General features: G+C 28.1%; 25 protein-coding genes (1 of these 25 running past the window's edge). 2 read left to right on the top strand and 23 right to left on the bottom strand.

Annotation, left to right across the window (positions count from 1 at the left end; translation table 11 throughout):
* Nucleotides 1-930: the 5' portion of a ribosomal protection-like ABC-F family protein gene (abc-f, locus tag AYC61_RS02025; protein WP_066496126.1), read on the bottom strand. The gene continues 786 nt to the left of window position 1, outside the view; the window shows 930 of its 1,716 coding nt (coding positions 1-930); its start codon is at nucleotides 928-930; the stop codon falls past the left edge of the window.
* A 589-nt stretch (nucleotides 931-1,519) separates the two neighbouring features.
* Here abc-f and AYC61_RS02020 point away from each other — a divergent pair.
* Nucleotides 1,520-2,014 (top strand): hypothetical protein, encoded by a 495-nt coding sequence (locus AYC61_RS02020; protein WP_066496119.1) that lies wholly within the window; start codon nucleotides 1,520-1,522, stop codon nucleotides 2,012-2,014.
* Nucleotides 2,015-2,127: 113 nt separating this feature from the next.
* On the opposite strand, the gene AYC61_RS02015 is transcribed toward AYC61_RS02020, so the two are convergent.
* From AYC61_RS02015 to AYC61_RS22175, 10 genes are all read right to left on the bottom strand, one after another.
* Nucleotides 2,128-3,417, bottom strand: a complete 1,290-nt coding sequence (locus AYC61_RS02015) for a sensor histidine kinase (RefSeq protein ID WP_066496113.1) — start codon at nucleotides 3,415-3,417, stop codon at nucleotides 2,128-2,130.
* Nucleotide 3,418: 1 nt separating this feature from the next.
* The gene (locus AYC61_RS02010; RefSeq protein ID WP_066496107.1) at nucleotides 3,419-4,087 is read right to left on the bottom strand and encodes a response regulator transcription factor; all 669 of its coding nucleotides are present in this window, start codon (nucleotides 4,085-4,087) and stop codon (nucleotides 3,419-3,421) included.
* Between the two features lie 16 nt (nucleotides 4,088-4,103).
* Complete coding sequence (locus tag AYC61_RS02005; RefSeq protein WP_066496102.1) at nucleotides 4,104-5,276, bottom strand: ABC transporter permease; 1,173 nt, start codon at nucleotides 5,274-5,276, stop codon at nucleotides 4,104-4,106.
* Nucleotides 5,277-5,951, bottom strand: a complete 675-nt coding sequence (locus tag AYC61_RS02000) for an ABC transporter ATP-binding protein (RefSeq protein WP_066496094.1) — start codon at nucleotides 5,949-5,951, stop codon at nucleotides 5,277-5,279.
* Nucleotides 5,935-7,536 (bottom strand): efflux RND transporter periplasmic adaptor subunit, encoded by a 1,602-nt coding sequence (locus AYC61_RS01995; RefSeq protein WP_066496087.1) that lies wholly within the window; start codon nucleotides 7,534-7,536, stop codon nucleotides 5,935-5,937. Before AYC61_RS01995 ends, AYC61_RS02000 begins: the two co-directional genes overlap by 17 nt.
* A gap of 176 nt (nucleotides 7,537-7,712) precedes the next feature.
* Nucleotides 7,713-9,266: a BCCT family transporter gene (locus AYC61_RS01990; protein ID WP_066496082.1), complete on the bottom strand. Its 1,554-nt coding sequence runs from the start codon at nucleotides 9,264-9,266 to the stop codon at nucleotides 7,713-7,715.
* A 192-nt stretch (nucleotides 9,267-9,458) separates the two neighbouring features.
* Nucleotides 9,459-10,628: a MalY/PatB family protein gene (locus AYC61_RS01985; RefSeq protein WP_066496076.1), complete on the bottom strand. Its 1,170-nt coding sequence runs from the start codon at nucleotides 10,626-10,628 to the stop codon at nucleotides 9,459-9,461.
* Nucleotides 10,629-10,693: 65 nt separating this feature from the next.
* Nucleotides 10,694-11,947, bottom strand: coding sequence for an MFS transporter (locus AYC61_RS01980; protein WP_066496070.1), 1,254 nt, complete (start codon nucleotides 11,945-11,947; stop codon nucleotides 10,694-10,696).
* Between the two features lie 412 nt (nucleotides 11,948-12,359).
* Nucleotides 12,360-12,944 (bottom strand): PAS domain-containing protein, encoded by a 585-nt coding sequence (locus AYC61_RS22180; RefSeq protein ID WP_066496063.1) that lies wholly within the window; start codon nucleotides 12,942-12,944, stop codon nucleotides 12,360-12,362.
* The gene (locus tag AYC61_RS22175) at nucleotides 12,907-13,035 is read right to left on the bottom strand and encodes a hypothetical protein (RefSeq protein WP_338026011.1); all 129 of its coding nucleotides are present in this window, start codon (nucleotides 13,033-13,035) and stop codon (nucleotides 12,907-12,909) included. Before AYC61_RS22175 ends, AYC61_RS22180 begins: the two co-directional genes overlap by 38 nt.
* A gap of 215 nt (nucleotides 13,036-13,250) precedes the next feature.
* Between AYC61_RS22175 and AYC61_RS01970 the strand changes: the two genes are divergently transcribed.
* Nucleotides 13,251-14,915: a sigma-54 interaction domain-containing protein gene (locus AYC61_RS01970; protein WP_066496059.1), complete on the top strand. Its 1,665-nt coding sequence runs from the start codon at nucleotides 13,251-13,253 to the stop codon at nucleotides 14,913-14,915.
* Nucleotides 14,916-15,105: 190 nt separating this feature from the next.
* Here the strand turns inward: AYC61_RS01970 and AYC61_RS01965 are convergent, their stop codons facing one another.
* The 12 genes from AYC61_RS01965 to AYC61_RS01910 form a co-directional block, all read right to left on the bottom strand.
* Nucleotides 15,106-16,368, bottom strand: a complete 1,263-nt coding sequence (locus AYC61_RS01965; protein WP_066496053.1) for an MFS transporter — start codon at nucleotides 16,366-16,368, stop codon at nucleotides 15,106-15,108.
* Between the two features lie 199 nt (nucleotides 16,369-16,567).
* The gene (locus tag AYC61_RS01960) at nucleotides 16,568-18,253 is read right to left on the bottom strand and encodes a PhpK family radical SAM P-methyltransferase (RefSeq protein ID WP_066496044.1); all 1,686 of its coding nucleotides are present in this window, start codon (nucleotides 18,251-18,253) and stop codon (nucleotides 16,568-16,570) included.
* Between the two features lie 106 nt (nucleotides 18,254-18,359).
* A complete protein-coding gene (locus AYC61_RS01955) occupies nucleotides 18,360-20,057 on the bottom strand; it encodes an ABC transporter ATP-binding protein (protein WP_066496042.1) in 1,698 nt (565 codons plus the stop codon).
* On the bottom strand, nucleotides 20,057-21,829 hold the full coding sequence (locus tag AYC61_RS01950) for an ABC transporter ATP-binding protein (protein ID WP_066496040.1): 1,773 nt from the start codon (nucleotides 21,827-21,829) through the stop codon (nucleotides 20,057-20,059). Before AYC61_RS01950 ends, AYC61_RS01955 begins: the two co-directional genes overlap by 1 nt.
* Before the next feature lie 109 nt (nucleotides 21,830-21,938).
* On the bottom strand, nucleotides 21,939-37,892 hold the full coding sequence (locus AYC61_RS01945; RefSeq protein ID WP_066496038.1) for a non-ribosomal peptide synthetase: 15,954 nt from the start codon (nucleotides 37,890-37,892) through the stop codon (nucleotides 21,939-21,941).
* A gap of 290 nt (nucleotides 37,893-38,182) precedes the next feature.
* Nucleotides 38,183-42,100, bottom strand: coding sequence for a non-ribosomal peptide synthetase (locus AYC61_RS01940; protein ID WP_066496034.1), 3,918 nt, complete (start codon nucleotides 42,098-42,100; stop codon nucleotides 38,183-38,185).
* Between the two features lie 61 nt (nucleotides 42,101-42,161).
* A complete protein-coding gene (locus AYC61_RS01935) occupies nucleotides 42,162-46,082 on the bottom strand; it encodes a non-ribosomal peptide synthetase (protein ID WP_066496032.1) in 3,921 nt (1,306 codons plus the stop codon).
* Between the two features lie 37 nt (nucleotides 46,083-46,119).
* Nucleotides 46,120-47,823 carry a B12-binding domain-containing radical SAM protein gene (locus AYC61_RS01930; RefSeq protein ID WP_066496029.1) on the bottom strand — a complete coding sequence of 568 codons (1,704 nt, stop codon included), beginning with the start codon at nucleotides 47,821-47,823 and terminating at the stop codon, nucleotides 46,120-46,122.
* A gap of 26 nt (nucleotides 47,824-47,849) precedes the next feature.
* Nucleotides 47,850-51,050: a non-ribosomal peptide synthetase gene (locus AYC61_RS01925; protein WP_066496025.1), complete on the bottom strand. Its 3,201-nt coding sequence runs from the start codon at nucleotides 51,048-51,050 to the stop codon at nucleotides 47,850-47,852.
* Between the two features lie 14 nt (nucleotides 51,051-51,064).
* A complete protein-coding gene (asnB, locus tag AYC61_RS01920) occupies nucleotides 51,065-52,936 on the bottom strand; it encodes an asparagine synthase (glutamine-hydrolyzing) (protein ID WP_066496022.1) in 1,872 nt (623 codons plus the stop codon).
* A gap of 31 nt (nucleotides 52,937-52,967) precedes the next feature.
* The gene (locus AYC61_RS01915; protein ID WP_066496021.1) at nucleotides 52,968-56,315 is read right to left on the bottom strand and encodes a condensation domain-containing protein; all 3,348 of its coding nucleotides are present in this window, start codon (nucleotides 56,313-56,315) and stop codon (nucleotides 52,968-52,970) included.
* A gap of 758 nt (nucleotides 56,316-57,073) precedes the next feature.
* Nucleotides 57,074-57,671 (bottom strand): condensation domain-containing protein (locus AYC61_RS01910; protein ID WP_156456302.1); only part of this gene is annotated, 598 nt, incomplete at its 5' end.

Raw genomic sequence — 57,671 nt, 5'->3', positions numbered from 1 at the left:
TGCTTCAAGTATTTTTTGGCTACTGCTTTCATTCCCAATAATATCAAACTTTATTTTTTGCTCTTCTTTAGGTTTTTTGATACCCTCAACGTTTATTTTTTCAAGCCTTTTTCTTCTTGACTTAACCTGTTTGTCTTTCTTTTTAGCTCTTGCTCTATATTTTTCCTTCAAGCCCTCTTTTTTGGTTGATTCTCTATGTCCTTTCAATGCCCAATCATTTAATTGCCTTATATCACTTTTGATTTTGTTTTTATATTTTTCTTGAGCTTGATACTGATGTAACTGACTCTCATACCTTTTTTTCTTTTCATTATAATAACTAGTGTAATTTCCTTTATAACAATGTGCTATTCCATCTTCAATTTCTATTACTTTTTCACTGATTTTATCCATAAAATAACGATCATGTGATATTACTATAATTGTCCCTTTATAATTTCGCAATTCATTGATAAGCCACTCTATACCTTGATAATCCATATGGTTAGTAGGTTCATCTAAAATAAGTAACTCTGGCATTGTTGACCAAATTTTTGCTATTGAAAACTTAGTTTTTTCACCACCGCTAAGATTGCAAAGTCTTGAAGTATTCCAATCTTCATTATAATCTATTCCTAGTTTCTTTACTGTATCAAAGAAATCTTTTATTTCTATTGTATCTTGCTTCAACACTTCCATATATTCATCTTGTGAATAATATGATGATTGACGCAAATATCCTATTTTGACATTCTTTTTATGCCATATTATAAAGCCATTTTCTTGCTCTATCGAACCAACAATTATATTTATAAGTGTCGTCTTTCCAGCTCCATTATTACCTACTACAGCTACTCTATCTCCATTTTGTACTTTGAAGTTAATATCTTTTAATATTACTCTATCTCCAAAGCTCTTCTTTATATTAACACTCTCAAACAACAGCGACATAAAATCTCCTCCTATCTCTTTCTTCTAGGCATGGTTAAATATATCTTTGTATGCAATAATATATCGCCAAAAACAAAAAACTGTAAGTCGAAATCATTCAACCTACAGCTTGGTATTCACTGGTAGTAGTTTCTTTTATATTAATATAACCTAAAAACCTTTTTATTTTTAAGATATAATAATATTTAACTCTGATTATTCATATAACTTTGAATAGTACGTTGTATAATTTTGAATTTTCTATGAATAATCTGGGTTTAAACTATTAAAGAATAAGTTGAACCATGTTCTTAGCTATATCATGTACAAAGACATAATTGTCAATCGTATAGACAAAAACCATACAAAGAAATATATCTTTTATACACTTATTAAAAAACTTATCTAGCTAAAACAATATAATCATCTTATTCTCCTTTTTACAAATATTTTCATTACTAATATTATCAATTAATATACTTATTGTCAAGTTTTTGATATCTTTTAGTAATATTATATATAATCCAAATATATAAATTTCTTGAAAATAATTCATTATAGATGTAAAATATGCTTATGTGGTTTATATTTACAAAACGGAGGACTCGCTATGAAAACTAAAATATTATTTTTAATAATTATTGTTCAATTATTTTTGTTAATCGGCTGCAACTGTTCAAGTATTATTGCTCATGAAGTATTATTTAGAGGTTTTATACAAGTAGATAAATACTGTGATTTCCCACAAGCAATAGTATTTGAAAATGAAACCCAATGGAATCATTTCACATCCAAATACTGTCCTAATTTACCTTCTGAAATAGGAAGACTTGATAAATATGTAGATTTTTCTAAAAGTAATATTATTTGCGACCTAAGCTTTAATAGTGCAAAACCTAATATTTATTCTTCATCTCGTAACTTTGACAAAATTATTATAAAAGACAATATTTTAAAATTCAACTGGATTTCGGATGATAAATGTAATGTATGTATGATACTTCCAAATGTAAATAATAAAGAAATGTTAATCCCATTTATAACTGTTTGTACTGTAAATAAAAAAGATACTCCTTCAAATATTAGCAATATATATAATCATTAATTTAATACAAATAAATCTAGATATAATATTTAAGCAACCTAAAAAAGGTCGCTTAAATATTATAATTATTCTCTTTTTTATTTTTCAATAATTAATGCTACTTATAAAGCATGTTATTTTCTATAAATTTTAAGCTCTACATGAAATTTGCTCCCTTTGCCAATTTCACTTTCTACTCTTATTGCTCCATCATAAAGACTAGTAATCCAACTGGCTATGCTCAGACCTAAACCTGTTCCACCTTCTTCTCTAAAGCGAGCTTTATCAGCCCTATAGAACCTATCAAATATTCTTTCTTTATCCTCATGAGCAATACCTATACCATTATCTTCCACTAATATTATTACTTTATTATCTTTTTTTTCTAATGTTAAGGAAACTTTTCCTTCCTCTTGAGTATATTTCAATGCATTTTCTAGCAAAACAATTATTAACTGTTTTATTCTAGTTTCATCACCATTAAAATTAATACTGTCAACTATGCTTGTAGTAAAAACTATGCTTTTTTTCTTGAAAAGAGGATACATCTGTGCTGATACTTCTACAGCTATCTTTGATATGTTAAACTCTTTTTGCTCTAAAGCAACCTGTTTAGCATCTATCTTTGCAAGTAATAATAAATCATCTATAAGCTTACTCATAACTCTTGTCTCTGCGTAAGCATTATCAAGCCATTGTTTATTATCTGCAATTGTTTCATTCTCGCAGCTTTCTAACACTTCAAGATTTGTTTGTATTACTGTTAATGGTGTTCTTAATTCATGAGATGCATCTGCAACAAAATCTTTTTGCTGCTGCCATGATTTTTTTATTGGTTCTAGTGCTTTCTTTGCTAAATACCAACTAATAATTACTAATACAATTATGCTTAATAAACCAATAGTAATAAATGTAGTCATAAGCCTTGTCATGAAGAAAATTTCTGCATCTCTGTTATAAAAAACTTGTGCAATACCTTCTATTCCATTTTTATTTATATAAGCTGTTATCATTCTAACGCTTTCTTCATTTATTTCAGTGGTTATTGTTAATGATCCCTTAGTCTTTAATACTTTAAGTGCATATTTTTTTAAACTATCATCATCAAATACTTCATCTAAAGTTGTTGCAGTAATAGTTAAATCAGTATTTCTAAGCACATAATGTAAGTCTTTATTAAATTTTAAATTAAAAATATTTACAGTTTTATGATTATTTTTTGGAAACCGCTTAGGTTTTGGAGGATAATCTGGTATTTCATTTAAATCTGATACATGACTAACTGCTTCTCTAAGTATTAATTGTGCTGGATTTTTATTGCCTCTATATATAAAACCATATACAATAAAAGAATATATTGCCACTAATACTACTAATACTATTGTAATGTTCAAAGTAAGTTTTAAATGCAATTTTTTAAACATATCATTTCTCCCTCAATGAATAACCAACAGAACGTATTGTAACAATTCCGACATCTGCTTTTTTCGATAGTTTTTTTCGTAAATGATGTATGTAAAATTCTATTGTATTTTCTTGAACATCACTATTAATCCCCCATACTCTATCTAGTATTTGTTCTCTAGTAAAAATCTGATTAGGTCTCTTTATCAGCATTTCAAGTAACTGACCTTCTTTTGATGTCAACTCAATGGTTTCATCATTTATGGTAATTGTATGAGATTTTGGTTCATACTTGATATTTCCAAAGGACAGCTCTTCTTGATATAATGAATTAACACGCCTTGATAAGGATCTTATTCTAGCAATAAGTTCTGATGTAGCAAAGGGCTTGACTAAATAATCGTCTGCTCCCAAATCAAGCCCTAATACCCTATCTTCAATAGCATCTCTAGCTGTTAATAACAAAACTGGAGTATTAACTCCTTTACTTCTAATTATCTTTAGTATGTCTAGACCACTTCTACCCGGCAGCATAATATCAAGCACTATGACATCATAAACATCTTTTTCTGCTAATATCAGCCCAGAGTCACCATCATTGGCAATATCAACATCAATATTCTGTTTTTCTAAAAGTTTATTTAAGGCATCGGTTAATCTTACTTCATCTTCAACCAGAAGTATCCGCATATTTTTCACCTCTTATTTATTCATATCTCAATGCATCTACAGGTTTCAATTTTGAAGCTTTATTGGCAGGGAATATTCCAAAAGATACTCCTACTACTAATGCAAATGAAAAAGAAATTGCAAGAACCATTAATGAAACAGAAACATTTGAACTTGTGAATTTTTCAAACATGTAATTACCAAATAATCCAAACATTATTCCTAATATTCCTCCTACCCCACTTATTACTATAGCTTCTATTAAAAATTGAGTCAATATGTCTCTTCTTTTTGCACCGATAGCTTTTCTGATACCTATTTCTCTAGTTCTTTCAGTCACAGAAACCAACATTATATTCATTATACCTATTCCTCCTACTAATAATGAAATCGCTGCTATTCCACCTAACATTATAGTCATGCTGGCTGTAACTTCATTCACTGTTGAAAGCATTTCTTCTTGATTAAACACTTTATATGCATCTTCATCGTTATTAAACTGTTTATTTAAATAACTTTCCATTTGATTTGATACTACACTAACTGTATCCTTTGACTCAGCTTGTATATATATGGTTTTAACACCTTTTGTTTTTAGGAATCTTTCTGCTGTAGTTATAGGCATTAACACCTTTTCATCATTACTTCCACCAAAAGAACTTCCTTTTTCTTCTAAGACTCCTACTACTTTAAATTTATTTCCATCTAGTAATATTTCTTCTCCTATAGGATTTAAGATTCCAAAAACTTCTTTAACCACCTCTGATCCTAAAACTACAACTTTTTGATTGTAATCAATATCTAATGGTAATATGAATCTACCTGAGCTTAATTCATAGTTTCTAACTGTCAGATAAGTATCGTTAACCCCTTCTAAGTTAACATCCATAGATTTAAGACCATTCTTTGCTGTTGCTTTTCCATTTATAACAGGTGCTACTTCTTTAACACCTTCCTTTTCATTTAATTCTAGTGTTTCGTCATAGGTTATAGATGTTTTTGTACCTCTTCCAGTTATATTTACTGTCAATAGATTTGAACCCATACTTTCAATATTTTCTGTTACACTCTTAGTTGTTCCTTGAGCTATTGATACTAAAATAATAACAGCTGCTACTCCTATTATTATACCAAGCATTGTAAGAAAAGTCCTCATTTTATTGGACAGTATACTTTTTATAGATAGTTTAACCGCCATAACAAAATCCATTTACAACACCCTCTCATCAACAATTAATCCGTCTTGGATTGAAATTATACGTTTTGCACTATTTGCTACATCCATATCATGAGTAATTAATACTATTGTTTTACCATCATCATTTAATTGTTTTAATGTACTTAAAACTTCTTTTCCTGATTTTGTATCCAGATTACCTGTAGGTTCATCTGCTAAAACCAATGATGGGTTTCCCACTAATGCACGTGCTATTGCCACTCTTTGTTGCTGACCTCCAGATAGTTCTGAGGGCTTGTGATCTATCCTATCAGACAATCCTACATCATCCAATGCTTTTAAAACTCTTTTTTTACGTTCACTAGTTTTTACACCACTATATATTAGAGGTAATTCTACATTTTCAAATGCATTTAATTTAGGTAACAGATTGAATTTTTGAAATATGAACCCTAATTTTTTGTTTCTTATAGCAGCTAATTGATTTTCATTAAAATTACTTACATTAATATCTTCAAAGTAATATTCACCTGCTGAAGGAACGTCAAGACACCCAACAATATTCATTAATGTAGATTTACCAGAACCACTTGGGCCAATAATAGCAACAAATTCTCCTTTTGCTACCTCTAAAGAAATATTCTTGAGGGCATCAAGTTTGACACTACCCATTTGGTATGTTTTTGTGACCTTATCTATTCTTAACATTTTTCTGGCCCCCTGGTCTTTTTTGTCCTGGCATTCCCATTCCAAAGCCCATTGGCATATCTTGTTTTGTTGTTTGTGTATTTCTTAAGCTCATAACACTATCACCTTCTTTAAGTCCTTCAACTATTTCTGCATAATCCTCTGAAACTAATCCCAATTTAACATCACATAATTTAGGCTCTTCTTCATTTTCATCTTTTAGCATAACAAAATATTTATTACCACTTTTTTGAATAGCTTCTATTGGAAGAAGTAAAGCATCTTTTTTTGTTGCAATAATTATCTCTGCATTTACTGACATACCCGGTTTTAAACCATCATGTTCTTTTAACGTCAACGTTACATCAAAAGTAGAAACTCCATTAGTACTCTTGCCCTCTATATCAATATCTGTAACTTCTGATTCAAAAACAGTATTTTGTACTGCTTCTGCTGTAATAATTGCTTTCTGGCCTAATTCAACCTTATTTATATCTAATTCATCTACTGGTATTGTAACTTTCATTGTGCTTAAATCTGCAATTTCCACTATATTCGCTTTAGAGTTTATTTTTTCACCCTCATCAACATTTACATTTAACACAGTACCCGATAAAGTAGAGGTTATAGCAGTATCATCAAGTTTATTTAATTTATCTGTTAAACTAAGCTCTGTTTGTTCAATTTTTATTAATTGAGAATTTATCTGATCATCTAAGCTTGAATTCACTAGCTCTGCTATTAATTGTCCCTCTATAACTACATCACCGGAATTAACTAATATCTTATCAATAGTTCCTCCATATTTTAAATTAACGTCTATAGGTGTTATTTTTTGTACTTTAGCTTCTTGAGCAATGAGTCTACCATTATCAGTTTGAACATATACAACTGCATTTGTATCTACATCTAATCCTCCAAGGTTTTCTATTTCAATAGTTACTTCATGAAAAACTGCACCTGTATTATTTGTAGTTATACTATCATCTATATTAGTAACTGTACCTGAAATTGAATTGAAATATTCAGGTAATTCTATAGTTGCTTTCTTTCCTATTTTTATATTATCAACCTGTAGTTTATTATATAAAGCCTTAACTTCTAATTTAGTGTCATCAGATATTGTGGTAAACAGGTAACCTTTTGATACTTCCTTACCAACTATTGCTTTAATATCTCCAATTGTCCCTGAGTATGGTGCATATACTTTAAGATTATTCTTATCATTTTGTAAGCTTGCTAATTGTTGATTTTGCAGCGACAAATTTAATTTTGCATTTTGAATATCTATGCTCTCACTATCGTCTTCAAAAGTAACTAAAATATCATCTTTTTTAACTTCGTCACCTTTGCTCACTAGAATATTCTGTATTGTTCCTTCTGTATTAGATACTATTTGTTTCCTTTCTGAAGGAGTAACACTACCTGAACCGGTTGCTTTTACGGCTATAGGTCCTTTTTTTACTTCAACTGCTGTATATGTATTAGAATTCTCTGAATTAGCTAAAGTATTTTTTGAAGAAGCACCTAAGTATTTACTTGCTATCATAAAAATACTAGTAAGTACAACTGCAACTATTATTAATCTAATACTTTTCTTTCTCATATTTGATCACCTCTACCAAGTTTTTCTTTATTATATATGAGAAAACTTAGAGAAAGCTTAAATGGACAAGTTATAATTAATATTTTTATTAAAGGATTTATAAATTTCTATATTTTAAAAAATGAGTCGTTGCGAAGACGACCCTTATGTATATATTATTTTTCGTACTATCGATTTCATGCACATGATCTATTATTTTCTGAGCTAGTAATTTTAATTTTACCCTCAATTTCATCTTTCCTTAGTACTTTAACAAAAGATACCATCATAATAACAATAATCGGGGTGATTGGTAACCCACCAATAATAGATGCTGTTTGTAGTGTAGATAATGGTCCATCAATAATCAACAAGGATGCTGGTAATAATGATAATGAGAATGCCCAGAATAATCGATTCCATCTTGCAGGGTCTTGATCGCCTGATATTTTCTCAGTAGTGACTGCTGCCAGTGTATACGATGCTGAATCAAATGTTGTTGCTAAAAATATGATTGCTACAATGGTAAATAATATAACAACAACATTCCCTAATGGTAAGGTACTTATGATACTTATGATTGTTTCTGGCGCTCCATTTTCACTCAGCATTTCTATTACTGGTAAAGCATTTGTTAACTGAAGACTCATTCCAAGATTTCCTAGAATTACAAAGACTAACGCACATCCCATTGTTCCAAATAGGACCGATCCCCCTATTACATTTCGAATTGTTCGCCCTCTTGAAATTTTAGCAATAAATAAACCCATAAATGGTGCGTATATCGTCCACCAAGCCCAATAAAATACAGTCCAATTTTCTGAAAAACCAGTATTTAGCACTGGATCCATCCATGTATCCATTCTAACAAAGTTTTGAATAAGGATTCCGATGCTAGTAGTCCCCATTTTAATAATAAACAATGTTGGTCCTGTAATAAATATAATTGCTAATATTATTAACATAAGCACTATATTAATATCGCTGAGAACCTTAATACCTTTCTTTAAGCCAGAATATGCACTAAATGAAAAGATAACTGTGACAATTATTAATATTAACAAATTCAAACCAACAGATTGTGAAATTCCTGTCACCTTGTGAATTCCAGCTGCAATCATTGGTGTCCCTAACCCGAGAGTAGTGCCAGCACCTCCTAACAAACCAAACATAAAAAGTACATCTATTATCTTTCCTAATACTCCGTCAACTCTATCCCCTAAGACTCCACGACATACCTCACTAATCTTAAGAACGGGTTTCTTTTTTACAAAATAAGAATATCCAATAGGTAATGCAGGAAGGGAATATAATATCCAACCAGTAGGCCCCCAATGGAATATTCCATATGTAGCTGCCCATTCAGCAGCTAGCCAAGTACCTTTCTCCAAACCAAATGGAGGAGCTGTAAAATAGTATGCCCATTCAATAGTACCCCAATATAAAATACTAGCACCTATCCCTGCACAGAATAGCATTCCTGCCCAACTAAATGTTTTGAACTCTGGTTTTTCATTTGGATCACCCAATACAATCTTTCCATATTTACTAAATGAAATCCAAATAGCAAAAACTAATGCCGCTAACCCCTCCCAAATATACATGAATCCAAGATTATGTGTTATAAATTTAAATGCCTTATTAATGATTGCTTCTCCTTGCTCAGGAAATAGTATCAAGGGAATGCAAACCATCAAAAGTATAGCTAAAGCAGAGAAAAATGTATACTTATCAATTTTTAATTTTTTCATAATATTCTTCCTTTGTCAATTTATCGTAAGCGCTATGCCTTACTCTTTTTTTAAAACAAATATTTATAAAATTAGAAAGCAGTCATTATACAAACTTACTAACGACTGCTTTCTCACTTTATTGTACATCATTGTTACAAAATAATAGTTTTACTAATCTTTATTGAACCGCTAATTAACTTTCATTATTCTCTATTTTGTTTTTATTACAATATCATATTGTTTCTTAATTAACTGAAGTGCTTCTTCTAGTGTACTTCTCGTACATGCAATATTCATTCTCATGAATCCATCACTGTATCCACTAAATTTACTACCTTTATTTAGTCCAACTCCTGCATTGAAAAAGAACTTTTCAAGTTCATCATTACTTAAACCCCATTTTCCAAAATCAATCCACACTAAATAAGTTGCTTCAGGTTCAATCAATGCTACTTCAGGCATATTTTCCATTAAAAATTTCTTCAAATAAGTAATATTACCCTTTAGATAATCTAACATCTGGTCAACATAGTAATCACATTTATCATATGCTGTACTTAAAGCTTCAACACCAAAAAAATTGAAATCTAAATGATGATTAGCAAATGATAAGTCAAATTGATCATGTAAGGTTTTGTCTGGAATAATTACATATGAAGTATAAAAACCATGTATATTAAATGTTTTGCTACCAGAACATATAGTGATAGAATTGTGAGCCGCTTCTTCTGATAAAGAAAAGAATGGTATATGTTTATTTGCTCCGTAAACAATATCACTATGACATTCATCAGATACAACTAACACATTATTTCTAATACAGATATCAGATATTCTATTTAACTCTTCCCTTGTCCATGCTCTACCAATAGGGTTATGTGGATGGCATAATACTAATAGCCTTGTTCTTGGGTCAGCAGCCTTCTTCTCTAAATCTTCGAAATCAATATAATATTTATTTTCTTTAAATAACAAATTATTTTCTACATTAACCCTACCTATTCTAGAGATTGTGTGATTGAAATTATGGAAAACTGGAGGTTGCGTAATAACATTATCTCCAGGTCTAGTAAATGCATCCAAAATAAGTTTTAACCCTACCATTACTCCAGGAGAAAAACTTAACCAGTCTTTATCAACATTAACTTCATGTCTTGTTTTATACCACTTTACTATTGAATTATAATATGAATCTGGTTGATATCCATATGCATATATTCCCAATTCTGCTTTTTTAGCAATAGCATCAATAACTGGCTGAGGACATTTAAAATCAGTATCTGCACATCCCATCGGAATTTTTACTTTTGCTCCTTCTGCATCCCATTTCCAACAATCTGTATTTCTTCTATCTACATATTCATCAAAATTATGTTTCATAACGCAAAACCTCCCTATAATAATTAAATCAACAATTTATAATAATATTTCATTGATTATCATTTCTATTCTGCTATTTCTTTAGTATTTTTATTTTTTTTACTTAATCTAAGAATTGCTAAACTTGCAATTAGTGCAACTATTGCACAAACAATCATAAAAATGAAAATATATCTATATCCAGCTACTCCACTGTTATTATCTAACCATTTTCCTGCCATTGTATACAAGAACATATCTGGTGAATAACCTATTATTGAAATAAGCCCAGATGCTATACCAGTTAAAGCTATTGGTATTCCTGCATCAGCCATAGTTGCAAAATATGTTCCTCTTGCAGAATAAACAATAAAACTTAATACTATCATTAATATCATTGGTATCATTACTAAGCTTTGTTTTACTGGAAAAACTATGAAACCAACTGTAAGAATAATAGCTGCTATCGAACCCCATATCAATACTCTAGTTGGAGAACCTATCTTATCTCCAATAACTCCTGCTAAAGGACCTGCAAAAATACCCATTCCATAACTCCTCATTATACTAAGTGATCCAACTACTGAAAGTGGTAATCCATAAATTTCAGTTAAATAAGGAGTTGTATATGATTGAGCTGAATAAATACAATACCATGCAAATATTAGTAAAGAAACTAACCATAAACCTGGTAGTTTTATAGCTTCTTTTATTTCCTTAACGCTAAAAATAGATTTCTTTTCATCCTTTTCCTTTTTATCCGCTGGTATAAAGAAGATACATAATATTCCTACAACAATATATACGCTTCCATAAAAAAGTAATGTAACCTGTAAACCTGCTAATTGAGTAGCCGCATTAGCTATAATTCCCAAAACAATAAAACTACCAATTGTACCACCAACACTTCTAATACCTTCACTTAGACCAAACATTTTTCCTTGTTCTGATTCTCCTCCAAGTAATCTAATTGTTTTGACGAAAGCTGACCAAAAAGTTAATATAGTTGTAACACCCATTAGTCCATAGATTAGTTTTACAACAGGATATGGTGGCATCATAGCAAACCACAAAGTAAGTAAACCAGTACTAATGAACGAGAATACCATAAGTGCCCTAGTAGAAATTTTATCAGCTAGTATACCTCCGGGAATATAACTGAATAAAGCTACGGTTCCATAGATAGAACTCAAAGCTCCCACTTGTTCATGCGTAGCATTTAATGCTTCCTTCAATGGAGTATAAAAAGCTTCTCTCAAATACGGAACCTTGTAGAGTAAACCAGCACCTAAACATATTACGAATAGGGTGAAATATTTTTGAAACTTACTATTTTTCATGATAACTCCTCCTCATATGTCTTTACTTTTTTGTTGGCTTTGTTACTGAATAATGATAATAGTAAAATAGCTCTTTTTATTTTTTTGTATTAACTTTGATAGTATGTAACTAATAATCTACTATCAAAGTTATTTTCTTATATACAAAGTAAAATAAATACTAACAAAGCCCTCTTAATTAAGTAGAAAATATCTATTAATATTTTAGCGTTTAACCACCTCCTTTAACTATTATTTAGCTATAGCTTCTATTTCAATAAATCATATTTGGAATTTTTGTACACATTAGATATTTCTCTATTCTCAGGGTCTATAAGTAATTGCCTTGAGGTAAAAAAAATCTCCTGCTGTGACCACTTGATAATATGTTTATATTGCTAATGGTGCTTTGTTTGTTGAAATAATATTCTTCCTATCTTTTTTCCTCCCTTTTAATTATATTTAAATATCTATACACAGTTGCTTCAGATACTTGCAACTGGTTAGTAACTTCATTTACTGCACCTTTTAATAAAAATACACCTCTAGAATATAATTGTTTAACAATCTCTATTTTTTCTTCCTGAGAAAGTCTATTAGTTTCAATATTTTCATTAATATTAATCTGTTTTAAAGAATCTCTAACTAATTGTTCAATAGAGTCATTGAAATTCTCAGAAATTCTATTATCTTCGATAGATAAAATATCTTTATTATAAACGTTTTCAGGAAGAAGTTTATCTATAGACTCTTTTATTGAATAATAGTCTGAATAATCTATATTTAAACATAGCAAACCTATTATTTTATTATTATTATCCCTTATGATATAAGTAGCTGACTTTAAATTTTTCCCATGTTTTGATTTTCCTTTATAATTACATAAATAATCTAAGTCTTTATATTCTGCATCCTTCATAATTTTCAATGCTAAATCAGTAACTGGTCCTCCAATATTTCTTTGACTAATATGATTATTCTTAATCGCAATAATAGAATTGTCGTACTGATAAATCATGAAGAACTATTTCAACATTATCTCCTAAAGCTTCTCCAAAAAAGTTAACAATAGATATATACTTCTTTAAATATGGATTAATGTCAGTCATATTCCATCACCTTTCTATTGCATTAATTTTGTAATTTATTAAAGCAACTATTATGCCAATTATATAAACCTCTAATTTTAAATAAAAATTTATTATAATAATAATTTTTTATTATGAAAGTGCAAAAAAATTCGGCGAAACCGCAGAATTTTTTTGCACTTATTTTATTTTTGTTGTATAATTAATTTGCAAAAAACAAAAAGGAGTAGAATAATATGTTTAAGTTTATAGTTGATAATTTAACCTTTCCCATTATTATAATAAATAATAATAATACCCTGCATTATATGAACATAGCAGCAAAACGACTATATAACATACATGATAATATTGAAGAATATAGTATAGCTACAATTATGAATCATATAAATATGAATAAAGCAATAATTGATAATACGGTTTATAATATAAAATTACTAAAATATTATAAACATAATGTATACATATTTATTAAAAATACATTAGACGATGATTTACACAAAAAAATAAATTTATATGAGGATATTATGAATAAAATAAACCTAGGAATATCTGTATGTGATACCAATGACAATATAATATATTTTAATGAAACGGCCCTTAAAATGGATTGGGCCAATAAAATTAATATAAAAAATTCAAAAAGAACTGAGATTTTTTATTGTGATAATACTTTTTGTCCACGCTTCAAAGTATTAAATACGCAAAAAGAATTTAAAGGGAATATATGTGAATATTGTTTATTAGATGGAAAACCTAAAGAAATCGTTTCAAATATTTATCCTTATCATTATTATGGCAATTTAGAGTATATATATAATATTTATCAAGACCTAAATACAATAAAACAAAACATTAAATACGATTCTAATTTTTATAATACTTTAATAAAAAAGAACTCACATGACACATTGATTACTTTGAATGATATTATAGGAGAAAACAAAAGTTTTAAAATAACTAAAAAACTAGCCTATAAAGTAGCCCAGAATTCTTCAAATATAATGCTATATGGGGAAACAGGTACTGGAAAAGAATTATTTGCTCAAAGTATCCATAATGAAAGCTTATTCGCATCAGGACCTTTTGTTTCTATAAATTGTGCAGCTGTACCTGATACCTTAATGGAAAGTATATTTTTGGGTAGTGTAAAAGGAGCATTTACAGGTGCATCAGATATACCAGGTTTATTTGAACAAGCTAATAATGGAACTTTATTTTTAGATGAAATTAATAGTATGAATATAACCCTTCAAGCAAAATTATTAAGAGTCTTACAAGAAAAAAAGGTAACAAGACTAGGAAGTAATAAACAAATCAATGTAAACTGTAGAATAATATGTTCACTAAATAAAGACCCGATGGATTGTATAAACGACAAAGTTCTTAGAGATGATTTATATTACCGTCTATCAACTTTTATTTTAGAAATTCCACCTTTAAGAGAAAGAAAAAATGACATACCTCTTTTGATAAATCATTTTATAAAAATTTATGACAAAAAATTTGATTGCAATATTGTTAACATTTCAGAAAAACTATATGAACTATTATACTGTTATGATTATCCAGGTAATGTCAGAGAATTACAGCATTTTATTGAATCTGCTTACAATTTACTTGATCCAAACGAAAAAACTATTACAAAAAAACATTTACCTAGATATGTATTGGCTAAATTAGAAGATAGTAATGTAATAATAAATGATGATATGGATTTTGGACACAATGGCAGTTTAAATGATATCAGTAATAATCTAGAAAAGAACGTCATTCTTATGACTTTAAAAGAAAACAGTTATAATATAACTAGATCTGCCAAAAAATTAGGTTTAACCAGGCAATCTCTTCAATATAGAATAAAGAAATATAATTTGAATGAAATGATTCCAAATAGATAGAGTTATCACAGAAAATTTAAGGGATTTTCTCAATATGCTTTACCCTATTGAGGTGTTTCAAAATGAGTGAAGTTCAAGGCATTAAAATTTTCACGGATATAAGCGTACTTTAGTACGTGATTAGTCGTGAAATATTTTAACAACGCAGAAATTCACCATTTTGAGACATCCCTTTTTTATTCTTTAGTAACTATACCTCTTCTAACCTATCCTTAGAAATATATAAAAATCTATTCGCAATAATAATAAATACACCTATAATCAAAAATAGAACTTCTAAAGAATAATTATCGGCGATAAATCCAAATACTGGTGCAAATATTATTGTAAATAAAGCTCTTAATTGACTATCCACAGAAAGAACTGTAGCTCTTTCTGTTTTATTCATATAATCTCCACAAACATCTACAAAAAGAGGTCTTCTTGCATCCTTTAGAATATATAATAAGAAGAATATAGCAATTACTATTATTGTAACGTTATTTTTTATAGCAATAAATAATGCAATTGAAAGAATCGCCATAATGTCAAAGAATATACTCATCCATTTACCAGAATCAAAAACCCTATTCAATCTGTAAACATTTTTAGAAGCTACCGAACTAAATATGTAAAAAATACCATAAATTACTCCCAAGTATATTTTCACTTTTGAATCTGCATTTATCCCCTGAAGACTTGAGACAGTGACTGCAATTATAGTAGCTTTTAATATAGGCTGTATATAGTCCTTTATTGTTTTGAAAATTCCATCATATAATGAAGAGCTTATTAATATTTTTTCAAGCAATTTATTTGAAGCTATACTTTTTATATGTCTAATACTAGCTTCAAAAAAATTCTTAAAGCTTAGCTCGCTTTCTCTTCTTTCATCTAAAGTAGCAGGATATGACGATATTAGTAAAAAGTCTAGAATATATGGAACAATACATATTAAAAATATCCACCTAGTAGAAGGTACATTTAATATAAATATTATTGATATAAAAGCAGATATAGATGAGCCTATTAATGAAAAAGATCTAGTTCTTCCATAGACAAAGGTTTTGTACTCAAACCAATTCTTCTGTTCCAAATAGGAATATATCATTGCTTTATGTGTTCCAGATCTGAATGCTTCTCCTAAACCAAAGAATATCATTGCCAAAATTAGAATATATATATCTGTTCCTATAAAGAAAAATATAAAAGAAATTATGTAAAATGCAAAGCAAGTCATTAATTCTTTTTTCTTACCGTAATTATCTGCAAATATACCTGATGGAATCTCAAATATATAGGTCACTATTTCCCTTATTGCATATAAAATACCTATTTTAAAAAAACTCATCCCCATACCCAATAGGTAAATTAATAAATAAGGTTCAAAAAACTTAAGATTCTTTAACAATCCATAAAAGCAAAATTTCCATATTTGCTTATCTCTTTTTATTGTTTGATATACATTTTCCAAGTTATTTCACCTCGTATCTTATAATTCAATCCTATTCCCTAATTGAATTTTATCATGATTCTTTTGATTAGTAAAAGTGTATTAAATAATTTAAAATTCAGTATCAATTTGCATAGTATTAATACTTACCTAAAACAAAATACAAGGGAATAAACCCTTGCATTTTGATTATTATAACTTAGGAAGGAGATTGATATATCTAGAATTCAAAATCTGCATAAATCTTCTTCGTATTATCTGATTTGTTCTCTAAAGCTTCTAATTCACTTGCATAGGAATTATCAAAAACTCTCTTGAATTTGTTGATAACATCATAGCTTATTTCTCCATGTCCTTTATTTAACAGTTTTTCTTTCATACCTAAATTAAACGCTTCTAAGAATCCTTTTACCTGATCTAAACTCATTCCTCTATGAATTAAGTTGAAAATACCCTCAAATTCAAAATTTGTTTGTGGAATCCACATAGAATTTTTAACATTAAAGAATATTTCATCAATTATATTACATGCTGTATGAGAATCCATAGTTGCATGAGACCACTCAAACTGTGATCCTTGAATGTTATATTTTTCTCTTTGTTTCCATATAGGTGTTATTGGATCACAATACCATAATTGAGTTCTAAAAAATGTTGGCTTATTTTCTTCAATAAATTCAATAGTATCTTTAACTGTTTCTCTAGTTTCCCCGGGAAATCCTATTATAAACGAAGCATATGTTGTTATATCATACTTTCTCAATAATTCAAGTCCTTTACGATAATCAGCTAATTTTGCTGCTTTGTTCATATTTTGTAAAATTTGTTGATTTCCTGACTCTATTCCTAAGAAAACTCCCTCACATCCACTCTCTTTCATTAAATGAATAGTCTCCTCATCAGCAAATTGACATCTAAAGTGAGAATTCCATTTGAATTTATATTTGTTCTTAATCATCATTCTTAATATTTCTTTAAATCTTTTTACTGGAACATTAAATGTGTCATCGATAAAATTCACACTAGTAATGCTTCCTATACTATTAAGCATATTTAACTCGTTTTCTATAAACTTAATATCAGCTGTCTGATATTTTCCAGCATGCTGTGGAAAACCACAGAAAGTACATGAAAAAGGACAAGAGATGGAAGTTCTAATTGATACGAACTTATCAATTCTGTCTTTAAAAAAGTCCCATTCTATCGGATTTTCTTCTAATATATTATTTTCAGGAACTTCTGGATTTGTTATATATTTATCTGAACTTCTATATGTAATGTTGTTAATATCCTCAACAGATAGATTGTTCTTAAGTGCATATAGCAAGTTCGCCAAAGTTTGCTCTCCTTGTGAATTTTTTATATAAAAATCAGCATCCATTGAATTAAATAAATATTGAATAGTCATATCATCTTGTATATTCATTTGTGTTGCTATAAATGGTCCGCCTATTATTATTTTTGCAGTTTTATTGTATTTTCTTACAAAAGAAATAATCTCAAGTATAGGAAATACTGTAACATATAACGTAGTCGGAATTGCTATAGTAAGAAAGTCATTATTTTCTAGTTTTTGAATAAGAGCTTCCTTCTCATATTGAAATGAATTTACATAGTCAAAACTAAAACCTCTTTTCTTAAGAAATGTTCCAAGATAAGCGATTGTAAGGCTAAATGTATCTCCTAAAAAAACAGGTTTGAAAGATTCATCATTTGGCACATAAGTTTGATGAAATTCATTGAAAGCCTCAGATGCTGTTAGTATTTTGTTATTATGTCTTATAAAGTTTAAATTTAGGTCTCTGTATGAACATGAGTGTTCACCCATAGTTCTTATCATCTTTTCATATTCTACAAATTTCATTTCATTATGTCCAATAAACAAACAATCTATTTTCTTATTCATAATTATACACTCCTTTATAAGATGAAGTTAAATTTAACATATGTTAACCAAACTTTATTTTTCTCAAATGCTTGAACAGTATATTATTAAAGAATACTAAATCAAATTAAGCTTTAACTACATAATTTTCTGTTACATTGTATATTTTTTTATTATCTATTCCTAATATATTATCAAATTTATTTACAGACGAAAGCTTATGTGTAATTATTAATGTTGTTTTTCCAATCATTAATTTATTTATTGCTACTTGAACCAATTTCTCCGCTTCAACATCTAAAGCTGATGTTGCTTCATCCAGCAATAGTATAGGTGCATTTTTTAAAACCGCTCTTGCAATTGCAATCCGTTGTCTCTGACCTCCAGAAAGAAACGAACCTTTCTCACCTACAACTGTTGAGTATCCTTTATCAAGTTGAGTAATAAAATTGTGTGCATTTGCTATTTTTGCTGCCTCGACTATCTGCTCTATTGTACACCCATCAAGCCCATATCCAATATTCTCAGCTATAGTTCCAGAAAAAAGATATGTATTTTGTGATACATAGGATATTTTTTTTACTACCTCTGCTGGATTAAGCTTACTTATTGATTTTCCATCAATTATTATCTCTCCACTATCAGGCTTATAAAAACCGAGTAATAAATTGAAGATTGTACTTTTCCCAGCACCACTTTTTCCAACAATAACGCTTGTACTTCCTTTCTTTACCGAAAAATTCAAATCATCAAAAATCTCTTCTTTATTGTCATATTTAAATTTAACCTTACTAAAAGTTATTATATTATCTTTTCTTAGTGGTTCTATAATTTCTTCTTCTATATTATTTGAATAAATTTTACTATTTTTTTGTGAATTTATAACTTCAAATACTCTATCCGCTGCCGCTAGTGAACCTTGTATTTGTGTAATATATGTAGTCATGAAGTTAAAAAGAGAACTTACTCCAAATTGTAGTTGTATAGATGCAATCATATCTCCTACTGTAATGAATTCATTTTTTGTTAAATATGCACCTACTATTAATATGCCTAGAACTCCTCCTGCAAAGGTTAAAAAGTTTGCTATTGAAAGAACAGATGCATTTTTTACCCTTTTCATTCCCAGAGAGCATACTTCTTCATTAACTTTATTGCACTTAGTAAGCATCTTATCTGTAATATTAAAGCTTCTAATTACATGTATTCCTGTTAATAAATCAGACAGTACTTGTGTAAACTTACCTAAATGTTTTTGCAAATCACTGCTTATTTTTCTTATTTTTATTCCATAAACTGTATTAAACAGTAGTGCAATTAACCCAAGTACAATAGAAGCAACCGCCAACCTCCAATCTAAAATAGCCATAAACACTATAGAGCCTATCCCACATATTATTTCTTTTATAAAAGTTACAAAAAGTCTTGAATATGCTCCTTCTAAAGTTGAAATATCATTGGTTAGAATAGAAATTAAGTCTCCACTATGCTTTTCTCTAAGTACATTTACTTGTAATCTAGTTATATTCTCAAATAATGCTTTACGTATATTACCAGTTGTATACGCAGCTGAATATCTCAGCATGTATTCAAAAATAGGTAATAGGGCTGCTAATACAACAAAAATCAGACTATAATATTTTATAGAGCTAAATAGTTTTGCGAGGTTTTTCATTGCTAATGAATTAAACATATCTCTGAAAAGAATTGCTAGAAAAATTTGAATCAATAAATCTATAATGCTTAAGAACAACACAGCTATAATATAAATTGGTAGTAATTTTTTCATATATTTAAAAAGATGCAATTGATTAACCCTTTTCATTATTCAACACCTCCTACTAATAGCTCTTCTTGAACATTTGTCATTTCTTCATACAATTTTTTATATAAGCCATCTTTGCTTAATAATTCTTTGTGATTTCCTTCTTCAACAATTCTACTATCATCTATTACAAATATTTTTGTCGTATTTTTTATTGTGTCGTATCTATGAGTAACTGAAATTGCTGTTCTTTTTTTAATGAAATCATCTAATGCTTCTTGAACTAATGTTTGTGATTCTACATCTAATGCCGAAGTCACCTCATCTAAGAGTAATAAAGGAGCATTTTTTAAAATAGCTCGTGCTATTGAAATTCTTTGTCTTTGACCTCCTGATAATTTTCCTCCTATCTCTCCAGCATTTGTATCATATTCTGCAGGAAAATCTACTATAAAGTCATTCGCATTTGCCATCTTTGAAGCATTAATTATTTCTTCATCTGTAGCGTTTATTTTACCATAACCAATATTTTCTTTTAAACTATATGGGAAAAGATAAGTATCTTGTGATACCAAAGAAATAAGCTGATTTAGCTGCTTCTTATTCCAACTTCTAATATCAATACCAAATACTTTGATTGTTCCTTCGTAATTTTCATAATAACCTTGTATCAGCTTTAATATTGAGCTTTTACCACTTCCACTTGGTCCAACTAAGCCTATACTTTCACCTTTTTTTACACTAAAAGAAACGTTATCAAGAATTTTCTTTTTTTCATCATTGTAGGAAAAACTAACATTTTTAAATGTAATTACTTCTTCACAATCTAAATTTACATTTATTAATTTATGATCGTAATTTTCAGTTCTTGAATCTAATATTTCACATATTCTATTAAAAGCGGCTATACAAGTATTAGCTTCTGATATCAAACCTGGAAGTGCTCCAACAGGAAATGTTAGATTATTTAACAGGTACATAAATACCAAAAGTCCTCCTACAGATAATTCATCATTAATAACCAGATAACTACCAAAACCAACAGATATTACAAAAGGAGATATCCTTACAATTAACGAAAAACCTTCTATTATTGATTTTCTTTTCGCAAGTTTTTTCTGTATTCTAATAGTGTCATCTACTGTATCTGAATATCTTTTATTTAGTTTTGATAATATATTGAAAACATGTGCAATTTCCATTCCTAAAATTGTATCTTGACTTATTAAACTAATCTTATCTAATTTACCATATAATTCTTTACTCAATTTTAAAATTGGTTTATTCAGTAAAGATGTTCCGAAAAATAATATAGGTATCTCTATAATTGTTACTAATGTTAACTGCCAACTCAAGTAAAATAAGAGTATTATTACACACACAAGTGTTAATGGTATGGAAAGCAATCTAATCATTACTTGTTTAGTGAATTTCTCTATAGCTTTTATATCATTTGTCATTCTTGATATATACTTACTAGAATGTTTATTTTCCAGCTCAGAAATAGGTAAATAGCATAGTTTTTGTACAGCTTTTTTTCTAAGCGTTAATATTCCTCTTTCAGTCCATTTACCTGTTAGTCTAGTGTTTAAGTATCTCAATATCAATTGTACAAACAATACTAATAAAACCAAATACAATCTGTAATAAAAATAACTCTTGTCACCTGAAACAACAGATTCATCTAAGAACGATTTTAATAATATGGAAAATATAACTTCTACAGCTGATAAAGATAAAACTATAAAAACTATTGATGATAAAAGCAACTTCTGGTTATAAATTTTAATTAATCTCTTAATATTTTGGAATAAGCTACGTTGTTTTTGCATAATGCTCCTCCATTTTTAATATTTAACCCAGATTAATCAGGGTTTAATTTCTATGTTTCCAACAGCACATATTATAGTAAATATGTGCTATTGGATATAGTTATTGATTTTAGCTGTTCAATATGTCATTTATTAGATCTGAATTTTTTTTCACAAAATCTGCTGTTAGCATTTTTGTATGAGTTCCATATCCCTGATATACTTTGAATCCTGTAGATGTCATCTTATTCCATTTAAGTATTTCTTCAACTTTTTCTGTATTATCACTCATTACTAAATGTATATTAGCCTGTACCTTTCCATCATAGGTAACCCCCCCAATGTAGGTATAATAGCTTTTAATCCTTTCATACATTTTATTTTTTAAATCACCCATTTTAATCTTTGGACTTTCTATATCATTGAAATATTCATCTACATAAACAGCGCATTCTTCTTCAAATTCTATAATATTCTCTGCCATAAAATATTGAGTATTAGTTAACATATATGAATCTATCAAAATAATATCTGACACCTTATATTTAAGTCTTTGAAGCTCTTTAGCTACTTCAAATGCAAGAGTTCCCCCTGCTGAATATCCTAATAATATATATGGTCCTTCTGGTTGTTTTTCAATTACTTTTTCGACATATTTATTAATAATATCTTTATCATCAATATAATCAAAAGCATATATAGAATATTTATTCATATGGTTTGAAAACTCTCTGTAAACTAGCGAACTTCCAACAATGTCTGGAAAACAGAATATATTCTTAGGCTTCTCATCATTTAGTAAAACTAAGAATTCTTCGTCTATATATTCATTAGTTTTTCTATTAATGTATTCACTAATATTTTTTATTGTAGAATTTCTTAGTAAATCAATGATTGGTACTTTAATTTCGAACTCATTAAATATCTCTGTATAAACTATTGCTAATTTCAAAGAATTTCCTCCTAAATCGAAGAAATTATCATTGATTCCAATTTTTTCGATTTCGAGTGTTTCACTCCATATTTCTGCTAATTTCTTTTCTATATCATTTCGAGGAGCTATATAATCTTTGCCTAAGTTAAAGATTTCATTTGGTTTAGGTAATGCTTCCCTATCCACTTTACCATTGTTGTTTAATGGTATATTCTCTAGCTGTAGAATATATGTTGGAATCATATATTCAGGTAATTGATTTAATAAATATTCTCTTATTTTAGCTATATTTAATTCTTTTTCAGCTGTAAAATAACTGCATAAATATTTTGTTCCATCTTTGTATTCTTTTACTATTACTACTACTTCTTTTATGTTTTGATGTCTAAGTAGGCTGTTTTCAATTTCGCCTAGCTCTATCCTATATCCTCTGACTTTTACCTGATGATCTAATCTTCCTAAAAACTCTATATTTCCATCAGGTAGCCATTTTGCTAAATCTCCTGTTTTGTACATTCTTTCTCCTTGTACAAATGGGTTGTCCATAAATTTCACATCTGTAAGCTTAGGTTGATTTAAATATCCCCTTGTCACATTATCTCCAGCAATACATAATTCTCCAACTGCTCCAATAGGTAGTAAGTTATTATTCTTATTTAGTATATATATTCTTTGATTTTTCATAGTTGTTCCAATCGGAGTACGTTCAAAATTATATTCTTTTTTAAGAGATATATCATATGAAGTTGAATCTACACAACATTCTGTTACTCCATATATATTGGTTATATACACATCTTTGAGTGATAATTTTCCTAAAAATTTCTTTGCCAGATTATATGATAATTCTTCTCCTCCTATAATCCATCGTTTCATATTAAGCCTAAAACTTTTTTCTGTATCAATTACTTCATTTAACAAACGAATACGAGAAGGTGTACCATCAGATATATTTATGCCTTGTTCTTTATAAAATTGTAGCAGCTTTACACCATCTGAGTATTCTTCTTCAGATGCTATATGCAGGCTATGTCCACCAAGTAGTGCTGAAAAAATCTGCTGCACTGAGGCATCAAAACTATATGAAGCAATTAAACCAACCTTTAATTTACCTTTATATTTGTCATAAATAATATTGTTTAAGCCTGTAACCAAGCTATTAACATTTCTATGTTCTACCATAACACCCTTAGGATTTCCTGTTGTACCAGACGTATAAATCACATATATTAAATCTTTCTCATCGTTAATATTTTCTAAATTTGATTCATCTCCTGTAAAGAGCTCTTTCTCATCAATATTAATGATATTTTTACCTTCAAGCTTTTCATTTATCATACTACTCTTCGTAATATGACTTTGAGTAAGCAATATATTCATATGACTATCATCTATCATATATAATATTCTTTGCTCCGGAGAATTTACAGTTATAGGTAAATAAGCTCCTCCCGCTTTTATAACAGCCATTATACCTATAATCATTTCAATTGATCTATCAAGCATTAATCCTACTATTGAATTTCTACTAACATTTTTCTTTCTCAATAATCTAGCTAATCTATTTGCTTGCTCATTTAACTGTTTATATGTTAGTACCTTGTCTTTACATACTACTGCCACTGCTTCTGGTGTTTTTTTCACCTGTTCTTCAAACAATTCATGTATTGTCTTATTCTTTGGATAATCTACTTTTGTACTATTGAAATCATAAAGAAGCCTATCTTTCTCTTTTTCTGTTAATATTTCTATGTCTCTAAGCTCTATGTCTAGGTTTTGTACTACTGCTTTTAATATATTTTCATAGTGTTTAAATAATTTATATATTGTTTCTCTTTTAAATATCTTAGTACAATAACCTATACTTAAATCAATACCTTTCTTTGTCTCTACAGCTGTTAAATCCATATCAAATTTAGATACGTTATTCTTTACTACATAAGGATTAATAGTTAAGTCCTCTAATTTTACTTCTGACATCTCCATGTTCTGCATTGTGAACATTACATCAAATAATGGATTTCTGCTGATGTTCCTTTCTATATTAAGACTTTCTACTAGTTCTTCAAACTGATAATCCTGATTTTCGTAAGCATTAAGAGCATTTGTTTTTACTTCCATTAAAAACTTTCTAAAGGTTTTATTCGCCTCTGGATAATTTCTCATAGCTAGAGTATTTACAAACATTCCTACAATGCTGTTTAAATCTCCATGATTTCTTCCTGCAATCGGAGTTCCCACAACTATATCATCCTGCATGCTGTATCTTGATAACAATATATTAAATGCTGATAAAAGTAACATATACATAGTACTTCCTGTTTCTCTGCATATTTCTCTTAATTTTCCTGCTAATTCCTCATCTAAGTAATATCCTATGGTATCTCCTTGAGAACTTTTAACCATTGGTCTTTGATAATCTCCAATTAATAATTCAGGAATTTCTTTACCGAAAACTTCAAGCCAATATTTCTTTTGCTTTTCTATCTTTCCTGATTCAAGTAATTTTTTTTGCCATAACACATAATCTATATATTGAACATCAAGTTTTGGTAATTCCTTGCCATTATAAAACTCAATAAATTCTTTGACAAAAATTTCATTTGATACTCCATCAGAAATAATATGATGTAAATCTAATAATAATACATGTACATTTTCATCAACTTTAATTAAGCTTCCTCTTAAAAGTGGTGCTTCTCTTAAATCAAACTTTTGTACAAATTCATTAATTATTTCATCAATTTCAGCTTCATCTTTTTCAATATAATTTAAAGTAAAGTTTGAGTTTTCATTGATTATTTGCATAACCTCTCCATCAATTATTTCAAAGCTAGTTCTCAGAGATTCATGTCTTTCTATTAATTTATTGAATATCTCTTCAATTTTAGTCTTTTGTAAATCTCCTTCTATTTTTAATGCCATAGGTATATTGTAGCTAGTATTATCTTCTATATTGTTCAAAGCATACATTCTTTTCTGAGCAGATGATAATGGATAGCATTTATATCCTTTTGAAGAATACTTTATGTCTTTAAATTCTTGGCTATAATCTTTTATTGAAGTATAAATGTTTTTATCAGCTGTTCTTATAAACTCTGCTATTTCTCTTATTGTTGGTCTCGTAAATATTTCAACTAAAGGCATTTCTACTTTTAATTTCTTAAAAATTTGTGCTACCATTGTAGTTGCTTTTAATGAATGACCTCCTAAGCTAAAGAAATTATCATTTACCCCTATATTTCTGTCAATATTTAATACTTCTTTCCATATTTGAACTAAGGTTTCTTCAGTTGCATTACTAGGAGCTTCATATATTACCTCAAATTCAACACTTTCTTTTAATTTTAATAATGCTTTCACATCAACTTTACCATTAGGTGTAAGTGGCATCTTTTCTATTTGAACAAAATGTTTTGGTATCATATATTCAGGCAAATATTTGTTCAAGAAATTCACTATTTCCTGTACATTAATCTCTTCATCCATTACTACATATCCACATAAGTAACTATCTCCTGTTTTATCCTTTCTAACAGCTACTACTGTTTCTTTGACAGACGGATGCTTTCTTAATTGATTTTCAATCTCCCCGAGCTCTATCCTATATCCTCTGATTTTGACTTGATGGTCTATTCTTCCTAAAAATTCTATATTTCCATCAGGTAACCATTTTGCTAAATCTCCTGTTTTGTATATTCTTTCTCCTTGTACAAATGGATTGTCTATAAATTTTTCAGCTGTAAGCTTAGACCTATTTAAATATCCTCTAGCTAAGCCTTCTCCTCCTACACATAATTCACCAGCTATTCCAACAGGCTGCAAGTTATTCTTTGACATTATATACGCCGTAGAATTATTTAAAGGTTTTCCAATTGGTATGTTGTCTTCATAATCTTTTATCTCAAAATAAGTTGAAAATGTTGTATTCTCTGTTGGACCATATCCATTGATTATTTTTATGTTTTTACATTTATCTATGACTAGATTGGTATATTTAGGGTCTAAAACATCTCCTCCAACCAGTAGATATTTTAACTCTTTAAATATATCTGGTCTTGTGTTTGCCAACTGATTAAATAATGAAGTAGTTAAAAATGCTATTGTTATTTTATTTTTTATAATCTCATTCTCTAATTTGTTAGCATCTAACAATTCTTCTTTATCTATTAAATACAAACTTAATCCATTTAATAATGAACCCCACATCTCAAATGTTATTGCATCAAATACGATTGAACCTGTTTGCATAATTCGATCATTCTCTGTAAATTCCACATAATTCAAATTCCTTACCAATCTTATAACACTTTTATTTTCAATCATTACTCCTTTAGGTTTTCCTGTAGTACCGGAGGTATATATTATATATGCTAAATCGTTTGATTGGTTTATGTTATTTAAATTTTCACTATCAGCTATATATATATTTGAATCATCTAACTCTATTATTTCTCTTTCGAACTTAACAATATCTCTAAACTTACTTTGGAGCAGTAAAATATTAGTTCTACTATCTTCCAACATAATCTTTATCCTATCATCTGGATAGTTTGGATCAATTGGCATATACGCTCCACCAGCTTTAAGTATTCCTAGCACACCTATAATCATTTCTAGCGATTTTTCTACCATTATTGCTACTATAGTATCTGCTTTTACACCTTTATCTCTTAGCTTTCTTGCTAAGCTGTTAGCTTTCTCATTTAATTCTCTATATGTTAGTTTTTCATTTTTATATACAACTGCTATTTTTTCTGGTGTTTTCTTTGCCTGTTCTTCAAATAATTCATGTATTGTCTTATCCTTTGGATAATCTACTTTTGTATTATTGAAGTCATAAAGAAGCATGTTTTTCTCTTGTTCTGTTAATATTTCTATATCTGTAAGTTTTACATCTAAATTTTGTGATATTTCTATTAATATGTTTTCATAATGTTTTAATAATCTATTAATAGTTTCTTTTTTAAATATCTCAGTACAATAAGCTATATTTAAATAAATATCACTCTTTTCTTCTATAGTTGTCAATGTCATATCAAACTTTGCTATATTATTCTCCACTTCATAAGGTTTAATAGTTAAGTTTTCTAGCTCTACTTCTGCCATTTCCATGTTCTGCATTACAAACATTACATCAAATAATGGATTTCTACTAATATCTCTTTCTATATTTAGACTTTCTACTAGTTCTTCAAACTGATAATCCTGATTTTCATAAGCATTTAGAGCGTTTATTTTTACTTCATTTAAAAATTCTCTAAATGTTTTATGACCCTGTGGATGATTTCTCATTGCCAGAGTATTTACAAACATTCCTACTATATTGTTTAAATCTTCATGAGTTCTTCCTGCTATCGGACTTCCTACTACTATATCCTCTTGCATACTATATCTTGATAGCAGTACGTTGAAGGCAGAAAGTAATAGCATATACATAGTACTTCCTGTTTCCTTACATATTCTCCTTAACTTCGTGGCTAGTTTTATATCTAAGCAGTAATCTACAGAGTCTCCTTCAAAGCTTTTAACTAGTGGTCTTTGATAATCTCCCATTGTTAATGTAGGAATTTCTTTACTAAAAACATCTAGCCAATATTTCTTTTGCTCTTCAATTTTTCCTGATTTAATTAATTTTTCTTGATATAATACATAATCTTTATATTGAATATTAAGTTTTGGTAATTCCTGTCCATTATAAAACTCAAAAAATTCTCTAACTAAAATTTCACTTGATACTCCATCAGAAATAATATGATGTAAATCTAATACTAATACATGTATGTCTTCAGCTACTTTAATCAAGGTTCCTCTAAAAAGTGGTGCTTCTCTTAAATCAAACTTTTGTACAAATTCATTGATTGCTTCATCAATCTCATTTTCATCTTTTTCAATATAATTTAAAGTAAAGTTTGATTTTTCATTGATTACTTGCATAACCTCTCCATCAATTATTTCAAAGCTAGTTCTCAGAGATTCATGTCTATCTATTAGCTTGTTCAATATTTGTTCAATATTTGTCTTTTTTATAGCTCCTTCTATTTTTATAGCCATAGGCATATTGTAATTTGTATCTTCATTTAAAGCATACATTCTTTTTTGAGCAGATGATAATGGATAGCATTTATATCCTTTTGAAGAATTCTTTGTATAATTAGATTTTTCCTCGTATAAAATATTGTTCTTTCTTTCTATCCTACTATCAATATACTGAGCCATTTCTGCTATATTCTCAAAATTATATATATCTGTTAACTTAACTTCTATATTAAAGATATTATTAATCTTTAGACACAAATTCATTGTTCTCAGTGAATGTCCACCTAATTCAAAGAAATTATCTTTTACACCTATTTTTTCATCTATTGAAAGTACCTCTTTCCAAATCTGCACCAAAATTTCTTCAGTTTTTGTAGATGGTGCTTGGTAAGCTGTTTTAATTATAGAGCTGTTATCTAGTTTTTCAAGTGTTTTATAGTCGATCTTACCATTAGTAGTAACAGGCATTTCATCTATTTTGATAATATATAAAGGTATCATATATTTAGGCAAATATTCTTTTAGATATTCTTTAACTTCTTGGGAAGTTATATCTTCATCAGAAACAATATATGAATATAGCTGTTTATCTCCTATACTATCTTCTTTTATTATTACTACAGCATTATTAATTTTTTCATACTCTAATAATCTGTTTTCTATTTCCTTTAATTCTATTCTGTATCCCCTTATTTTTACTTGATTATCTATTCTTCCTAAAAATTCTATATTCCCGTCTGGAAGCCATCTCGCTAAATCACCTGTTTTATACATTGTTTCTGTAGAATTAAATGGATTCTCCACATATTTTTCATTAGTAAGCTCTGGTAAATTCAAATAACCCTTTGTTACTCCTTCTCCAGTAACACATAGTTCTCCAGGTATTCCTATAGGTAATAAATTCATACTCTCATCAAATATATAAACTTTATAGTTTGATATTGGTTTGCCTATTGGTACATTTATTATGTCTTCACCTGTACACTTATAGTAACTACAACATACTGTTGCTTCTGTAGGACCATAAGTATTATATACATTTGCCGTTTTTATAATATTGGATATATAATTACTTTTTAATACATCTCCTCCACTAATATAAGTTTTTACACTTGGTAATATTGGTAATTGATTTATTTCGTTAAGCAATAGTGGTGAGCATGAAATTAGAGAAATATTTTTTATTCTTATTAGCTGTGTTAAACGCAATATATCTTTTATTTCATCTACTGCGGCAATAACAACACATCCGCCACTTAATAAAGTTGGATACACTTCTTCTACGAATACATCAAAGGTGTTGCTTGCCTGCTGTAATACTTTACTATTTTCATTTACTTTAAACTCTTTTAAGAAAGCATGTACATAATTTACTATATTACTATGTTTGACCATTACTCCCTTTGGACTGCCTGTTGTTCCTGATGTGTATAATATATAAATTAAATCATCTGCTTTTTTAGTATTTACTAAATTAGTGCTTTCTCCTGTATAAATACTTTCATCATCAGCAAGCACAATGTTATCTGTTGTAAAGAAATCAGGTTCAATGCTGTCTTCTAACAATAAATGCTTCTGTGTTATTAATATTTCTGTTTTACTGTCTTCATATATATATTTTCTTCTACCTGTTGGATAAGCAGGGTCTATAGGCATATACACCATTCCTGCCTTCAAAGTTCCTAATATTGCTATTATCATTTCTATTGAACGATCAACCATAATCGATACGATAGTATCATTTGAGGTACTTTTTTTCCTCAATAATCTCGCTAATTGATTTGCTTTTTCATTTAACTCTCGATAAGTTATTTCCTTATCTTCAAATGTCACTGCAATGTTATTTGGAGTCACCTCTACCTGATTTTCAAATAGTTCATGTATTGTTATATTCTTTGGAAAATCTGCTTTTGTATTATTAAAGTCATGAAGAAGCAGTTTTTTCTCATTTTCTGTTAATATTTCTATATCTCTGATCTTTACATCAGAATTCTCAACTACTTCCTTTAATATATTTTCATAATGTATAAATAATCTATCTATTGTTCCACTTTTAAATATCTTAGTACAATACTCTATACTTAAATTAATTCTCTTTTCAGTCTCTATAACTGTTAAGTCTAAGTCGAATTTTGACATACTATCCTCTACTGCATAGGAACTAATAGTTATATTGTCTAAATGCTTTTCTGACATCTCTATATTTTGTATTGTAAACATTACATCAAATAAAGGATTTCTACTAACGTCTCTTTTTATATTTAAATTATCTACTAATTCCTCAAACTGATAATCTTGGTTTTTAAACGCACCTATAGAATTTATCTTTACTTCATTTAAAAATTCTCTAAAGGTCTTTTTGCCCTTCGGATAATTCCTCATTGTAACAGTATTTACAAACATTCCTACTATATTATCTAAATCTGCATGTGTTCTTCCTGCTATGGGACTTCCCACTACTATATCATCTTCTCCACTATATTTTGACAATAATACATTAAATACTGAAAGGAGTAGCATATACATAGTACTTCCCGTTTTTTGGCACATTTTTCTTAATTTTAATGTTAGTTCTTCATTCAAATAATATTCTTTTATATCTCCCTCATAACTCTTAACTGCTGGTCTTTGATAATCTCCAATCATTAATGTTGGTGCTTCTTCTTTAAAAATCTCCAGCCAGTATTTTTTTTGTTCTTCTATCTTTCCCGATTCGAACAATTTCTTTTGCCATAATACATAATCTTTATATTGAATATTAAGACTTGGTAATTCTTCTCCTTCATAAAGCTTAATAAATTCTTCAACTAAAATCGTACTAGATACTCCATCTGAAATAATGTGGTGAAAATCTAATAATAATATATATACATCTTTATTTATTTTAATCAAGCTTCCTCTAAAAAGTGGTGCTTTTGTTAAATCAAATTGCTGTATAAATCCCTTTATAACTCCATCAATTTCATTTTCACTTTTTTCCATATAGTTTAACTCAAAATTTACTTTTTCATTGATTATTTGCACAAGCTCTCCATCAATCATATCAAAACTTGTTCTAAGAGATTCATGTCTACTTACTAGCTTTTTGAATACATCTTCCATTTTTTTCTTATCTATAGACCCTTCTATTTTTAAAGCTAAGGGCATATTATAATTTGTATTTTCGCTTAAAGCATATATTCTTTTTTGAGCAGATGATAACGGATAATAATTTTCTTCTGTGCATAATTTTGTATTTTTTACTTTTTCCTCATATTCTTGTACTCTTTTCTCAAATTCTTGTACCCTTTTTTCGAATTCTTTTACTTTTTTCTTTAATTCTTCCGCTGATGTATTCATGTTTTTATCTGATTCTCTTATAAAATCTGATATCTCTCTTATAGTTGGTCTCCTAAATATCTCCCCCAAAGATACCTCAATATTTAATCTATTATATATCTTTGCTACTATTTTTGTTGCTTTTAATGAGTGTCCTCCTAAATTAAAGAAATTGTCATTTACTCCTATGTTTTCATCAATAACTAATACATCTTTCCAGATTTCTTCAATAATTTCTTCAGTAGCATTTTTAGGTGCTTCATATATTGTTTCAAATTCTACGCTTTCTTTTAATTTGAGTAATGCTTTGATATCAGTCTTACCATTAGATGTAATAGGTATTTTATCTATTTTAACAAAATGTCTTGGAATCATATATTCAGGTAAGGTTTTGTCTAAAAATTCTATTATTTCTTCAACCTTAATTTCACCATCTATTACTAAATATCCACATAAATAATTATCTCCTGATTTATCTTCTTTAACAGCTACTATAACATCTTTAACAGCTGGGTATCTTTTTAATTGATTTTCGATCTCACCTAGTTCTATCCTATGTCCTCTGATTTTTACCTGATGATCTATTCTACCAATATATTGTATATTACCATCCTTGTTCCATCTTGCTAAGTCTCCTGATTTATATATTTTTTTTCCTGGAACGAATGGGTTATCTATAAATTTCTCAGCTGTAAGCTTAGGTTTATTTAAATAACCTCTTGTTACATTATCCCCTGAAATACATAATTCTCCCACTGCTCCAATAGGTAATAATTCATTGTTTTTATTAAATATATATACTTTCTGATTCGTCATAACTTTTCCAATCGGAGTGTTTTCAAAATCATACTCATTATCAAGGGATATATCATATGAAGTCGAATCTACACAACATTCTGTTACTCCATATATATTGGTTATAATAGTATCTCTTAATGATAACTTGTCTAGAAAACTCTTGGCTAGATTATACGATAATGCCTCTCCACCTATAATCCATCGTTTGATATTAAGTTTAAAGTTTCTTTTAATATTAAGTACTTCATTCATCAAACGAATATGAGAAGGTGTACCATCAGAAATATCTAATTTGTGCTCTTCGTAGAATTGTAGTAGTTTCATACCATCTGCACTTTCTTTTTCAGATGCTATATATAAACTATGTCCACCTAATAGGGTTATAAAAATTTGTTTTACTGATGCATCAAAACTATAAGGTGCAACTAAACCAATTCTTAGTTTGTCATTATAGTTGTTATAAATAATATTATTTAAACCTGTCACCAAACTATTGACATTTTTATGTTCTACCATAACGCCTTTTGGATTTCCTGTTGTACCAGATGTATAAATGACATAGATTAAATCATCTGGACTATTAATGTTTTCTAAATTTGAAGCATCTTCTGTTAATTGTTCTTTATCGTCAATTGCTATGATATTGTCATATTCAAGTTTTTCATGAAATGAGCAATTTTCCACAATATGTCTTTGAGTAAGTAATATATCTATACCACTATCCTCTATCATATATTGTCTTCTATTTTCAGGACAATCAACAGCTATAGGTAAATAAGCTCCTCCAGCTTTTAAAACAGCTATTATACCTACAATCATTTCAATTGATTTATTAAACATTAATCCTACTATAGAATTTCTACTGACATTTTTCTTTCTTAATAATCTAGCTAATTTATTTGCCTTCTCATTTAACTGACTATATGTCAGTGCTCTATCTTTACATACAACAGCTACTGCCTCTGGTGTTTTGTTTACCTGTTCTTCAAATAATTCATGTATTGTTTTATCCTTAGGATAATCTACTTTTGTATTATTGAAGTCATAGAGAAGTCTGTTTTTCTCTTCTTCTGTTAATATTTCTATATCTCTAATCTTTACATCTAAATTCTCAACTATCTCTTTTAATATGTTCTCATAGTGTTTTAATAATCTATCTATTGTTTCACTTTTAAATATCTTAACACAGTACCCTACATTAATATTAATGTCTCTTTTTGATTCTGTAGCTGTAAATACCATATCAAATTTTGATACGTTATCTTTTACTGTATACGGATTAATAGTTAAATTGTCTAAATGTATTTCTGATATTACCATATCCTGCATTTTGAACATAACATCAAACAGCGGGTTCCTGCTGATGTCTCTTTTTATATCTAGATTTTCTAATAATTCTTCAAATTGATAGTCTTGATTTTCATATGCGTTTAGAGCATTTGTTTTTACTTCTTTTAAAAATTCTCTGAAGGTTTTATGACCCTCTGGAAAATTTCTCATAGCTAAAGTATTTACAAACACTCCTATAATGTTATCTAAATCTCCATGATTTCTTCCTGCTATCGGACTTCCTACTACTATATCATCTTGTCCACTATATCTTGATAACAGTACATTAAATGCTGAAAGAAACAACATATACATAGTGCTTCCTGTTTCTTTGCATATTTCTCTTAACCTAAGAGTTAATTTTTCATCTATATGATAATTTCTACTATCTCCTTCATAACTCTTAACTGTTGGCCTTGCATAATCTCCTATTGTAAATTCAGGAATTTCTTTACTAAAAATATCCAACCAATATTTCTTTTGTTTTTCTATTTGTCCTGATTTAAGTAATTTATTTTGCCATAGCACATAATCTTTATACTGAATATTAAGCTTAGGTAATTCCTGTCCATTATAAAGCTTAATAAATTCTTTAACTAATATTTCACTTGATACTCCATCTGAAATAATATGATGCATATCTAATAACAATAAATGTGCATCTTCATCTACTTTAATCAAGATTCCTCGAATAAGGGGCGCTTTTCTTAAATCAAATTGCTGTATAAATTCATCAACAACTTCGTCAATTTCATTTTCATCTCTTTCCATGAAATCTAATGCAAAATGAACTTTATCATTTATTATTTGAACCAGCTCTCCATCAATCATTTCAAAACTACTTCTCAAAGATTCATGTCTGCTTACCAACTTATTAAATATTTCTTCAAGTTTGCTCTTTTCTAAATTTCCTTCTATTTTTAAAGCCATAGGCATATTATAGTTTGTATTTCCCTCGATATTACTCAAAGCATATATTCTTTTTTGAGCAGATGATAGTGGATAACAATTTACTTTTAGGGAATATCCTTCGTCTTTTGCTTCTCCCGTAAAATCTTTGATTGATGTATAAATGCTTTTATCAGATTTTCTAATAAACTCTGATATATCCTTTATTGTTGGTCTTTTGAATATCTCAACTAAAGGCATTTCTATTTTTAGCCTTTTATATATCTGCGCTACCATCATAGTTGCTTTTAAAGAATGTCCTCCTAGGCTAAAGAAATTATCATTTACTCCTATATCTTTGTCAATATTTAATATTTCTTTCCAAATATCAACGAGGGTTTCTTCAGTATCATTTTTAGGTGCTTCATAGATTGCCTCAAATTCCATACTTTCTTTTAATTTGAGTAATGCTTTTATATCAGTCTTGCCATTAGATGTAAGAGGTATTTTATCTATTTTAACAAAATGTTTTGGAATCATATATTCAGGTAAGTTTTTGTCTAAAAATTCTACTATTTCCTGAACATTAATTTCACCTTCTATTACTAAATATCCACATAGATAATTATCACCAGATTGATCTTCTTTAACTGCTACTATCACATCTTTAACTGTTTGGTATCTTTTTAATTGATTTTCTATTTCTCCCAGTTCTATTCTATATCCTCTGATTTTAACCTGATGGTCAATTCTTCCAATAAAATCTATATTACCATCTATTCGCCATCTTGCTAAGTCTCCTGTTTTATATATTTTTTCTCCTGCTGTAAATGGACTATTTATAAATTTTTCAGATGTGAGCTCCGGTTTATTCAAATATCCGCCTGTTACATTATCCCCTGCAATACACAATTCTCCTACTGCTCCAATAGGTGATAATTCATTACTTTTATTTAAAATATATATTTTTTGATTTTTCATAGCTGTTCCAATTGGAGTACGTTCAAAATCATATTTATCTTGAAGAGATATATCATATGAAGTTGAATCTACACAACATTCTGTTACTCCATATATATTAGTTATAAATGTATCACTTAGTAATAATTTTTCTAATAAATTCTTTGCCATACGATATGATAATGCTTCTCCACCTATAATCCACTGCTTAATATTAAGCTTAAAGCTTTTCTTAACATTAAGCACTTCATTTATCATACGAATATGAGAAGGTGTACCATCAGAAATATCTATTTCTTGTTCTTCATAAAATTGCAATAATCTTATACCATCTGTCCTTTCCTCTTCAGATGCTATATGTAGGCTGTGTCCACCTAATAGTGCTGGGAAAATTTGTTGCACTGATGCATCAAAACTGTATGGAGCAATTAAACCAACCTTAAAATTGCCATCATATTTATCATAGATATTATTATTTAAGCCTGTAACTAAACTATTCACATTTTTATGTTTTACCATAACACCTTTTGGATTTCCAGTTGTACCAGATGTATAAATTATATATATTAAATCATTCGGAGCATTTATGTTTTCTAAGTTATGCATATCTCCTTTTAATAATCCTTCATCATCAATAGCTATAATATTTTCATATTTAAAATCTTCATATAATCTATAATTGTGCAATATGTCTCTTTGAGTAATTATTATATCTATACCACTATCTTCTATCATGTACTTTCTTCTATTTTTAGGATAACTCATTGCTATTGGCAAATAAGCTCCTCCAGCCTTTAAAATTGCCATTATACCTATTATCATTTCAATTGATCTATCAAACATCATTCCTACTATAGAATTTCGTCCTACATTTTTCTCTCTCAATAGTCTAGCTAATTGATTTGCTTTTTGATTTAATTCACTATAATTTATACTCTTGTTTTTATAAACAACTGCTATGTTATCAGGTGTTTTTTCTACTTGTTCTTCAAATAATTTGTGGATAACTGCATTCTTTGGATAATCTATTTTGGTATTATTAAATGAATATATTAGCTTATTTCTTTCAGCTGCTGAGATAATATCTATATTTTTTATTGTTATGCTGGTGTTTTCAATTATTTGTTGATAAACTCTATTTAAGTAGCTCATTAACCCTTCAATGATATATTTTTCATAAATAGATGTATTATAATGAAAACTTACTTTTATATTTGTATCTTCTCTTAAAAAAGCTATTATAATATCTGGATTTATATCTTTTACATAGTTTATATCCTGTAAATTTTCAAGAAGCATTACTATATGACAAAGCATTTCGTTATTTTTTGTACCGCTAATATCCAATTGACTTATTAGTGTTTCTACTGGATAATTTTGATTTTCCATTGCTTCAATTATTGTTTGTCTTACAGAAAATAATAACTCTTTAAATGTTGTATTTACATCTACCTTAGTTCTAATAGGTAGCATTTTGTTGATAATCTCTCCTTCAAAATCTTGTCTATATATGGGTGTTCCAAAAATAATATCATCATTTTCAAGATATAAGTTAAGTAGAATAGTTAGCCCAGTAGTTAATATTATATGAAGTCTTTGATCTGATTGATTGCTGATTTTAAGTAATTTTGAAGAAATTGTTTCTGGTAAATTAAACTCAATTGTATGCAATTGATATTTTTTATTATTAAATCCTTTACTATATGGGATTATTGTCTTGTTAATTTCTCCACTTAGTTTATCAAGCCAATATCTTTTTTCTTTAAAATGTTCAGAGGCTGCCAACATCTTTTTTGAGTGATTCTCTTCTCTTACCATACTTAAACCTCCTATCTTTAGTTTTACTTTTCAAAACTATTTGTTTCTAGGTTATTATCAGATAGAACTGTATTTATCACAATTATTCCATTGTTTACCATCTGCAGTTTTGATATGTTTTATTTCAGTATGTGATTTTGCAATTATTTTTATAATTCCCCATAGAATTACTAAGGACCAAAGAAAATATATAATAAGTAACCAATTATATTGTTAGGAGACATGCAAGATTTCTTTCCAACATCGGAATGAAAAGATTCTGCACGACTCCTTTTGTAAAATTATTCAATCTACAGTACAAACTCACCATCATCAATCTCTACGCTTGTTGTATCTAAAATCGATGTATCATATGAATTTTTAATATCTTTAAGTAAAATATCTGCATTATCTACCACTTGATTAATTATATTGATATAGTTTTCACTCATTTCTTTTATAGTCTCTTCTTTAAACAGCATAGAATCATATTCTATAGTCATCATCATTTTATTATCATTTTCATATCCCTTTAAAATTAAATCGTACGTAGATCTGTTATTTTCTAATGGATATTCATATAATTTAAATTTACCACACTGAATTTCAACTGAGTTTTCTTCATGATATGAAAAAACACAATCAAATAACATATTCCTTGCAGGATCTCTCTTTAGTTTAAGCTTATCTATTAATTCTTCATATTGGTAATCCTGATTCTCATAAAATCCTAACGATTTCGTCTTAACTTCTTCTAGAAGCTCTCTAAAGCTCTTAGTATATTGTGGATACGTTCTAATAGGAATCATATTTACAAACATTCCTATTATTGAATATAGATCTTCATTTATTCTCCCTGCTATAGGACTTCCAATTATTATATCTTCTTGACCAGAATACTTAAATAATAGAATATTATACGCCGTTAGAAGTACCATAAATGTTGTTGTACTGGTCTCATTCATAAGTTTATGCAACTTATTTGTAATTTTTTGATCTATAACAAATCTATAATCTTTCCCTACACAACTTTTAACTAATGGTCTTTTATAGTCAGTAGGTAATTGTAATATTGGTATTTCTCCTTTGAATTGGTTTAGCCAATATTCTTCTTGTTTTTTTCTCCATGATGTCAATTCCATTTTTTGATGCCATAGTACATAGTCTTTATATTGAAATTTTTGCTTTGGTAATTCATCACCATTGTATAACTTAACAAAATCATTAATTAATATTGTACTTGAAACTCCATCAAATATAATATGATGCAAATCTAATATAAATATATAACTATTGTTTCCTATTTTTATTAGGCAAGCTCTACATAAAGGTGCCTTACTTAAGTCAAATGGTTTAATAAATTCTTTGATAACAGATACCACTTCTTTTTCATCTTTTTCTATATAATTTAATTTAAAGTCAATTTTATCGTTTATTCTTTGAACTGTTGTTCCTTCTATATTTTCAAAGCTTGTTCTTAGTGTTTCATGTCTCATAATTAATTTATATATTACTTCGGTAAGCTTATCTTTAGATAGCTCTCCTTCTAACCTTGTAATAAAAGGCATATTATAATTCGTATTATCTTCTATCATACTGTTCATAATAAAAATTCTGTTTTGTGCAGGAGATAGAGGATAATAATCCCTTTTTTCTGCAATCTCTAATGCTAGATTTTTCTTTTTTCTTACACTATTATCAATGTATTGAGCCATTTTTTCTATGCTTTGAAGATTATATATATCAGTTAACTGAACTTCTATATTAAAATGATTATTAATCTTTACACACAATTTCATTATTCTCAGTGAATGTCCACCTAGTTCAAAAAAATTATCTTTTACACCTATTTTTTCGTCTATTGAAAGTACCTCTTTCCAAATCTGCACTAAAGTTTCTTCAGTTTTTGTAGATGGTGCTTGGTAAGCTGTTTTTATTGTGGAGCTGTCATCTAATTTTGCAAGTGTTTTATAGTCAATCTTACCATTAGCAGTAACAGGCATTTCATCTATTTTGATAATATATAAAGGTATCATATATTTAGGTAAATATTCTTTTAGATATTCTTTAACTTCTTGGGAAGTTATATCTTCATCAGAAATTACATATGAATATAGCTGTTTATCTCCTATACTATCTTCTTTTATTATTACTACAGCATTATTTATTTTTTCATACTCTAATAATCTGTTTTCTATTTCCTTTAATTCTATTCTGTATCCCCTTATTTTTACTTGATTATCTATTCTTCCTAAAAACTCTATATTCCCGTCTGGAAGCCATCTCGCTAAATCACCTGTTTTATACATTGTTTCTGTAGAGTTAAATGGATTCTCTACATATTTTTTATTAGTAAACTCTGGTAAATTCAAATAACCCTTTGTTACTCCTTCTCCAGTTACACATAGTTCTCCCGGTATTCCTATAGGTAATAAATTCATATTCTTATCAAATATATAAGCTTTATAGTTTGATATTGGTCTGCCTATTGGTACATTTGTTATGTCTTCACCAATACACTTATAGTAACTACAACATACTGTTGCTTCTGTAGGACCATAAGTATTATATACATTTGCCGTTTTTATAATGTTTGATATATAGTTACCTTTTAATACATCTCCTCCACTAATATAAGTTTTTACACTTGGTAATATTGGTAATTGATTTATTTCGTTAAGCAATAGTGGTGAGCATGAAATTAGAGAAATATTTTTTGTTCTTATTAGCTGTGTTAAGCGCAATATGTCTTTTATTTCATCTACTGCGGCAATAACAACACATCCACCACTTAATAAAGTTGGATACACTTCTTCTACGAAGACATCAAAAGTGTTGCTTGCCTGCTGTAATACTTTACTATTTTCATTTACTTTAAACTCTTTTAAGAATGCATGTACATAATTTACTATATTACTGTGTTTGACCATTACTCCCTTTGGATTGCCTGTTGTTCCTGATGTGTATAATATATAAATTAAATCATCTGATTTTTTAGTATTTACTAAATTAGTGCTTTCTCCTGTATAAATACTTTCATCATCAGCAAGCACAATGTTATCTGTTTTAAAGAAATCAAGTTCAATGCTGTCTTCTAACAATAAATGCTTCTGTGAAATTAATATTTCTGTTTTACTGTCTTCATATATATATTTTCTTCTACCTGTTGGATAAGCAGGGTCTATAGGCATATACACCATTCCTGCTTTCAAAGTCCCTAATATTGCTATTATCATTTCTATTGATCGATCAACCATAATCGATACGATAGTATCATTTGCAGTGCTTTTTTTCCTTAATAATCTCGCTAATTGATTTGCTTTTTCATTTAACTCTTTATAAGTTATTTCCTTATTTTCAAATGTCACTGCAATGTTATTTGGAGTCTTCTTTTCCTGCATTTCGAATAGTTCATGTACAACTTTATTTTTTAAAAATTCTTCTCTAGTATCATTGAAATCGTTAAGAATTCGTTTTATTTCAGCATCTGTTAACATACAAATATTATTAATTGGTTTTTGTGGGTTGTTGATATTATCATCTAGAATATTAATATAGTGGCTTATTACTTGATTAATAGTCGATTCTTTATACATATTGGAATTATACCTAAATGTACCCACAATATTATTTTCTGTTCTTGTTAATGATATTAATATATTGCAATTATTTGGTATCTTCTCTATTGCTTTGTGTATATTACCAAACTCACATATTATTCCAAACAAACTCACTTTATTGTCATTATTTAAAATAGTAAGTTGTTCTATAATTTTTTCATAAGGATAATTTTGATTTTCATAAGCTTCTAAAGTAGTGCCCCTAATACTATAAAGTAAATTTTTAAATGTTGTTTCATTATTAATTTTATCTCTCAAAGCAACTAAATTAGCTAATTCATTTTCTTCATCATCATATTTATACATTGGCGAACCTATAATAATATCATCTATACCTGTATATTTATTGACTAATATTTTCAAACTTGTAAGTAATATAAGATATAGTGATAAATCTGATGATTTACCCAGTTTTAAAATTTTCATTGATAATTCTTCTGGAATGCTAAAAGACACCTCTTTTAGTTTTATTTCACTTCTTTCTTTAATGTCATAATCTGACATCAGTTGGACTTCTTGCAATTCCCCTGACAATTGACTAAGCCAATATTCTTTTTGTTTGGTATTTATTAATTCTTTAATATCACCATTTTTACTTATATTCTCCATGGCTATACCCCCTAAGAATCTAGACAATTATGTTTTTCAAAAACATTCTCTTATTATTAATCTATAAATCAAAATCTGCATCTATATTTCTTGTATTTTGCTTTTTAGTGTATTCTTTAATCATGAGAAGCTCTTCTTTTGAATGCATATTAATGTCTCCCACATTAATTTCCAAGTTATTTACCACTTCATTTAAAATATTTATATAATGTCTTATCATAAGCTCAATAGTTTCTTTCTTAAATATTCTAGTGCTATACTCAATATTTAGTTTTAAATTATTAGTTCCTTCAACGCAAGTAAAAACAATATCAAATTTTGAGGTATTACTCTTAAACCCATACGGTTCGAATTTAAAATCATCAAATTCTAAGAATTCATAATCTTTGTTTTGAAATACAAACATAACATTTATTAGTTCACTGTGTCGTTGTTCCTTTCTTTTATCCAGTTTCTTTACCAACATTTCAAATTGAAAATCTTGATTATCAAGAGCTTCTAATGTATCTTTTTTAATATCGTTTAATAACTGATTAAACGGTTTATCTTTATCAACTTGAGCCTTTATGATTAAAGTATTTACAAACATTCCTATAATATTTTGTAAATCAGGATGATTTCGTCCTGATACTAACATGCCAACAGCTAATTGCTTCTGAGTAGTATATTTAAATAGCAATGTAAAATAAGCCGAGAGCATAAACATATACCTTGAAACAGAATACGAACCAGACATTTTCCTTATTTTTTTTGTTAACTCATCATCTATAGTAAAATCAATTGAATCACCTTGATAATCATTAAATGATGGTCTAGGATAGTCGGTCATCAATTTAACTAATGGTACACCATTTTTATATTTATTAAGCCAGTAATCTTCTTGTTTCTTTATAGCATCGCTCAATAATTTCTCATTATGCCACTGAGCATAATCTTTATACTGTAATTTAACATCTGGCAATTCTATATTATTATAAAGTTTAATAAATTCATTTATTATTATGTCAGAAGTTACCGCATCTGATATAATATGATGCATGTCCACTACAAAAATATTTTTATCAAGGGAAGTATTTATCAATACAACTCTTAATAATGGTGGTTTTGATAAATCAAAAGGTACAATAGAATTCTTTATAATTTCGTCTATTTCTTCTTTATTTCTAGCTGTGCAATATTTAATTTTAAAATTTATATCGTTATATTCATACACTTTTTGAACTATCACATCATCTCTTACTATAAATGCAGTTCTAAATGCTTCATGACGCTTCACTATACTTTCCATAGCTTTTTCGAACTTTTCTTTATTTAACATTCCTGTAATCGTTATTGCTCCACGAATGTTATAATTTATGCTATTTTTTTGTAGTTCGTTTAAATAATACATTCTTTTTTGAGCAGAAGATAATGGATAATAATCTCTTTTTTCTACAACTGGAATTGGTTCATAATTAGTAAATCCTATTTTATTTATGTGCTCTGAAAGCTCTTTTATTGTAGGATTATTGAATACATCCAACAAGCTTATTTCTTTATTAAAGCTTTCTTGTATTTTTATTACAAGCAACGTAGCTTTAAGAGAATCTCCACCAATCTCGAAAAAGTTATCAGTTACACTTATTTCTTCAACTTCAAGTAATCTTCTCCACAAAGACAGCAATGATTTTTCTATTTCATTTTGAGGTAAATTTATGCTACTACCCTTATTTATCTGCATTCCCATATTTAATAATTCTTTCTTATTGACTTTTCCATTTATCGTTAACGGAACTTTATCTATTTGCATGAAAACAAGTGGTATCATGTATTCTGGTAATTCCTCAATAAGATGATTCTTTATATCATCAATTGTCAGTTTTTCTTTTAACACCATATATGCAGTCAATTTGTTATTATCATTCATCGCTACAACCGCTTCTTTAACAGCCTCTTGTTTTTCTAAGCTACAAGCTATTTCATCTAGCTCTATCCTATAGCCTCTTATCTTTAACTGATGATCAGACCTACCCAAACAATCTATATTCCCATCTTCATTCCATTTAGCTAAATCTCCTGTTTTATACATTTTTTCTCCTGAAACAAATGGATTATTAATAAAATTCTTTTCTGTTAATTCTGCTTTATTAATATAACCTCTAGCTAAAACATCACCACTTATATATATTTCTCCTACAATTCCTGTAGGTAAAGGTTTTAGATCTTTATCTAAAATATAAATCTTAGTATTTTGAATTGGTTTACCAATAGATACTGCATTTTCTTTGTTATTTTCATAACAAAACTTATGAACTATACATCCAACAGTTGCTTCTGTAGGTCCATATTCGTTATATAATTCAATTGATTCATTAAAACATTTTTTAATTTCTACTGCTAAATTAGTCTCTAATACTTCTCCACCTATGATTAATTTTTTAAGTTTTGAGCTTTGACCTATTTTATTTTTTACCATTTTTAAATGAGAAGGTGTTAATTTTATAATATCTACACAATTATCCTCTATAACATTTTCGATCAATAACTCCTTATGTGGACCATCATAAATTCTAAGCTTATTGCCAGATAACAATGATGTAAAAATAGAAGTTACTGTTAAGTCAAAAGAAATTGATGTAAAAAGAGGAAATGTACATTCTTTATTACAAACATATTCTTTTATAGCCCATGATATATAATTAATTACAGACTGATGCTGTATCATTACTCCTTTAGGTTTACCAGTAGTTCCAGAGGTATATATTACATAACATAAATCACTGCTTTTATTAATTATATTTAAATTTTGATCATTCCCAGTAAATATAGAATTTTGGTTAATATCAATTATTTCACCACTAAATTCAATCTTCTTATTAAAATCTTTCTGAGTTATAAGAAATTTAGCCTCACTATCTGATAAAAGGTAAGCTATTCTTTTATGCGGATAATCAAGTTCTATAGGCAGATATGTTCCACCAGCTTTAAGAACAGCTATTATACTTATAATAATCTCTATTGAAGGTTTTAGCATAATACCTACTATGGTGTTTTCTTTAACTCCCTTTGCTCTTAGCAAGGATGCTAATTGATTTGCTTTTTTGTTTAATTTGCTATAGGTTATCTCATTGTCACTAAAGATAACTGCTGTTTTGTCAGCGTTTTCACTTACTATAGCTTCAAATAGTTTAGCTACTGTTTCATCTTTAGGATACTCTACCTCTATTTTATTATATTCATAAACAAGTTTCCTTTTTTCTTCTTGTGTAATTATCTCAATATCACTAATTTGTACATTAATATTTGATATAATTTGTTCTAGTATCAAGCCTAAAATATTAGTTATTTTCTGTATCTTCTTTTCATCATATATTTGTGTATTGTATTCCAATATTGCTTCAATACTATTATCTACTCTCTTAAATGTAAAAATTGTATTTAATTTAACATCTCCTAAGTATTTTCTACAGTGAATATTGTCAAGTAATATTCCTACATCAAATAATGGATAACTTTCATTGTTAACATCTAAACCTAAGTTATTAATAATTTGTCCCATAGGATAGTTTTGGTTTTCGACTGCTTTGGTTATGGTTTGTCTTACTGATAGTATTAATTCCTTAAATGTCATATTTTCTTTCATTATCATTCTTAATGGTAGAATCGTATTTATAAATTCTACATCACTATTTTGCTTATATATAGTTGTTCCTACAACAATATCTTTATTACTGGTGTATTTGCTTAGTAAGGTAGATATAATAGTAACTAAAATCATATGTAATCTTTTATCTGAACCATTGCTTAATTTTACTAAATATGCTGCTACGTTTTCTGGTATTATGATTTTTTCCTCCTGATAATAGTTTTTATCTTTTCTAATCATTTTATTGTTTAAGCAAAAAGAACTTTTCTGAAAATCTTCTAAATTACTCATCCAATATTCTTTTTCTTTGTTATATTCTGCACTAGCTAGAGCTAAATCAATAGACAAATCTTTCATATTTAAATCCTCACTCTCCTCTTAGCTAAGGTTATTATTAAAAAACGAAATCTCCTTCATCTTCTTTAATTTTATCTGCATAGTGTATCTTCTCTACTGAGAGATTATCATTAATTTTTTTCCCAGTTTTAAATTCTAAAACAGCTGGAACAGCATTTTTATGAAGCTTTTTCCATCGTTCATCTGCTTTATTAATATCATTTAAACTATATGGATTAGGAATTCCTAATCTCCTACAATGTTTTACAAATCTATTAACTCTTTTATAAATTTCTTCCCTTGAAGGTTCACAATTTAACGCCCATGTTTCAACTAACAGCATCTTTTTTGCTTCCTCGGGATATAGTCTATATCTTTTATCTGCCCATGTATTAGAATTAGTTTGTCCTGTATAAAAATAATCAAATGGGTTACATTCAGCTTCCCAAATGAAATCCTTTAGTTCTTCTATCAAATCAAGAGTTTGTTGAAAATCTTCTTCAGTTTCTCCAGGATGTCCAACAACCCAATATGTAGTTGTTTTTATACCTGATAAAGCAAGATTCATCAATGATTTTCTTATTTGATCTATTGTTATTTTTTTATTCATTAATTTAAGTACCTTAGGAGATCCACTCTCAACTCCCAAACGAGCACGATAAAAACCACCTTTACGCCATTTAATTGTATTATCTATATCACATACAGGTTTATCTGCACGTAAGTATCCATCAAAATAGAGAGATAGTTTTTTATCAATCATTTCATCAGATACATCTGATACAATCGGATTTAATAATGAATCTCCCATTAAAAACAATTGATAATTATATTTCTTACTAAGACTTTGTAACTCATTTACAATTTGTTTACCACTTTTTTTCCTATATTTCCCCCATTGAACCGTTTCTGTACAGAAGCTACATTGATAAGGGCAACTCCTAGAAGCATATGATGCCAATTGAGGATAAAAACGTAAATCTAATTCACCAAAATCAGGAAGCGGTGCTTTTGAAAGCTCTACTATCTGATTATTTAAATCTGCCAATGTATATACCCTTTGATTAGCTGATAACTCTCCTGATAAGTATTTTTCAAATAGTATTTCACCTTCTCCAACAAATATATGATCAATGTAATCTTTAGTTTTTTCTAAAAAGAAATCCAAATTAGGTGAACCAAAAGACAACTCATCTGCAAAAATACCCCCACCCATTAATATTTCTATTTCTGGGAATTTACTTCTTACTATCCTTGCAGCATATAAAGATGATGCTAAAGTTCCTTTGTAAACGCTCAAACCCAATACACTTGGTTTTACTTTGTTAATTAATTTTTCAACATATAATGCTAATTCATTATAATAATTATGAATTATCTCATCTAACTCATCTGTTTGTGAATTATCTATTTCAAAATAAAATACTTTTTCAACTAAAATTTTTATTAAATTATAATAATCCTTTTTATTATCATTGTTAATATAAGCCATCATATGTCTTCTTAAAACGCGATGAGCCAAATTGTAAAAATTGCCTTTTTTATTTTCAGGAACAAACTCTTGAAGCTTATCAGTATAATTTATATATATATCATTCATCTGTGGTTGTATATTGCCATCAGCTGTTGTTACAGTATGTCCTTTACTCTCTAAATAAGCTTTAAGACATGATATGCCTAATGGCGGTATTAGTGGAGTCCAATAAGGTAATAGTAATAATAATAATTCCTTTTTATCATTTGAAACTTCATTACTTTTCATGTTTAACCCTCCATATTCGTTTATTTTTACATTAAGAAATCACTTGAATCATCTTCACTGAATGTTGTCTCAGCTTTATAAATATTCATATTAAAGTTTATATCTTTAAGAAGAATATTTTGATTATCAACTACACTTTCCATGATTTCAATGTACCTCTTCATCATTTTTTCTATCGTTTCTCTTTTATATAACTGTTCAAGGTACTCTAAACTTAAGTAAATGTTTTCTTTCTGCATGGTAGCGAATAATAGTAAATCAAATTTTGTTAATTTATCTTTTAGTCTATGTGGAACTAGTTTTACATTGCCAATTTTTTGTTCAATCACATTTATGTCCTGCATCGTAAAGACAATGTCAAATATAGGATGCCTGTTTGAAACTCGATTTATTTTTAATTTATTTACTAGCTCTTCAAATTGATAAAAACGATTATTAAATGCTTCGATACTATTTCTTCTTACCTCTTGTAATAATTCTAAAAATGACATATCTGGATGCAATTGATTTCTAATAGGTAATATATTAACAAACATACCTACAACATTTTCTAATTCTTTATGTGGTCTATTTGTAATTGGTGTACCAATAGTAATATCATTTTGTTTAGAATATTTATTTATCAATATAAGGTAAATTGAAGAAAGTAACATATATAATGTAACATTATTCTTGATAGCTAAAGCTTCTAAATCTTTTGTTAATTTTTTACTTATAACATAATCAAAACTTTTACCTTTATAACTCTTTATATCAGTTCTTTCATAGTCAGTTGGCATATCCAACACAGGTACAGTTTCTTTAAACTTATTTATCCAATAACTCTCACATTCTTTAAATTTATCTGTATTTCGCATAGAACCTTGCCAGAAAGCATAATCTTTGTATTGTATAGGAATTGTAGGTAAACTTTCTTTATTATTCATTATTCTTATTTCATTTAGTAGTATCATTGAAGATACAGCATCTGATATAATATGATGCATGTCAAATATAAGATAATGTTTTTCTAACCCCACTTTTACTAACCCTATTCTAAATAATGGTGCTTTTGATAAGTCAAAAGGTTTTATATAATCTTTTATAACATCATCTATTTTCTCTTCTTTCGCTTCCATATAATCAATTGACCAGTCAAATTCATCAATTATTTTTTGGTATGGCTCATCATCAACTACTAAAAATACAGTTCTTAATGATTCATGCCTGCTTATAAGGATTCTAAAAGATTCTTCCATCTTTTTAACATTAATTTTCCCTTCAATAATTACTGCAGCGGATATATTATAAACAGCATTATTACTATCATAAAAGTTAGATATAAACATCCTTTTTTGTTCCGAAGATAGTGGATAATACGACCTTGATGGTGCTAATTTGATAGATAAATCACTTTGTTGTTCTTTGTTTATCATTGTTCTTATATGCTGAGAAATTCCTTTGATTGTTGGATTTTCAAAAACATATCCTAATGGAAATTCAATATTATATTTCTGATTGATTTCAGCTATCATTGTCATAATATTTAATGAATCTCCTCCAATATCAAGAAAGTTTACATTTATACCCACTTCTTTTATTCCTAGAATCTTGCACCATATATCTCTAATTTCCTTATCTATATCATCCCATATTATTGTCTCATTTTTTTCTATATCATAATAAAGAGGAATTGGTAGAGCTTTATAATCTATTTTTCCATTTTCAGTTATAGGAAACTTATCCATTGCCATAAAGGATTGAGGAACCATATAATTTGGTAGTTTTTCCTTTAAATATTGGCTTATTTCAGTAATTTCAGATGAATTATCGGTATTTTCATTTGCGGATTTATTTTGAAAAATTATATACGCACATATTATTTTATTATTATTTTCTCTTTCCTTAACATCAACTACTGCTTCTTTAACTAAAGAATGCTTTAATAAAAAGTGCTCAATTTCTTCTAATTCTATTCTGATTCCTCTAATCTTTATTTGTCTATCCATTCTACCAAGAAACTCTATATCTCCTTCTGGAGTAATTCTTCCATAATCACCTGTTCTGTACACGATATCATTAAAATTATTAGTAAATGGATTTACAATAAATTTACGTTTATTTTCCTCATCATTATTGTAATAACCTAATGTCAAATAAGGAGAACGTATTATTATTTCACCTTTAATTCCATCTGAGCATACTCTCATTTGATTGTCTACAATAATAGCTCTAGCTTTTTTTATAGGTTTACCTATCGGTATATTATTTCTATTACAATCTTCCTTTTTTATGAAATAGAATAATTTAGCTAACGTTGTTTCTGTTGGTCCGTATAAATTAACTAATTGAATTCTCTCATCAAATACCTGATACCAATTAATTAGATTTTTAGGATTTATTTTTTCACCAGCTAAAAGTACAAATTTTAAATCAGCAAAATTATTTCCATTAAGCTTTGATGAATTAAACACTTTAAAAAGACTTGGTGTACAATGTATTAATGTAATTTTTTCTTTATCAATCCATTCTATTAGACTTTCTGTATCAAGAATTATTTCTCTAACTTCTGGTATACATATAGTTGCCCCTGTTAATAACGGTAAAAATATATCTCTTAAATATGGATCGTGACATTGTGATGTAAATTGGCTCATACGAAAATGTTCATTTATACCAAATTCATCTATCTCCCATTCTATAAACTGGAGTAAGCTTTCATTCTTACCAACAATTGCTTTTGGTTGTCCTGTTGAACCTGATGTAAAATACATGTATATTGCATCGTTAGGATTATAAGATATATCAGGCTGTTGCTTGGCTTTATGTTCCAATTTATATTGAGTATATAAAGCATTATCAATACTAATAACTTCAATATCTGTTTTTTCTTTTAGTAAGCTTTCAAAATTATTGATATTATGTGAATCAATAAATAAAAGCTTCATTTCAGATATTTCCATCATCGTTAAAGTTCTATTTACAGGATAATTGGAATCTAAAGGTACAAATATGCAACCTGCTTTTAATATTCCTAAGATTATAGAAATTACTTCCAGTTTACTCTCTACTAAAATTCCTATAGCTGTTTTGGGCTTTATATTTTTAGAAATAATATAATTTGCTATATAATTTGATTTTTTCTCCAATTCGCTATATGTTAAGGTTATTTTTCCATACTCAATAGCGATATTACCACTGTTATTTTTAAAAGAATTTTGTAATTCTTTTTGTATAGTTTTTGTCAAGTTTTCAGCTCCTTTCACTTATTAGGCATATTGAATTTTTCAAGAAAAATATTAAACGTTATAACAATAATTAAAAAATCTTCATCAAAAGGTAAATTCAGTTTGAAATCTTTTGACAAATATTGTTTTTTTAATGCTTCAATCTTATCGGGATTAAAATATCCTTGTCTTTTTATTTGCTGATAAGAAAGCATATCATTTATAAACTCATGATTTTGTTTGAGTATTTTGGAACTCCCTGGTGCAACAAAGCTAAATTTAGGTCTATTAATTATTTCTTCTGGAATTAAGGATTCTGCAATTTTCTTTAAGATATATTTTTCAATAAACCCATTTAACTTTAATCGTGGTGGTATTTTAGTTGCAAATTCTATTAAGTCCTTATCTAAAAAAGGATACCTTGCTTCTATTGAATTCGAATAAGCCATTCTGTCTCCATGGTCACCTAATAGGTGCTCTGTTAAGCGTACTTTGAAATCAATATAAGATCTTTTATGCAATAAATCTATATTACGAATTCTTTCTTTATTGATAATATCTCTATTAAAACAATTTATATTTTCATAACATTCATTTATCTTATGAGAATATAACTGTCTTTTCTTATTTTCGTAATCTTTGTAATCCTTTTCATAAAAGAAATTTTCATCGCCCCATAGCTGTTTTCTCATCTTTTTTTCAAGTAATAGCTGCTCTGTAATCTCTTGTTTCTTATGCTGCCTCATTTTATCAAATTTGTAACCTACATATCCTCCAAATAATTCATCTGCACCCTCACCTGTTAAAACTACTTTTATATTTTGTTTTCTAACTGTTTCAGATAAAGCCATAGAAGCAGTATTATAAGTCTCCTTTAAGGGACTTTCGCTGTGATAAATCACTTTTGGCAAATATTTAGCTATATCTCTTGTATCAAATAACCTATTATGATGTATTGAATTTACATGGTCAGCTACAATTTTTTGATATTTCCCTTCTGACATATTTTCTTGAATAAAATCTACCGAAAATGAATGTCTTCTACTTTGTGGATCTACTTCTTTTATCTTTGAAGCAATAATTGATGAATCTAATCCTCCACTTAAATAGAATCCTACTGGAACATCAGCATTTAATCTGTATTTTACAGCTTTTGTAATAATATCATCCAACCTATCAATGTAATAATCATCATTCTCCGAATAACAAGTTTCATTTGTTTTTGGATATACTAAATCCCAATATTCTTTTATTTGTAAATCCTCTTCAAATGAAACACAAAGAAAGTTTCCACTAGGTAGACTCTTTATGTTTTTGAATAAAGTTTGCTCATTAATTAAGCCGGGAAATGATAAAATCTGATCTAAACCAACAAGGTCTACCTCTCTTTTAACTGATGGATGCTCTAAAATTCCTTTAATTTCTGATGCAAATATAAACAAATTATCATCAGTCAATGTATAGTAAAAAGGCAATATTCCAACATGATCTCTTCCACAAAATAATTGATTTTTTCTTAAATCATAAATTGCAAATGCAAACTGTCCATTAAGTTTATTTATAAAATCATATTCATATTCTTCATAAAGATGTATCAATACTTCCACATCAGTGCTTGTCCTAAATAAATGCCCTTTGCTTATTAATTCCTTTTTCAATTCTTTGTAGTTAAATATTTCTCCATTGCATACCAATATAACTGAATTATTTTCATTACTAATTGGTTGCATACCTCCATTTAAATCAATAATACTTAGTCTTGTAAATCCCAGTCCAATATTATCTTTAATATAAAAACCGATATCATCTGGACCTCTATGTTGTATTTTATTTGCCATTTTTTGCAAAATTATTTGATTGATTCTATTTTGTTTTTTTAAATCAAATACTCCACAAATTCCACACATAGCCTTCCTCCATTGTCATATTTTAAATAACCTATAAAATTTCATTAAAGTCTTGTACTGTTCTATCTTTCTGAGCATCAGTTATCAGCTGAATATCCGATATCTTTCTTTCAGAATGAAATGCAATTTGTTTCAATATATTAGAATAATGTTTCGTAATACCTTTAGCTGTAGATCTTTTAAATAAATCAACTGAATACTCTAAATATAGTTGTATTTCATCTTTTTCTTTTATTCCTTCTAGTTTTAAATCAAATTTAGCTGTTTTATGATCTATTTGATAATTTTGAATTTCTAAACCGTTTATGTTAATTTCTCCAAAGCCGTCGTTTTGCCAAATAAACATTGTATCAAACAGTGGATTTCTACTTAATCCACGTTTTATATGAAGTTTTTGAACTAGCTCATCAAATTGATAATCTTGATTTGCTAAGGCTTCCTGAATATTATTTTTTAGCTCTAACAAATAGTTACTTAGTGTCATGTCTTCCTTTACACTACTTTTTATGGCTAAAGTATTTACAAACATTCCCACAGTGTTATAATATATTGGGTTCAACCTTCCAAGGACAGGTGTTCCTACCACTATATCCTTTTGATTTGTATATTTATTAAGTAGTATCATATAAGCCATGAATAAAACTGAATATAAAGTCGTTTTATTATCATTAGCAAGTATTTCTAATTTTTTAGTTACTTCTTTATCGATTTTAAATCTTACTATATCTCCAATAAATGAATGCTCTGATGGTCTAGAATAATCTAATGGTAAATCTAATTCAGGTACATCTTTAAGTTTTTCCAGCCAATATTTTTCCTGTCTTTTCATTATGCTTTTACCTTTACTATTTTGCATCGCCATTGTAAAATCTTTGTATTGAACTACAGGTTCATATAATTTTTTTCCACTATAAAGTTTTGTAACCTCATCTATTAGTACCCTTGCCGACTGTCCATCAAAAATAATATGATGCATATCAAATAGTAAAATATAATCATTTACATCAAGAGTAATTAGACCTACTCTAAAAAGAGATGGCTTGTCTAAGTCAAAAGGTCTGATAAATTCTTCTATTATTTCTTCTACTGCTCTTCCCTTTGCATTAATTTCCTCTATATTAAAATTAATTTCATCATAAATCTTTTGATATGGTATATTATCAATACTTACAAAACCAGTTCTTAGAGCTTCATGTCGTTTAACCAACTTGTCTAATACTACTTTTAAGTTCTTTATATTTACATTTCCTTTAATTCCAAATGCAATAGGTGTATTGTAGCTGAAATTGTTTTTATTAAATTTGCATAATACATAAATTCTTTTCTGCGGTGCTGCTAGAGGATAATATTCAAGCTCTTCTGCCTGCATTGTTGCAGCAGTCTCACATAAATTATTAGTTTTTATACCTGTTAAATAAGCTGATAACGTTTTCACTGTAGAAAATTCAAATATTACTCCCATTGTTAAGTTAATATTTAACGATTCATATATTTTCTTAATTAATAATGCTATCTTTAACGAATTCCCACCTAATTCAAAGAAATTATCGTTTATACCTATATTATTTATTCCAAGAATATCTGACCACATATTTACTAATTGTATTTCTAGTTTAGTCGTTGCTAAATCTACATCACGACTCTCTACTTTTTCTTTAATTAGTGTATCTAAGTGTAAAGTTAACTCTTTATATTCACCTTTGCTATATGCCTCTTTTAGAATAAATCTTCGAACCTTACCAGTGATTGTCTTTGGTATTTTATTGATTGGTAAAACATGTTTTAATACTAAACCTGTACTTAAATTGATATATTTCTTGAATTCTATAGCTTTTGACACAAATTTCTCTACATCATCTTCAAACAAGATAAACATGATAATATCATCTTTTTCTAGTTGTGGATTGTATATTCCACAAACAACAACTTTACCAGCCTCTCCACCTTTTATTTCACTTGCAATTGCTTCGATATCATGAGGATAGTAGTTTTGTCCATTAACAAATATAATCTCCTTTTTTCTACCAGATACAAATAGATCTTCATTTCGTTTAAATCCTAAATCCCCCGTTTTTAACCATCCATCTTGAGTCATTACTCTTTTGGTAGCTTTAAGGTCATTATAATAGCCTCTAGTAACATTTTTCCCTTTAACATAAATTTCACCTACGACATTATCTGGTAATATATTATCTTCATTATCACAAATTTTAAATTTACAGCAATCGAAAGCATGACCAACGTCCACTAAAGTTATTCCACATTCATCATCCTTGTTAACCTCCATTACTTGCTGACCTATTGACATATGATCTCTATGAAGTGTTAAATATTTCATCTCTTTACCTATTATGGTAAGCGTTACTATAGAAGTTGCCTCCGTCAATCCATAACCAAGTGCACCTATATTATTTTTTAATCCCCACCTAGACAGCTCATTAAAAAATCTTTTGCTCAATTCAGCTGATATAGGTTCTGCTCCGTTAGCAATTATTCGTATATTTGATAAATCCCAATGTCTTTTTTCTTTCTCATCATCTGTGAGAAATGATAGAAAATGTTTGTATGCAAAATTAGGACCAGCTAGATAAGTTGCCTTATGTTTGTGAGCTTTATCCATCCATTGTAATGGATTCTCTATAAAAGTATTAGTAGTCATTATGTTTTGCTTACAACCAAGCACTAAAGGCATTATGTGGAAGAATAAAAGTCCAAAATTATGTGTTAAAGGCATCCACCCTAACATACAATCATCACTTGATAATCCAAAAGCCTCTTTTAATGTTACTAAATTAGATATTAGGTTTTCATGTGTTAATACAATACCTTTAGGATTACCTGTTGAACCTGAAGAAAATTGAATATACGCAATATCATCAGAGTGTGTTTCATGTATAGTCCCGTTTTTTTCATTCACATATATAACATCACTTAATATTATTCTTGATTCAACATCAACATCTGAAGCTTCCTTTAAACTACTTAATGTCTGATGCTTAAGCTTTTCATATACTTTTTTACTGGTAATTAAATGTGGGTTATTTAATATTCTCCATATTCCTACAAGCCTTGTTCTATGTGCATCACTAGTTACAATAGGAGTAGTAATTGGAATGATACCACCTAATAAACATGCCCAAAATATTATTAATAATTCTTTGTTATCATCTATTTGTAATACTAATTCATCCCCCGGTTTTAAATTTTTTTTCTGTAATTCATTAAGTGTCATCAAAGCTATATTATAGAATTCTCTATAAGATAAGAAATCTTCGTCGTCATTTTGAATAAAAGTAATTCCTTTTGCAGAATTTTTATTACTAATTTCTTGTAGGCATTCCACTAGATTTTCACTAGTCTTACTTTTGTGTTTGAACATATTATTCCCCCTTGGTTATATTGTATTAATAACTTTTTAAGATTTTACTAAATTAGCTTCAATACAAATCATGAATAAGATACCACTTCATTATATTTATTTCATAACATTTATATAATTTTTATATCTTTGTTTTGTCATATGTGTAGTTATTTTTATTATTTATATTTTTATGTCATTTATTCTATTTATTGAAATATATTCATATTTAATTATATATATTATTTATTTTACATATTTATCTATATTTACTACATTTTCTATTTATTTTTTGTAATATAATTTATTAATTTGTTAAATAAGTGTTAATTTCCTTTTTTTTTTATTATTTTTCGTTCGCCATTATTTTATATTTTTTGATATTTATTACTATTATATTCATATTTATTCATAATTACCTTACAAATAATTATTTTACTTTTATTTACTCAAATGTTTTATATATGATACTTTTAACTTAATTTGCTTTATCTCTTCCTCGTAAAAATATTAGAAATTAGAATGAAAAAATATATTAATTTGTCGAACATTAAATTATAAATAAGCATGTATTTATTTATATGTTTTTACTTTTTATGTATAATATTGTATTGTTGTGCGTGTTTACTTGAAATTTTATAAATTTGTGGTGAAAAATAAATACACACAAAATATATTTACCTTGTATGTATTTATTTAGTATATATTCTTTATAGTTAATCTTTTTGGTATTATATCTTGTTACATAACTTTCCTACATTGTCCTATTTTTGAATGAACTATAAAATCTCATTAAAATCTTGTACAGTTCTACCTTTCTGAGCATCTGATATCAGCTGAATATCCGATATCTTTCTGTCAGAATTAAATGCAATTTGTTCCAATATATTAGAATAATGTTTCGTAATACCTTCAGCCGTAGATTTTTTAAATAAATCAACTGAATACTCTAAATACAGTACTATTTCATCTTTTTCTTTTATCCCTTCTAGTTTTAAATCAAATTTAGCTGTTTTATGATCTATTTGATAACTTTGAATTTCTAAATCATTTATGTTGATTTCTCCAAAACCGTCATTTTGCCAAATAAACATTGTATCAAAAAGTGGATTTCTATTTAAGCCACGTTTTATATGAAGTTTTTGAACTAGCTCATCAAATTGATAATCTTGATTTGCTAAGGCTTCCTGAATATCATTTTTTAGCTCTATTAAATAATTACTTATTGTCATTTCTTCCTTTACACTACTTTTTATGGCTAAAGTATTAACGAACATTCCTACAGTGTTGTAATATATTGGATTTAGTCTTCCAAGCACAGGTGTTCCTACCACTATATCCTTTTGATTTGTATATTTATTAAGTAGTATCATATAA

This window comes from Abyssisolibacter fermentans (genome assembly GCF_001559865.1).
Taxonomy (GTDB): Bacteria; Bacillota; Clostridia; order Tissierellales; family MCWD3; genus Abyssisolibacter; species Abyssisolibacter fermentans.
Note: the sequence above shows the minus strand (reverse complement) of the source record. Positions and strands in the feature narration are given on the sequence as shown.

Excerpts from the sequence above, each read along its gene's own strand:
- AYC61_RS02020 (WP_066496119.1), top strand. The coding sequence starts at position 1,520 with ATGAAAACTAAAATATTATTTTTAATAATTATTGTTCAATTATTTTTG.
- AYC61_RS02015 (WP_066496113.1), bottom strand. The coding sequence starts at position 3,417 with ATGTTTAAAAAATTGCATTTAAAACTTACTTTGAACATTACAATAGTA.
- AYC61_RS02010 (WP_066496107.1), bottom strand. The coding sequence starts at position 4,087 with ATGCGGATACTTCTGGTTGAAGATGAAGTAAGATTAACCGATGCCTTA.
- AYC61_RS02005 (WP_066496102.1), bottom strand. The coding sequence starts at position 5,276 with ATGGATTTTGTTATGGCGGTTAAACTATCTATAAAAAGTATACTGTCC.
- AYC61_RS02000 (WP_066496094.1), bottom strand. The coding sequence starts at position 5,951 with ATGTTAAGAATAGATAAGGTCACAAAAACATACCAAATGGGTAGTGTC.
- AYC61_RS01995 (WP_066496087.1), bottom strand. The coding sequence starts at position 7,536 with ATGAGAAAGAAAAGTATTAGATTAATAATAGTTGCAGTTGTACTTACT.
- AYC61_RS01990 (WP_066496082.1), bottom strand. The coding sequence starts at position 9,266 with ATGAAAAAATTAAAAATTGATAAGTATACATTTTTCTCTGCTTTAGCT.
- AYC61_RS01985 (WP_066496076.1), bottom strand. The coding sequence starts at position 10,628 with ATGAAACATAATTTTGATGAATATGTAGATAGAAGAAATACAGATTGT.
- AYC61_RS01980 (WP_066496070.1), bottom strand. The coding sequence starts at position 11,947 with ATGAAAAATAGTAAGTTTCAAAAATATTTCACCCTATTCGTAATATGT.
- AYC61_RS22180 (WP_066496063.1), bottom strand. The coding sequence starts at position 12,944 with ATGATTTATCAGTACGACAATTCTATTATTGCGATTAAGAATAATCAT.
- AYC61_RS22175 (WP_338026011.1), bottom strand. The coding sequence starts at position 13,035 with ATGACTGACATTAATCCATATTTAAAGAAGTATATATCTATTGTTAAC.
- AYC61_RS01970 (WP_066496059.1), top strand. The coding sequence starts at position 13,251 with ATGTTTAAGTTTATAGTTGATAATTTAACCTTTCCCATTATTATAATA.
- AYC61_RS01960 (WP_066496044.1), bottom strand. The coding sequence starts at position 18,253 with ATGAATAAGAAAATAGATTGTTTGTTTATTGGACATAATGAAATGAAA.
- AYC61_RS01955 (WP_066496042.1), bottom strand. The coding sequence starts at position 20,057 with ATGAAAAGGGTTAATCAATTGCATCTTTTTAAATATATGAAAAAATTA.
- AYC61_RS01950 (WP_066496040.1), bottom strand. The coding sequence starts at position 21,829 with ATGCAAAAACAACGTAGCTTATTCCAAAATATTAAGAGATTAATTAAA.
- AYC61_RS01945 (WP_066496038.1), bottom strand. The coding sequence starts at position 37,892 with ATGGTAAGAGAAGAGAATCACTCAAAAAAGATGTTGGCAGCCTCTGAA.
- AYC61_RS01940 (WP_066496034.1), bottom strand. The coding sequence starts at position 42,100 with ATGGAGAATATAAGTAAAAATGGTGATATTAAAGAATTAATAAATACC.
- AYC61_RS01935 (WP_066496032.1), bottom strand. The coding sequence starts at position 46,082 with ATGAAAGATTTGTCTATTGATTTAGCTCTAGCTAGTGCAGAATATAAC.
- AYC61_RS01930 (WP_066496029.1), bottom strand. The coding sequence starts at position 47,823 with ATGAAAAGTAATGAAGTTTCAAATGATAAAAAGGAATTATTATTATTA.
- asnB (WP_066496022.1), bottom strand. The coding sequence starts at position 52,936 with ATGTGTGGAATTTGTGGAGTATTTGATTTAAAAAAACAAAATAGAATC.
- AYC61_RS01915 (WP_066496021.1), bottom strand. The coding sequence starts at position 56,315 with ATGTTCAAACACAAAAGTAAGACTAGTGAAAATCTAGTGGAATGCCTA.